A 53,475-nucleotide genomic window follows, 5' to 3' on the forward strand; every position below is an offset into this window, starting at 1 on the left:
GCGCGCCGGCATGATCCGTAAACTGGCCTCCGGCATGTATGCCTGGCTGCCGTCCGGCCTGCGGGTACTGAAGAAGATCGAGAACATCGTTCGCGAAGAGATGAACAAGGCGGGCGCCATCGAAGTCTCCATGCCGGTGGTGCAACCCGCCGAGCTGTGGCAGGAATCCGGCCGCTGGGATGATTACGGCCCCGAGCTGTGCCGCCTGACCGACCGCCACAACCGCCCCTTCGTGCTGGGCCCGACCCACGAAGAGGTGATCACCGCCCTGGTCCGTTACGAAGTGAACAGCTACAAGCAGCTGCCGCTGAATCTGTACCAGATCCAGACCAAGTTCCGCGACGAAGTGCGTCCCCGTTTCGGCGTGATGCGCGGCCGCGAGTTCCTGATGAAGGATGCCTACTCCTTCCATATCGACAAGGCCTCGCTGATCGAGACCTACGAGAAGATGCACGCCGCCTACTGCGCCGCCTTCACCCGCATGGGCCTGAACTTCCGTCCGGTGCAGGCCGATACCGGCTCCATCGGCGGCACCGGCTCCCACGAATTCCAGGTGCTGGCCGAGAGCGGTGAAGACTTGATCGCCTTCTCCGATACATCGGATTACGCCGCCAACATCGAGATGGCCGAGGCCCTGGCCCCCGTTGGCGAGCGCGCTGCCGCAACCAAAGCTCTGACCAAGGTCGCCACCCCGGCCGTCCACACCATCGATGAAGTGGCCGCCTTCCTGAGCGTGGCCCCGAGCGCCATCGCCAAGACCCTGCTGGTACTGGCCGAAGCAGACGAGCACGGCAAGCAGGCGGTCATCGCCCTGGTGCTGCGCGGCGACCACGAGCTGAACGAAATCAAGGCCGAGAAGCTGCCGGGTGTCGCCAACCCGCTCACCTTCGCCAATGACGAGCAGATCCAGGCGGCCGCCGGTTGCGATGCGGGTTCCATCGGCCCGGTCGGCTTTGCCGGTCGCATCATCGTCGATCGCAGCGCCGCCCATCTGGCGGACTTCGTCTGTGGCGCCAACGACACCGGCTTCCACCTGACCGGTGCCAACTGGGATCGCGATATCGCCACTTTTGAAGTTGCCGACCTGCGCAACGTGGTGGAAGGGGACCCCAGCCCCTGCGGCCAGGGCAAGCTGCTGCTCAAGCGCGGCATCGAAGTGGGCCACATCTTCCAGCTGGGCACCAAGTACTCCGAAGCCATGAAGGCGAACGTGCTCAACGAAGGCGGCAAGTCCGTCACCATGGAGATGGGTTGCTACGGTATCGGCGTCTCCCGTCTGGTGGCCGCCGCCATCGAGCAGAACAACGACCAGTACGGCATCATCTGGCCGGACGCCATCGCCCCGTTCGAAGTGGCCATCGTCCCCATGAACATGCACAAGTCCGTGCGCGTGGCCGAACTGGCCCAGCAGCTCTACGCCGAGCTCCAGGCCGCCGGTGTGGACGTCTTGTTCGATGACCGCAAGGAGCGCCCTGGCGTCATGTTCGCCGACATGGAGCTGCTGGGGGTGCCCCACGGCATCGTCATCGGCGAGCGCGGCATGGACAACGGCGTGGTGGAATACAAGTGCCGCCGCTCCGGCGAGAAGCAGGAAGTGGCCATCAGCGACATCATCGCCCTGATCAAGGGCAAGCTGGGTCGTTGATCCCCGCCCATGCCCATAAAAAAGCGCGCCAATCGGCGCGCTTTTTGTTTCTGTGTTCTGACGACGGCAACCGGATGACGGAGCTTTTCCTCAGGGATTGCGACCGATAAAGAGATCGGTCACGTGGCAGCTGCTCCTCGCCTCCAGGGCATCGAGCATGTAGGCGGCGGCATCCTCCGGGGTCATGAAACGGCTCGGGTCCACATGGTCCGAGTTGTCCCAGAATTCGCTGCGGATCCCGCTCGGATAGAGGTTCACCAGCCGCAGGGGCGAGCCCTTGAGCTCGGCGCGCAGGGACTCGAGAAAGCCGCGCATCCCCCACTTGGAGGCGCAGTAGAGGCTCTCGTTGGCCTTGCCTACCTGGGCGGCGGAGGAGAGCACATTGGCCAGCACCCCGCCCCGCTCGCCCATGAGGCGCACCGTCTGCTGGGCCACCAGTATGGTGGAGACCAGATTGCTCTCCACCACCCGGCGCACCTGCTCGGCGGTATAGACGCCGACCGGGCCGAACTCCCCCACCCCGGCGCAGTGGATCACCAGATCCGGCAAGCCGCCCCACTGGACGGCGGCGGCGAAGGCCACCTCCACCTCCTCGTGGTGGGCCAGATCGGCGGCGATGCCGATCACCCCCTGGCCGAGCCTGGCTTCCATCTCCTGCAACTTCTGATAGCGGCGACCCATCATGGCCACCCTGTGGCCACGGGCGACCAGACCGCATGTCAGGGCGCGGCCCAGTCCCGAGCCTGCCCCAGTCACTATGATGCTGCCCATCCCCTCATCCTCTCCCTATCAGAAGGTGAACTCGGCACCCGCAAACCAGCCATCGACCCGCTGATCGACGCTGTCGAAGTCCATGTCGACCTGACGCCAGCCGGCGCGCAGCTTGAGCGGCAGGGAGGAGAACTTGTACGCCCCGCCCAGACGGTAGTCGTAGTTGTCGGCATCCTGCACCCGGGCATCGCCGAAGGCGGAGAAGCCGGTGCCCGGAATGCGCAGCTCGGTGCCGGCATAGGCCATCAGCACGTCTTCGTGGTAGGAGTCATTGACTGTGTTGAAGTCCCCTTCGTAACGACGGCCGGTCAGACCCAGGTCAATCTGGAACAGGTCGTTGTTGAACAGGCGGTAGTAGAGGCTGAGATCATAGGCCTGCAGATCGTTGTCGAAGGCACCGCCGCTGGTGCTGAGATCGGAGATCTCGAACTTGGCGTTGGGCAGCAATATGATGCCGTGCTCCAGCTGCAAGTAGCCGCTCCAGTTGTAGTTGTCGTCAAAACCGTCCCGGGTCCCGACCTCGTCGACACGACCGCTGCCCTCGGCATTCCAGATATCGGTGCCGGCGGCGAAGCGCCAGTCATCGGCGGCCATGGCAGAGGTGCTCGTCAGGGCCAGCAGCGCAGCGGCCAACAGTGTCTTTTTCATCATTAAACTCCAGAGAATGCGGGATGAGACCCGCATTTTACCGCGCCAGCCGCCAATACCTAGCAAGATTCTCTAGAACGCGACCGGTTCTGTCCCTGATCAGTGCACCATGCCGGCCATGGGTTCGACCGGCTTCACCGGCAGACTCAGGCCGAGGGCCTGGCCGTTGTCCAGGCTCAGGGTCAGGGGGAAGGGGGTGCCCGGGGAGAGTTCACGCACCTCGAACAGCATGATGTGCAGGCTGCCGGGTTTGAGCACCGCTTCCCCCTTGGCCGGGATCTCTATGCTCTCGACCTGACGCATCCGCATCACGCCATTCTCGTGCAGGTGGGTGTGCAGCTCGGCGCGGGCCACCTCGGGGGAGCTGACGCCGGTGAGCCGGACCGGGGCGTCGCCATCATTTTTCAGCACCATGAAGGCCGCCGTGTTGGGGGTGCCGGGGGGCAGCAGACGCACATAACCATCGACGGCCTCCACCTTGGCCAGGGCGGGGGCGGCCAGTCCCAGGGCCAGCAGGGAATAAAACGCTCGTTTAAACATGGTTGAAATCCTTTTATGATGTGGTCAAACGAAGCAGAGCTTACCCGCAAGGCAAGCTTTTGGCAGCCCCTGACAACAAGGATTCAGACATGGCCCCCACAATTCTGGTCGAGCGGCAGGATGGCCTGCTCACCCTGACCCTCAACCGGCCGGACAAGCGCAACGCCCTCAATACCGAGACCTATTTAGCTCTCACCGACGCACTGCGCCAGGCGGCCAGGGACGAGCAGGTGCATGTGCTGCTCATTCAGGGGCAGCAGGCCTGCTTCACCGCCGGCAATGATCTGACCGACTTCATGGGGAAAGAGAGCCTGGAGGCCGATGATCCCATCTTGCAGTTCCTCCACACCCTGGCCGACTTCCCCAAGCCGGTGATCGCCGCCGTGGGCGGCCCGGCGGTGGGCATAGGCACCACCTTGCTGCTGCACTGCGATCTGGTCTATCTGGCGGACAACGCCCGGCTGCAACTGCCCTTCGTCGAGCTGGGGCTGGTGCCGGAATTTGCCTCCAGCCTGCTGCTGCCCCGCGCCGTGGGCCACCTCAAGGCCAGCGAGTTGCTGCTGCTGGCGCAGGCCATCGACGCCGGGGAGGCGCTGCGCCTCGGGCTGGCCAATCGGGTGCTGGCAGCGGATGACCTGCTCCCCTTCGCCCGGGCACAGGGCTTGACCCTGGCGGCCAAACCGCCCAAGGCGCTGCAACGGAGCAAGGCCCTGCTCAAACAGGAGCTCAAGCAGGCGGTGCACTTTGTCATCGACACCGAGGCCCGCGCCTTCTCCCTCGCCCTGCAGGGAGAAGAAGCCCAGGAGCGCATCGCCCGCAAGCTCGGGCGCACCAACGCTAACAACCGCTAGTTGAGGCGAAAGCGACCGATCAACTCGCAGCCCTGCACCCTGTCCTGTACCTGGATCAGCCTGGCTATCTCGGGATTGGGGTGGCGCTTCAAGAAGCCGAGCAGGGCGGCGCGGCAGCAGCCCAGCTCGCTGATGAGGGACTCGCACTCCCGGTTCGGACACTGGGGCACCAGGGCGGTCACCAGCTCGGCGGCCAGCTTGAGGTAGCGCAGCTCGTAGCTGGGCTCCTCCATGGCGCGCCAGAAATCGGCCAGGCGATGGCAGGTGGCGACGCGCATGCTGGCCAGCTCCTCGAGGTCGATGACAGTCGCCCGGGAGACCAGACCCTCGCCATCGATGACGACGGCCGGTGGCGGCGCCTCCTGGGGGGCCGCTATGGTGCCGAGCGCCTGCTGATAGAGGCAGACGGCCGAGCCCAGGGCGCCCTGGCTCAGGGCGCGCTCGGCTTCGAGCATGTAACGCTGCCAGTGGGCCTGGCGCTGATCCTGGCGGGGGGATGTCTGTGCCATACGTGACCTCCTTCACCTGATATGGGGCTCTCCATGAGAGCCTAAATGAGAATGAATATCAAGCCGACAGAGAGTGCAGGATCTCTGCGCCTTGTCGCCCCCGTCACACTCTTTCGTCGGCATCGTCCCCTCTGCTCCCGCCAGGGGGTAAGATGACGGCAACCTAAGGAAGGGCATGATGCACAATGGAAGTCGGGGCCTGCTGATCGGCCTCTGGGTCACCTTGATGGTGGTGGTCGCCTTCACGGCGCGTCAGTGGGGGCTGGAGAGCCTGCGCCAGCAGGCCAGGATAGACAACGAGCGCCTGGCGGGCCGCCTGCTGATCGAGCTCGACAAGTACCGCCGCCTGCCGGCCCTCATCGCGACCCGCGCCGAGTTGCAGCAGGCGCTGCTGCAGCAATTTCCCCCCTATCGGCTCCACCCCCTGCTGGAGCAGTACAACGAGATCCTGGGCACGGATGCCATCTACCTCATGACGGACAAGGGGGAGGTGATCTCCGCCAGCAACTGGCGCCAGTCCGACAGCTTCGTCGGGGACAACTACCACTTTCGCCCCTATTTCCGCCAGGCGATGCAGGGCAAGCCCGGCAGCTACTTCGCCCTCGGCCAGCGCTCGGGGCGGCGGGGCTACTACTTCTCCTATCCGGTGCAAGATGGCGATCGCCGCCTCGGCGTCGTGGTGGTCAAGGTGGCGCTCTCCCTCATCGACGAGCGCTGGTCCAGCAACAGCCTCGACTACCTGCTGACCGACGAGTACGGGGTCGTCTTCTTCGCCTCCAGGGCCGAGTGGCTCTATCGCCCCCTGGTGGCCCTGGACGGGCCGACTCGCCAGACGCTGGCCGAGGAGCGCAAGTATGGCGACAAGCTGGGGACCCCCTTGAGCGATCTCCCCTCCCTCGGCCTGCTGCGCAGCCAGGACGAGTGGCACTGGGGTCAGGGTTATCTGTTCACCGGCACCGCCATGCCGAGCGCCGGCTGGTATCTCTATACCCTGGAGCCCCTCCATGACTTGCGCCCCATCATCGCCAAGGCCCTGGCCAGCTTCGCCCTCTTCTCCCTGCTGGTGCTGATGATCTGGCTCTACTGGCGCCAGGTGCTGCTCGGCCGCGCCCGTCTCGCCCGCCTCAACAACCGGCTGGAGCACAAGGTGAGTCAGCGCACCCGGGCCCTCTCCACCAGCAATCAGGAGCTGATCGCCACCATCGACAAGTACCGTCAGACCCAGCGCGAGCTGGTCGACACCCAGGAGCAGCTGGTGCAGACCGCCAAGCTGGCCCTGCTCGGCGAGATGTCCGCCAGCATCAACCACGAACTCAACCAGCCCCTGGCCGCCATGCGGGCCTATGGCGAGAATGCGTTGCAGCTGCTCGACAGGGGCCGCATCGACAGCTGTCGCGACAACCTGGTGCAGATCAACGGCCTCAACCATCATATGAGCGAGCTGGTGGCCCGCTTCAAGGTGTTCGCCCGCAAGGGGGAGCAGACCCTGCAGGCGGTGGCGCTGCAACCCGTGATCCACGCCAGCCTGGCCCTGCTCCACAGCCAGATGATCAAGCAGGGGCTGCTGGTGGAGACCCGGCTGCCGGCCGAGCCCCTCTATGTCCATGCCGATGCGGTTCAGCTCGAGCAGGTGCTGGTCAATCTGCTGCACAACGCCCTTCAGGCCTGCGCCGGCGTGGCGCCGCCCCGGGTCTGGCTGGAGGTGGAGACAGAGGCCGATCGGGTGACCATCGCCGTCATCGACAACGGCCCGGGCCTGGCCGTCGAGGCCAGGCAGCTGTTCGCCCCCTTCTACACCACCAAGTCCAAGGGACTCGGCCTCGGGCTCACCATCTCCCAGCGCATCATCACCGCCTTCGGCGGCCAGCTGACGGCGAGCAATGACCCGGACCGTGGCGGCGCCCGCTTCACCATCAGCCTGCCCGAGGCCAGGCCCGGCCCGAGGCATTTCCCATGAGCCGCCGCGCCCGCCCCCAGGCGCGTCCGGCCTCCCCCGCCCGCTCGAGGAGAGCCCCATGAACCAAGTCATGCTGATCGACGATGAACACCACCTGCGCCTCTCCCTCGGCCAGACTCTGGAGCTGGCCCAGTGGCAGGTCACCACCTTCGCCAGCGCCGCAGAGGCCCTGCCCCACATCAGCCCCCAGTGGCCCGGCATCATCATCAGCGACATCAACATGCCCGGCATGAACGGCATCGCCCTGCTCGAGGAGGCCATGAACCGCGACGCCGAACTGCCGGTGATCCTGCTCACGGGGCACGGAGACATCTCCACCGCGGTCCAGGCCATGCGCCTGGGAGCTTACGACTTCATCGAGAAGCCGTTTGGCACCGAGCAGCTGCTGGAGGTGGTGCGCCGGGCCTGCGACAAGCGGCGCCTGGTGCTGGAGAACCGGGAGCTGCGCAGCGAACTGGAGGCCCAGAGCGGGCCCGGGCCCCGCCTGCTCGGCGCCCACCCGGCCATCAAGCGGTTGCGCCAGCTCCTCACCCACATCAAGGATGCCCCCGCCGACGTGCGGATCATGGGGGAGACGGGGAGCGGCAAGGAGCTGGTCGCCCGCTTCCTGCACGACCATTCGGTGCGTGCCGCCGAGCCCTTCGTCGCCATCAACTGCGGCGCCGTGCCCGAGACCATGATGGAGAGCGAACTGTTCGGCTTCGAGGCCGGCGCCTTCACCGGGGCCCAGAAGCGCCGGGTAGGCAAGATTGCCTGGGCAGACAGGGGCACCCTCTTTCTCGACGAGATAGAGAGCATGCCGATGGCGCTGCAGATCAAGCTGCTGCGGGTGCTGGAGGACCGCAAGGTCGAGCCCCTCGGCACCAATCACCCCATCCCCCTGGACATCAGGGTGCTGGCGGCCAGCAAGGTGGATCTGAAGAAGCTGGTGGAGCAGGGCGCCTTTCGCGCCGACCTCTATTACCGGCTCAATGTGGTGCGGGTGGATATCCCCCCATTGCGCGAGCGCAAGGAGGACGTGCCCCTCCTGTTCGAGAACTTCCTGCGGGTGGCGGCCACCCGCTATCAGCTGGCGCCGCCCCGGATCGGGGCCGAGCAGCGGGCCTGGCTGCTGGCCCACGACTGGCCGGGCAATGTGCGCGAGCTGCGCAACCTGGCCGAACGCTGCGTGCTGCTGGGGGAAGAGGGGGCCTTCGCCGACCTCAGCCTGGGGCGCGAGGCCCTGACCCTGGCCGAGCAGGTGGATCGCTTCGAGCGGATACTGCTGACCGATACCCTGAGCCAGCACAGGGGCCGGCTCAAGGAGGTGCAGGAGAGCCTGGGGCTGCCGCGCAAGACCCTCTACGACAAGATGCGCAAGTACGGCCTCGACAAGCAGGACTACAAGCTCGGCGAGGAGGGGGCGGACTAGCCAGCCCCGGTTTCGCCCGCCGGATCCCCCCGCCCCATGGGGGGAAGATCACCCGGTCCGGGGGGCGGATGGGGGGATTTCCCCCCTTTTTCCCGGGCAGCCTCCCTCCCCCACCCCGCCCGAGCCCTCGCCGTTAATGAAATGCTGCCTGTTTGTGAGCATTGGCATGCAAGTTGCGATGTCAGGTGGCAATGACCCGCACTCACACACAAGGAAGAGAGACATGACATTTCACCTCCGTACCCTGACCGCCGCCCTCACCCTGGCGCTCGGCCTCTCCTCGGCCATCGCCGCCCCCATCGAACTCAAGTTCTCCCACGTGGTGGCGGAGAACACCCCCAAGGGCCAGATGGCGACCCACTTCAAGCAGCTGGTGGATGAGCGCCTCCAGGGGCAGGTGGAGGTCAAGGTCTACCCCAACTCCCAGCTGTTCGGCGACGGCAAGGAGCTCGAAGCCATGCTGCTCGGCGACGTGCAGATGATCGCCCCCTCCCTCTCCAAGTTCCAGAAGTACACGGATCAGCTGCAGATCTTCGACTTGCCCTTCCTGTTCAATGACATGGCCGCAGTCGACCGATTCCAGCAGGGCAAGGAGGGGCAGGCCATGCTGGGCTCCCTCGAGAAGTACGGCCTGGTGGGCCTGGGCTATCTGCACAACGGCATGAAGCAGCTCTCCGCCAGCCAGCCCCTCAAGACCCCGGCGGACGCCAAGGGCAAGAAGTTCCGCATCCAGACCTCGGACGTGCTGGCCGCCCAGTTCGAGGCCATCCATGCCGTGCCGGTGAAGAAGCCCTTCGCCGAGGTGTTCACCCTGCTTCAGACCAAGGCTATCGACGGCCAGGAGAACACCTGGTCCAACATCTACTCCCAGAAGTTCTTCGAGGTGCAGCCCTATATCACCGAAAGCAACCACGGGGTGCTGGATTACCTGATCGTCACCAACGCCGAGTTCTGGAACGGCCTGCCGGATGGGGTCCGCAGCGAGCTGAAAAAAGCACTGGATGAGTCGGTCGCCTACGGCAACAAGATTGCCGCCGAGAAGGATGGCGAGGACAAGGCCGCCATCTTCGCCTCCGGCAAGAGCCAGCTGGTCACCCTGACCGACGCCGAGCGCAGCCAGTGGGTCGAGGCGATGAAGCCGGTCTGGCAGCAATTCGAAGGGGCCATCGGCAAGGCGCTCCTCGACGCCGCCGTCGCCGCCAACCAGCCCTAAGCCAGCCAGCGGCGCCCGACGTCTGGGCGCCGCCCGGAGGATCCCATGAAAAAACTCGTCTATCAGCTGGAGGAGGCCATCATAGGCCTGCTCCTGGTCAGCACCACCCTGCTGGTCTTCATCGAAGTGGTGATGCGCTTCTTCTTCGATACCGGCCTGCTCTGGGCCCAGGAGCTGACCCTCAACCTCTGTGCCTGGATGGTGCTGTTCGGCGCATCCTGGGGAGTACGGGTCGGCGCCCATATCGGGGTGGACGCCTTCATCAAGGTACTGCCCGCCCATTGGCAACGACGCCTCACCCTGCTGGCCGTGGGCCTGTGCCTGGTCTACTGCGGCTTCTATTTCTACGGTGCCTGGATCTACCTGGCCAAGCTCAAGGCGATAGGCATCGAGATGGAGGATCTGCCCATCCCCCGCTGGCAAGCCATGAGCATACTGCCCATCGGCCTGGCCCTGCTGTTCGTCCGTTTCCTCGGGGTCGGCGTCATGGTGTGGCGCGGCCAGATGCAGGGCTTCGCCCTCGCCGATGAGGCCAGGGAGAGCATGCACCTCATCGACCACGACCCGGATCAGAAGGTATAACCACAATGGCAACACTGACCCTCTTTACCCTGCTGATCCTCTCCATGTTGCTCGGCATGCCCATCGCGGTGGCCCTCGGCCTCTCCAGCGTCACCACCATACTGCTCTTCTCCAACGACTCCCTCGCCTCCCTGGCGCTCAAGTTGTTCGAGGCCACCTCGGAGCACTACACCCTGCTCGCCATCCCCTTCTTCGTGCTGTCGTCCGCCTTTTTGTCGACCGGCGGCGTGGCCAAGCGGATCATCAACTTCGCCATGGACTCCGTCGGCCACATCCGGGGCGGCCTCGCCATGGCGTCGGTCATGGCCTGCATGCTGTTCGCCGCCGTGTGTGGCTCCAGCCCGGCGACCGTGGCCGCCATCGGCAGCATCGTCATCGCCGGCATGGTGCGCTCCGGCTATCCCCAGGCCTTCGCCGCCGGGGTGATCGCCAACGCGGGCACCCTGGGGATCCTGATCCCTCCCTCCATCGTCATGCTGGTCTATGCGGCGGCGACCGAGGTCTCGGCATCCCGCATGTTCATGGCCGGCTTCCTGCCGGGGCTCATGATGGGGGGCCTCATCATGGTGGTCATCTATGTGGTGGCCCGCATCAAGGGGCTGCCGAGCCAGCCCTTCCCCGGGGTCTTCACCCTGCTCGGCAGCGGTGGCAAGGCCCTCGGCGGCCTCTTCCTCATCATACTGGTGCTGGGATCCATCTACGGGGGCATCGCCAGCCCCACCGAGGCGGCGGCGGTGGCGGCGGTCTACGCCTTCTTCATCGCCGTCTACGGCTATCGCGACATAGGCCCCCTCAAGGGGTGGCCTGGCGCAACCAGGGGGAGTCCCTGCTCGCCGCCAGCCTGCGCAACCTGGTGCTGCTGCCCCTCTCCCTGCTCAGGTCTCCCTTCGACCGCGAGGTGGGCCATGTGGTGCGCGACGCCGCCAAGGTGAGCATCATGCTGCTGTTCATCATCAGCAACGCCATGCTGTTCGCCCACGTACTCACCTCGGAGCGGATCCCCCATGCCATCGCCGAGGCCATCATCGCCTGGGGCCTGCCCGCCTGGGGCTTCCTCATCGTGGTGAACATACTGCTGCTGCTGGCGGGCAACGTCATGGAGCCTTCGGCCATCGTGCTGATCATGGCGCCCATCCTGTTCCCCATCGCCACCCAGCTGGGCATAGATCCCATCCACCTGGGGATCATCATGGTGATCAACATGGAGATAGGCATGCTGACCCCGCCGGTGGGGCTCAACCTGTTCGTGACCGCGGGCATCACCGGCCAGAGCATGGGCTGGGTGATCCGCGCCTGCCTGCCCTGGGTCGGCTTCCTGCTGCTGTTTCTCATGCTCATCACCTATGTGCCCCAGATCACCCTGTTCCTGCCGGAATACCTGGACGGGCCCAGTCTGGCGCTGCCCTGACCGGCAATCCGTCCGTCAGCCAATGAAAAGCGCCACCCCTGGGGTGGCGCTTTCCATGGCGATCAGGGCGCGCCTTCGCGCCGCGGCGGTCAAGGCCCCTTGCTGCGGCACTGCTTGCCGGGATAACCGGGCAGATCCCGGGCCGCCTGGGTGCAGGCGAGCCGCTTGGCCTGCTGCAGGCGCGCCGTCAGGTTCTCCCGGGTCACCGGCTGCCACTGCATCTGCTGGCCGAGCCAGCTGGCCCAGGCAAACTCGACGAAGTAGACCTGCTTGTTCTTCTGGAAATAGCCGGCATCCTGCAACAGGCCCGCCAGGGTGCGGTAGGGGTAGTCGGGCAGGGCGTCGATGCGGCCTGGCAACTGCTCGGGCCTGATGGGCTGGCCCCGCTCGTCCTTGAGCCAGGCCCAGTGATTGTGCTGCATCTGGCTCCAGAAATGGCGCTCGTCCTGCAGGCGGGCGATCACCTTGACCCTGGCCTCCCTGACCCTGGTCTGCCACAGGGCCCTGGTGAGATGATGCCGGTCCACCAGCCAGTAGCCGCCATCCGGGGCGATGACGACGGGGATCTCCTTCTTCTTCATGTAGCCGTCGAGCTGTTTCTCGCGCTTGCCCGCCAGCTTGCGCGCCGTCTCCTCCACCTGCAGCTGGCCTATGCCCGCCTGGGTCGGCTGCAGCGCGGCGATCGCCACCTGGCACCAGCTCCCCACCCGGGTGTCGGGCTGACACGGCTCCAGCGCCCAGGCCCCCTGACTCAACAACCCCAGCATCCACCATCCTAGTTTCATCCTACCCCCCAGCCGATCCCGTTCACACCCAGATAAAAAGGGCCCGTGCCAGCCCTGGTCGGCGCTGGCGGTCTGACCAGCAATGGGGATATCATGTTTTCCCACCGGCAGGCGAGCACTTGTCGCCGACTTTTCTCCCCGCTTCACATTAAGGATCTGACCATGACAGGATGGCGCCCCTTGCTGTTACTGCTGGCCATGGGTGCTGCCCAGGCCGCCGATGTCCCGCCCGATGCCAGACTCGCCGCCGAGCAGACTGTGGTGCGCCACCTCAAGGATGAGCCCAGCAGCCTGAGCCCCCTCAAGCTGGTCGGCCTGCCCGAGTTGCAGGTGGTGCGGGACCTGTTCGAGGGGCTGCTGACCCAGGGCCCGGATGGCAGCGTGCAACCCGGGGTCGCCCAGTCATGGCACAGTGACGACAACCAGCACTTTCGCTTCCAGCTGCGCCAGGACGCCGCCTGGTCAAACGGGGATCCGGTCACGGCCCACGACTTCGTCCATGGCTGGCGCCGGCTGGTCGATCCCAAAGAGGCGGCCACCTTCGCCTGGTTCGCCCAGCTCGCCCATTTCGAGAACGTGGACAAGATAGTGGCCGGCGAGCTGAGCCCGGAGCGGCTCGGGGTCGAGGCCATCGACGACCACACCCTCGAGGTCAGCCTCTCCCAGCCCGTGCCCTATTTTCTCAACCTGCTGACCCACCCCAGCCTCTCCCCCCTGCACGCGGCCAGCATGGCGCAACACGGTCAGCAGTGGACCCAGCCCGGCAAACTGGTCGGCAATGGCGCCTTCGTGCTGGCGGACCGGGTGGTCAACGAGCGGCTCGATCTGGTGCCCAATCCCCACTACTGGGACAGGGCCCATACGGTGCTGACCAGGGTCACCTTCCTGCCCATCAACCAGGAGAGTGCTGCCACCAACCGCTATCTGGCGGGGGATATCGACATCACCGAGTCCTTCCCCAAGGAGCAGTACGCCAGGCTGATCAGGCAGATCCCGGGCGAGGTCCATACCCCGGAGCAGCTGGGCACCTACTACTACGCCTTCAACACCCGCCAGCCTCCCCTCGACGACGTGCGGGTGCGCAAGGCGCTCTCCTATGCCATCGACAGGCGGCTGATCGCCGACAAGGTGCTGGGCACGGGGGAGAAACCCGCCTACCACTTCACCCCGGACGTGACCGCCCACTTCAGCCCCAAGTCCAACCCGCTCTCGACCCTGAGCCAGGAGGCGCTCGATGCCCAGGCCAGGCAGCTGCTGGCCGAGGCCGGCTATGGCCCCCAGCGCCCCCTGACCCTCACCCTGCTCTACAACACGGCCGAGGTGCACAAGAAGCTGGCCCTGGCCGTGGCCAGCATGTGGAAGCAGAAGCTGGGCGCCCGGGTCGAACTCACCAATCAGGAGTGGAAGAGCTACCTCGACAGCCGCCAGAGCGGCCAGTTCCAGGTGATCCGCTCCTCCTGGGTGGCCGACTACAACGACCCCTCCGCCTTCCTCGAACTGTGGCGCAGCAGCAACGGCGGCAACATGGCCCGCTTCGCGAACCCGGGCTATGACGCCCTGCTGGATCAGGCCTCCCGCGACACCAGCCAGGCCAGTCGCGGCCAGCTGTTCGATCGGGCCGAGACCCTGCTGCAGGAGCAGGCCCCGATAGCCCCCCTCTACCAGTACACCAATGCCAGGCTGATCAAGCCCTGGCTCAAGGGCTACCCCATCAACAACCCCGAAGACGTGGCCTACAGCCGCCAGCTCTATCTGCTCGCCCACTGAGCAGGCCCCAGGTGACCGCCGGGGCGCGGTCACCTGCCCCTGCCAGAAATGGCGTCATTTTTGTCCTGTACCCGGCGGCCATTACGCCATAAAATAGCCGTTAATCAGCCACTTACTAACAGTCCAATCAACGAATATGCCTCGTTTTCTCCTCCTCACCCTGCTGCTCAGCCCGCTCGCTCACGCCGCGTCCGCCCCTCCCCGGGAAGATCAGTGCCGTCAGGCCTTCTTGCAATGGATGCTGGATCAGCAGCAGGTGTTCAGCGATCGCAAGGCGAGCAAGCAGGATCGCCGCCAGGCGGAGCGCGCCATCGATCTGGTGCGGGCCGAGTATGAGAAGGAGGAGAGCTTCTGCCAGAGCATGGCCCTGGCCCAGCAGAAGCTGGGGGCCGATCCCCGCTTCAAGCCAAGGCGCGGCGAGATCCACGACTTCACGCCGGATCAGGGCTAAGCCGCCCCCTGCGGCCCGGGCAGCCTGGCCTCCATCACCGGCCATAAAGAGTCCGGCAATAAAAAGCCCCGCACGAGGCGGGGCGTTTCATCGACACAGGGTCATAGACCCCAAATCCGATACCGGCCGGGCTCAGACCACGGCTTCGCCGCTATGCTCGGGCACCTTGGCCATGGCGTCCAGCACCACCTGGATACCAGCCCCCGGCTTGCAGGCGTTCTCGCTCAGGTGACGACGCCAGGCGCGGGCCCCCGGCATGTTCTGGAACAGCCCCAGCATGTGGCGGGTCACGTGGGAGAGATAGTTGCCCTTGGCCAGCTCCTGCTCCAGGTAGGGCAGCATCATGCGCACCACCTCGTGACGGCTCGGCACCGCACCCTGCTGGCCGAACACCCGGTTGTCCACCTCTGCCAGGAGATAGGGATTCTGGTAGGCTTCGCGCCCCATCATCACACCATCCACATGTTGCAGATGCTCCAGCGTCTGCTCCAGGCTGGTGACACCGCCGTTGAGGGCGATGGTCAGCTCGGGGTAATCCTGCTTGACCCGGTAGACCCGCGGGTAGTCCAGCGGCGGGATCTCGCGGTTCTCCCGGGGGCTCAGGCCGCTGAGCCAGGCCTTGCGGGCATGGACGATGAAGGTGTCGCAACCGGCGTCGCGCACCTGCTCGATGAAGGCCTGCAAGAATTCGTAAGAGTCTTGATCGTCGATGCCGATCCGGGTCTTGACGGTCACCGGAATGGCCACCACGTCGCGCATCGCCTTGATGCAGTCGGCCACCAGGGCGGGCTCCCCCATCAGGCAGGCGCCGAAACGGCCGTTCTGCACCCGATCCGACGGGCAGCCCACGTTGAGGTTGATCTCGTCATAGCCCCGCTCCTCGGCCAGCCTGGCGCAGCGGGCCAGGTCCACCGGGTTGCTGCCCCCCAGTTGCAGGGCGATGGGGTGCTCCTGATCGCTGTAGCCCAGATAATCCCCCTTGCCGTGGATGATGGCGCCCGTGGTGACCATCTCGGTATAGAGCAGGGTCTGGCGGGTCATCAAACGGTGAAAGTAACGGCAATGCCGATCGGTCCAGTCCAGCATGGGGGCGATGGAGAAGCGCTGCGCCTGCATAAAGATCATCCGGGTGGCTATGGGAGGGGGCGGATATTAGCACAAGGGACGCCGCGCCCAGAAAATGAATTTTGACGCCGCGCCAAGAGAGGCCCTATGTTAGTATCCGCAGACGATACAGGCCATTTGCGTGATCATGAATCAAGACCAACTGCTACAAGCCGCCGAGCGCCTCTGCCAACAGCGCGGCATTCGCTTCACCCCGACCCGGCGCCAGGTTTTTCGCCTGCTGGCTGCCCATGGCAATGCCATCAGCGCCTACGATCTGCTGGCCCAGTTGCAGAAGACAGAGGCCAGCGCCAAGCCGCCGACCGTCTATCGCGCCCTCGACTTTCTGCTCGAGCAGGGGTTTGCCCACAAGGTGGAGTCCCTCAACGCCTTCATCTTCTGCTGTCACTTCGACCATGCTCATCCCATGCAGCTGCTGATCTGCGATCGCTGCGGCGACGTGGTCGAGCTCCATGACGACGCCATCGACCACGCATTCTCCGAGCAGGCCCGTCTGCATGGCTTTACCATTACCAACAAGACCATAGAGGCTCATGGACAGTGCGTCCGCTGCGCGCCTCCCGTAGGAAGTCAACATGAAGGCTGATTTTGTCAATCCGTTCCTGCTCTCCCTGCTCAACGTGCTGTCCACCATGGCCCAGCTCGAGCTGACCCCGGGCAAGCCCAAGCGCAAGCTCGACGAGCTGGCCCGTGGCGATGTCTCCGGCCTCATCGGCATGGTCGGCCCCCAGACCCGGGGTTCTCTCTCCATCAGCTTCGAGAAGGGGCTGGCGCTGGAGATCATGCGCCGCATGCTGGGGGAGGCGCCGGCCACCATCAACGAGGAGGTCACCGACATGGTGGGGGAGATCACCAACATGGTCACCGGCGGCGCCAAGCGCATGCTGGGGGAGAAGGGCTATGAGTTCGACATGGCGACCCCCGTCATCGTCTCGGGTCCCAATCACACCATCACCCACAAGGCGGATGGCAGCAAGATCATGATGCCATTCGACTCTGAGTATGGCCGCGCCACCATCGAAATCTGCTTCGAGTAACCACCATGTGGCGCCTGCTGAAGTGGTGTCTCGTCGGGCTTGTCCTGCTGCTGATCGGCTCCGACATAGAGCTGAGCACCTCCCTCTATCGCTACCAGGACAACAGGGTGGAGATCGCCTTCCCCCGCTGGGAGAGCCAGCATCCCTGGGCCACCTTCTCCTGGCATGCCGGCGAGAGCCGGTTCCACTGGTACGGTCTGGCGGGCAAGCCCACCGCCGAGCCGCTCTGAGCGCGCACGGTTGAGTGAGAGAGGCCGGCCCATGCCGGCCTCTCTCATCTCCAAAGCCCTCCTTCTTGCCCCTCCCCCGTCACCCCCCAGATGGGGATGGGCGATCCAAAGGGTTTGACAGCGGATTGTTCGTTATATAGAACGTTCAATATATGGAACGTTCTATATAACGAACAGGAACCTGTCATGGATAAACCCCTTCTCGATACCCTGGGACGCCACCTTCAGGCGTTGCGGCTGGCCCGGGGCCTGTCCCTCTCCCAACTGGCCCAGGATGCCGGCATCGCCAAGTCGAATCTGTCACGCCTGGAGCAGGGGTGCGGCAACCCCACCCTGGATACCGTCTGGCGCATCGCCATTCAGCTCAATGTGCCGTTCGGCAACCTGGTGGCCCCCATCTGCGCCCCCGTCTTCGACGACGGCATGCAGGTCAGGCTGATCGATCAGGGCACGGATGACCCCCATGTGGATGTCTACTGGATGTCCTGCGCGCCCCACGCACAGCGACGGGCCGAGCCTCACTCACCAGGATCGTCCGAATCTATTACTATCATCAGCGGCCAGCTTGAGGTGGGCACGGAAGGGCACACCAGGCGGCTGAATCCGGGGGAGAGCCACACCTTCCCCGCCGATCAGCCCCATCTCTATCGCGCCGGGGAGACCTGGGTCACCCTGCTGGTCACCATCGTCTACGCAAGCAAGGGGAACGCCAAATGACCCAGGAAATCAAGATTCGCGGCAAGCATCCCTTCGTCATGGGGCTGCTCGAGGCGGTGCCCCTGCTGGGAGGCTATATCCCGGTCGCCGTCTCCTTCGGACTGATCGCCATCCAGGCCGGCTTCAGCCCATGGGAAGCCGTGATCGTCTCCACCCTCATCTATGCCGGGGCATCGCAGTTCCTGTTCGTGGCCATGGTGGCCTCGGGGGCGCCGCTCTGGCTGGTGGTGGTCATGACCCTGCTGATCAATGCCCGTCACGTTGTGTATGGGCCGAATCTGGCCCCCTACCTGCCCCGCAACCGGTGGTGGCCATGGCTGATGCACGGCCTCACGGATCAGATCTTCGCCCTGGCCCACACTCGCCTGCCGCAGCTGGCACCGGCAGAGCGCCTGGGCTGGTTCACCGGGGCCATGCTGCTCGCCTGGGCCAGCTGGATTGGGGGCACGGCCCTCGGCGCCATCGCGGGGGGTGAGCTGACGGCGCGCTGGCCCCTGCTCGGCGAGGTGATGCCCTTCGCACTGCCGGCCTTGTTCCTGGTGCTGCTGGCACCACGCTTTACCTCACGCCAGTGGTCCCTGACCCTGGGCAGCGCCATCCTGGGGGCCATGCTGCTCAAGATGATGGGCTTTGCCAACGCGGCCATTCCCCTGGCGGCCATCTGCGGCGCCATCCTCTTCTACCTGATGGAAGCCAACTCGAAGACGGGAGAAACACAACATGGATAGCACCCTCTGGATCGCCATGCTCGCCGCGGCGGCGGGCACCTTTTTGCTGCGGATGCTGCCCCTGCTCTGGATGCAGCGGCACCTGGATCGCCGCGACAGTCAGAAGACGGTGGAGCAGATGCCAGTCTGGCTCAGGGTGCTGGGCCCGGCCATGATAGCGGCCATGTTCGGCGTCTCCGTGGTGCCGGCCACCCTCACCCCCACCTCCTGGCTGGCGACCCTGCTCGGCGGGGCGCTGACCCTGGCCGTCTGGTATCGCACCCGCTCCCTGGGCTGGCCCGTGTTTGCCGGCGTCGCCATGTTTGGCGTCGTCAAGATACTGGCCACCTTCTCTCAATAGAGGAAAAGGGAGACGGGTTCGTTGGCCTGAGTCCCAATAAAAAGAGCCAGCAGTGACTGCTGGCTCTTTCAAACGGGGAAGCGGGTCGGGATCAGGCGGTCGCGTCGCTCACCGGTTTCTCGTTGCCACGCACCATGACGCCCAGGCCACAGGCGGCCAGGGTCGGCAGCAACCAGGCCAGTCCCTTGTCAAACAACGGCAGGAAGGCGAAGGCATCCATCTTCATGCCGGCGGCACCCAGACCATCCAGGCAGCCGAACAGGAAGGCCACGGCCAGCACCAGACGGAACGTCAGGCGGGGGTGACCGAAGTAACCCTTCAGGAAGGTCACCAACACCAGGGCGACCGCAACCGGGTAGATGGCGACCAGCACAGGGATGGAGAGACTGATCAGCTGGCTCAGGCCCACGTTGGCCACCAGGGCGCAGGCGGCCCCCAGGATCACCACCAGCTTGCGATACGCCATGCCGGTGAGGTTGTGGAAGAAGTCGGCACAGGCGGAGATCAGACCCACGGCGGTGGTGAAGCAGGCCAGGGTGATGATGCCGGCCAGGATGAACTGACCCGGCTGACCGAACAGACTCAGCACATAGGCGCTGACGATGGCGCCGCCGTTGCTGGTATCGGTCGCCACGCCGGCGGCAGAGTTGCCCAGCTGGAACAGGGAGATGTAGACCACGGCCAGGCCGATGGCGGAGATGACGCCCGCGATGGCCAGATACTTGAACTGGCTCTGGTAGTCATTGATGCCCTTCTTGCGCAGGATATCGACGATCAGGGCGCCAAACATCAGGGACGCCAGGGTATCCATGGTGTTGTATCCCTCGAGGATCCCCTTGATGAAGGCATCATTCTGGTAGTCGGCCACCGCGGCAGGCATGGTGCCCTGGGGCGCCACGAATACCCCGACCGCCAGCACGATCAGCAACAGCATCAGCATGGGCGTGAGGAATTTGCCGATGGCATCCATCAGGCGACCCTGATTGAGGGAGACCAGGATGGCAGCACCGAAGAAGACCAGGGTGTAGACCAGCAGGCCCTGGGCGCCCATCTCGCCCAGGAAGGGCTTGAGGCCCATCTCGTAGGCCACCAGGCCGGTACGGGGGGCGGCGAAGGCCGGGCCTATGATGATGTAGATGGCGACTGCCAGCGCACTGGCGATGCCGGCGGGCAGCAGCTTGGTCATGCCGGCCCAGCCGTTACCCGCCTTGGCGACGGCCAGTATGGTGATGAGCGGCAGACCCACGGCGGTGACCAGGAAGCCCAACATGGCCAGGGTCATGTTCTCGCCAGCGAGGAAACCCGCCAGGGGCGGGAAGATGATGTTGCCTGCGCCCAGATAGAAGGCGAAGGTCATAAAGCCCAATCCGAGCACATCAGATAATGTCAGTGATTTCGTCAAGTTCAACCTCGTCTGTCTTGTAAACTATTGCTTGTTATAGTTTTTTATTGGTCATCGCCCCGGAAATTCGCCGGGTAAAAAAAAGGAGCCCCGCGCATTTTTTCATCGCAACCAGTGGTTTTGGCTGGTCTTGAGCGGGTGCTCATTTAAGTGTCAGCATAATGATGTGAAAAAATAGTTCAAGACGAAATTTACATCTTCAAATAGAAGGGGGCGGTCAGTTGGATATATCTGTTGGAATAGCCACCATCAGCAGAATGGATCACAATTTCACCCCGCTCACACCTGTTTAATTCTCTGCCTAGCAGCAGTAAAACACGATTTGCCGCTTTTCCGGATTTGGTGATAACAGCTGTATAACAAAGTTCGTGCAGATCATAGTGTGGCAAACTGGATATTATTTCATCAGCCAGCGCCGTCGGCAGCACAAGGGCGACCCGCCCCCGGGGAGCGAGCAGGCGATCACAGGCATCTAGCAAGTCCCGGCTGTCCAGGGAGCCCCGGTGGCGTGCCCTGGCCCTGGCGGGATCCTCGAACCCTTGCCCGGCGCCGAAATAGGGCGGATTGGAGACGATGAGGTCATAGGGCGGCGCCTCATGCTGCTGGATGGCTCCCCCCCTCATCTGCACCCGACTCGCCCAGGGCGACGCCGCCACGTTTTCCCGCGCCTGGGCCAGCGCCGCCGCCTCCAGTTCGACCCCGGTGATCTGGCAGTCCGAACCGCTGCGTTGCGCCAGCATCAGGGCGATGAGGCCGCTGCCACTGCCGATGTCCAGCACCCGCCTGGCCCCCTCGACGGGCGCCCAGGCTCCGAGCAGTATGCCATCCGTGCCCACCTTCATGGCACAGCGGTCATGGTCGATATGAAACTGCTTGAAGGTAAAACCGCGACTTGGGCTCATCTGCTTCCCACTCTGACGAAAAAGGGTCGGCGATTATAGCCAGTTCCCGCCGCCAGCCATAGGAGACGACGGCATAATCGCCTATAATCTGCCGTTTCCTTAATGACCGAGCATTGCCATGAGCCAATCCTTTGATGATTTCGACCTGAATCCAGCCCTCAACCGGGCCCTGGCCGAGATGGGGTTTACCCGTCCCACCACCATTCAACAGATGGTGCTGGAGCCCGCACTGGAGGGTCGTGACATCCTGGCTTCTGCGCCCACTGGCACCGGCAAGACGGCCGCCTTCCTGCTGCCGGCCATGCAGCATCTGCTGGATTTCCCGCGCCGCAAGCCGGGCCCCTGCCGCATGCTGATCCTCACCCCGACCCGCGAGCTGGCCCTGCAGATCACCGCCCATGCCAAGGCTCTGGCGGCACATACCCATCTGAGCATCGAGACCATCATCGGCGGCGTCAGCCACGAAGAGCAGCTGCCCGCGCTGACCAAGACCACGGACATAGTGGTCGCCACCCCGGGCCGCCTGCTGGAGTACATCGACAAGGAAGAGTTCGAGAGTCACGACATCGAGGTGCTGGTGCTGGATGAGGCGGATCGCATGCTGGACATGGGCTTTGTCAAGGATGTGAACCGCATCGTGGCCGAGGCCCGTTACCGCAAGCACACCATGCTGTTCTCCGCCACCTTGGAGGGGGCGGGCCTGGAGAAATTTGCCAACGAGATCCTCAACGAACCCGTCGAGCTGCATGCCGAGCCGCCCCGCAGCGAACGGCGCAAGATAACCCAGTGGATCCACCTGGCCGACGACGCCGCCCACAAGCTGGCGCTGCTGACCCATATCCTCAAGGATCCCGAGACCCAGAAGGCCATCGTCTTCGTCCGTACCCGCGAGCGGCTGGCGGAGCTCTCCGGCCAGTTGCAGGCGGCCGGCGTCTCCTGCGCCTGGATCCGTGGCGAGATGGAGCAGAGCAAGCGCATCGAGTCGATCCGCAAGTTCCACGAGGGTGAAGTGCCCTTCCTCATCGCCACCGACGTCGCCGCCCGCGGTATCGATCTGCCCAACGTCAGCCATGTCATCAACTACGACATGCCCTATGGCACCGATGTCTATGTGCATCGCATCGGCCGCACCGGCCGGGCCGGCAACCGTGGCTGCGCCATCAGCCTGGTGGAAGCCCACGACATGGCCATGGTGGCCAAGATTGAGCGCTACACCGAAGAGCGGCTCAAGCGCCGGGTCATCGACACCCTGCGCCCCAAGCACAAGGAAGCCCGGGTGCCGGTGAAGAAGAAAAAGCCGAAGGATGCCAAGAAGAAATCGGCGAAGAAGAAAAAGAAATAATCGCCCTTCGCTCGCTCATTCTGCCCATGCACGGCCATCTTCGGATGGCCGTTTTCGTATTCACGACCAGTGTTCGGCAAGAACGGTTGGGGCAATCGGCCACCAACGGCGGCGAACAGGCAAGAAAAAGCCGACGTATGAACGTCGGCGAATAAAAAGTGCTTACAACAGAGGATTCACATATTAAGACCCGGGGGTCCGTGATTGGTTCCCTGTTATTTCATTTAATTTTCCGACCGCTTGAACATCAGGGTACCGTCACCGGACTCCTCGGCCACGAACCGGTAGCCGCCGCTGTCGAAACCGGTCAGCTGCTCGACCCGGGTCAGGCGGTGCTTGATGATATAGCGGGCCATCATGCCCCTCGCCTTCTTGGCGTAGAAGCTGATGATCTTGAACTGGCCGTTCTTCTCGTCCTTGAAGACGGGGGTGACGATCCTGCCCTTGAGCACCTTGGGGCGCACCGACTTGAAATACTCGTCGGAAGCCAGGTTGATCAGCACCTCATCCCCCTGGGCAGCCAGGGCACGATTGAGCTGCTCCGTGATGATGTCGCCCCAGAACTGGTAGAGATCCTTGCCCCGCTCGTTGTCGAGGCGGATCCCCATCTCGAGGCGATAGGCCATCATCAGATCGAGGGGGCGCAGCACCCCGTAGAGCCCGGACAGCATGCGCAGATGCACCTGGGCGAAGTCGAAGTCCCCCTCCTCGAAATCCTCGGCCGCCAGTCCGGTGTAGACATCCCCCTTGAAGGCCAGGATCGCCTGGCGAGCGTTGGCCGGGGAGAAATCGGGCTGCCATTCGGCGAAGCGGGCGGCATTGAGGCCGGAGAGCTTGTCGCTGATCTTCATCAGGCTGGCGATCTGGGCCGGGCTCAATTGCCGCGCCCGTTCGATCAGGCGGGCGGAGTGATCCAGCAGTTCGGGTTGGGTGAAACGGGAGGTCGCCAGCGGCGACTCGAAATCCAGCGTCTTGGCCGGGGAAACCACAATCAGCATAACGATCCTTTCCAGAGGGAGGGGCCAGCGGCCCCTATTCATCCACAGTCACGCCCTCCAGCGTACCAGAATCCAGGGGGCCCTTGCCGGACAACTTTATCTGCAGGCGCAGATCGTTGGCCGAATCCGCATGGGCCAGCGCCTCGGCAAGGCCGATGCGCCCCGCCATGAACAGCCGGAACAAGCCCTGATCGAAGGTCTGCATCCCCAGCTCCGGCGACCGGGTCATCACCTCCTTGAGGCGGTGCATCTCCCCCTTGCGGAGGATGTCGCTGATGATGGGGGTATTGAGCATCACCTCGAACACGGCGCAGCGTCGCCCGCCATCGAGAGCCGGCACCAGTTGCTGGGCTATGATGCCCCTCAGGTTGCAGGAGAGATCGAACAGCAGCTGGCGGTGCTTCTCGGTCGGCACCAGATGCAGGATGCGGTCGATCGCCTGATTGGCGTTGTTGGCATGGAGGGTGGCGAGGCACAGGTGCCCCGTTTCGGCAAACTGCAGGGCGAAGGCCATGGTCTCTGCGCTGCGGATCTCGCCGATGAGGATCACATCCGGCGCCTGACGCAGCGAGCTCTTGAGGGCGACATCGAATGACGCCGTGTCTATCCCCACCTCCCGCTGGGTGATCAGGCTGCGACCGTGCTGGTGCACGAACTCCACCGGATCCTCCACCGTCAGTATGTGGCCTTCGCTGTGTTGGTTGCGATAGCCAATAATGGCGGCCTGGGTGGTGGTTTTCCCGGTGCCGGTCGCCCCGACGAACAGCACCAACCCCCGCTTGGCCATGCCTATCTCCTTGAGGATGTCGGGCAAGCCCAGCTCCTCGAAGGTGGGGATCCGGGTCTCGATCCGGCGCAGCACCATGCCGGGCAGCGCCTGTTGCCAGAAGGCGCTGACCCGAAACCGGCCAAGGCCCGGCTTGTGGATGGCGTAGTTCGCCTCCTGAGTCGCCATGAAACGCGCGAGATGCTCCGGGCTCAGGGTCTCCCGGATCAGGGCCAGGGTCTGCTCCTCATCGAGCGGAGCCCCATCGATGGGGAGCAGCCGGCCATCCACCTTGACCATGGGGCGACTGCCCACGGTGACGAACAGATCCGATCCTTGCCGTTCAACCAGCTGTGCCAACAGCGACTCGAGTGTCATACGCGCTCCTAGATAGAGTTGGGATCCACCGCCTTGGCCTTGGCATCCAGCGACGCCACCGTGCCGCGGCCCACCAGCTGTTTCAGGCTCTGATCCATGGTCTGCATGCCGTGCACCATCCCCGTCTGGATCACGGAGTAGAGCTGGGCCACCTTGTCTTCCCGGATGAGGTTGCGCACCGCCGGGATGCCCAGCATGATCTCGTGGGCCGCCACCCGGCCGCCACCGATCCGCTTGAGCAGGGTCTGGGAGATGACGGCCCGCAGGGACTCGGACAGCATGGAACGCACCATGTCCTTCTCCGCCCCGGGAAACACGTCGATGATCCGGTCGATGGTCTTGGCCGCCGACGAGGTGTGCAGGGTGCCGAACACCAGATGGCCGGTCTCCGCCGCCGTCATGGCGAGGCGTATGGTTTCCAGATCGCGCATCTCCCCCACCAGTATGATGTCCGGATCCTCCCGCAGCGCAGAACGCAGCGCGTTGGCGAAGCTTCTGGTGTCCCTGTGCACTTCCCGCTGGTTCACCAGGCAGCGCTTGTTTTCGTGCACGAATTCGATGGGGTCCTCAATGGTGAGGATGTGGTGATGGTAGTTTTCGTTGATGTAGTTGACCATGGCGGCCAGCGTGGTGGACTTGCCCGAGCCGGTCGGCCCGGTCACCAGCACCAGGCCGCGGGGATATTCGGCAATCTTCTGGAAGATAGCCGGAGCATCGAGGTCCTCCAGGGTCAGCACTGTGCTCGGAATGGTGCGAAAGACGGCCCCGGCCCCGCGAGATTGCTGGAAGGCATTGACCCGAAAGCGCGCCATGTTGGGCACCTCGAACGAGAAGTCGACCTCAAAATTCTCCTCCAGCTCCTTGCGTTGATGGTCGTTCATGATGTCATAGATGAGGGCATGGACTTCCCGCTGATCCAGCGCAGGCAAATTGATCTTGCGCACCTCGCCGTCAACCCGGATCATCGGTGGCACCCCGGCCGAGAGATGTAGATCCGAGGCGTTATGTTTTACACTAAAGGCCAATAACTCTGTGATATCCATAGACTTGTCATTCTCCCATCACAAGATTGTTAACGAAATATGAGCCAGATTCTGCAACAGCTGACAGGGGTCAGGGCACGCATTCAGCAGGCCGCCAGCGCGGCCGGGCGAGACCCGGCCCACATCCGCCTGCTCGCGGTCAGCAAGACCAAACCCGTCGAGGCCATCCGTGACGCCTACCAGGCCGGACAGCGCCGCTTCGGCGAATCCTATGCCCAGGAGGCCTGCGCCAAGATTGATGCCCTGCGCAGCCAGGGTGGCTTCGCCGATATCGAATGGCACTTCATCGGCCCCCTGCAGTCCAACAAGTCCAAGCTGGTGGCGGAGCGGTTCGATTGGGTGCAAAGCGTCGATCGAGACAAGCTTGTCGAGCGCCTCGCCCGGCAGCGGCCGGCGCAACTTGCGCCGCTAAATATCTGTCTGCAAATCAATATTAGTGGAGAGAGTAGCAAATCCGGCGCATCTGAATCAGAGATTTTCCGGCTGGCCCAGTTGGTCGCACAATCGGATCGCCTGCGATTGCGCGGTCTGATGGCCATCCCGCAGCACACCCAGGACCCGGACGTGCTGGGGCAACAGATGCGGAGCATGCAGGCTCTGTTCACCCGGCTTGCGCAACAATATCCCACGGTCGATACCCTCTCGATGGGCATGACGGAGGATCTGGAGGCCGCCATCTTGCATGGCAGTACCATGGTCCGAGTCGGCACCGCCATCTTCGGGGCCCGTGACTATTCATGAGGCCCGCAGGCCACACACAGGCGTCGCCGCGCCCCTGCGGGACGCAAGCGAACTCGACATACCCAGACATCATCAGCAGGAGAGCGTGATGCAACAGAGAAGTATTGCCTTCATCGGGGCGGGTAACATGAGCCGCAGCATCATAGCCGGCCTTCGCCAAGCGGGTTATCCGGCGGATCGGATCCTGGCCGCCAACCCCAGCCGCCCCAAGCTCGACGAGCTGGCGCAGCAATTTGGCATCGGCATCACCCAGGATAATGCGAAGGCCGCCAGGGCGAGCGACGTCATCGTGCTGGCCGTCAAGCCCCAGCTGATGGCCGCCATGCTGGCGCAGCTGGTGGCCGAGCTGGGTTCCCTTGAGGGCAAGCTGCTCATCTCCATCGCCGCCGGGATCCGGATCGAACGCCTGAGCGACATGGCCGGCGGCCACCCACGCATCATCCGCACCATGCCCAACACCCCTTCCCTGCTCGGCCTTGGCATGACGGGCCTCTATGCCCCCGCCGCCATCGATGCTGAGGACAGGCTGTACGCAGAGCAGCTGATGCAGTCCGTCGGCAAGACCCTCTGGGTCGAGCAGGAGTCCGGCATCAATGGCGTCATCGCGGCCGCCGGCAGCGCCCCTGCCTACTTCTTCCTGTTCATGCAGGCCATCGCCGAACAGGCCGAGGCCATGGGCTTCAGCCCGCAGCAGGCCAGGTTGCTGGTGCAGCAGACCGCGCTGGGCGCCGCCGCCATGGTCGAGCGCAATCCCCAGCTGTCGCTGCAGGCCCTGCGCGAACAGGTGACCAGCAAGGGAGGCACCACAGCCGAGGCCGTGCGCACCTTCCAGGAGCAGGGGCTGATGCCGCTCACCGCCCACGCCATGCAGGCGGCCGTCGCTCGCGCCGCCGAGATGGAAACCCTCTTCTAAATCAGGAGTTCAGATGAACACTGCTTACTTTTTGATTAATACCGTCTTCGATCTCTACCTCATGGTGGTGCTGCTGCGCGTCTGGTTGCAGTGGGCCCGCGCCGATTTCTACAACCCCATGAGTCAGATGGTGGTCAAGCTGACCAATCCGCTGGTGGTGCCCCTGCGCCGGATCATTCCGGGTCTGGGGGGACTGGATCTCGCCTCCGTGGTGCTGGCGCTGCTGATCGCCTTCGCCAAGCTGGCCCTGCTCAAGACCATGAACGTCATGGTCGCCGACTGGCTGACCCTGAGCCTGTTCGCCCTGCTGACCGTGCTGAAGAAGGCTGGCTCCATGATCTTCTGGATCCTGCTGATCCGCGCCATCCTGAGCTGGGTGAGCCAGGGCCGCAACCCCATCGAATACGTGATGCACCAGCTCACCGAACCCTTCCTCGCCCCCATCCGCCGCATACTGCCGGCACTGGGCGGCCTGGATCTGTCCGTGCTGGTCGCCTTTATCGGCCTGCAGGCCATAAACTATCTATTGGGTGATCTGTTTGGTCAGCTGTGGTGGATGATCTGATGGCGGCCGTCGCCTGGCAGAGTGATGTCCTGGTGCTGCACCTGGTCATCCAGCCCAAGGCGAGCCGGGATCAGATTGTCGGCCTGCATGGTGAGGAGCTGAAGGTCGCCATCACGGCGCCGCCGGTGGATGGGCAGGCCAATGCCCACCTCATCAAGTTTCTGGCCAAACAGTTCCGGGTCGCCAAGGGGCAGGTTCGCCTGCTGCGCGGCGAGCTCGGTCGCCACAAGACGGTGGCGATCGAGACGCCCAGACAGGTCCCGGCTGAAATAGCCGCCCTGCTTGCCACGACCCCAAGCTAATTCGATGAGAAGGATGACGCGATGAAAACAGCATGGGTTTTCCTGCTGGCCCTGTTGATGACGCTGCCGCTGCGGGCGGAGCAGTCTCAGACCCTGGGCCCCTGGCAGGTGCACTATAACGCCTTCAACTCCAGCTTCCTGACCCCTGAGGTCGCCAAGGCCTACGGGCTGGAGCGCAGCCGTTACAACGGCATCCTCAACATTGCGGTGCAGGACAAGAGCGGCAAGGCACTGGCGGTGGGCATGACGGGGCAGGCGAAGAACCTGACCGGCACCCTGCGCACCCTCAACTTCCAGCAAGTCAAGGAGGGGGAGTCCATCTACTATCTGGCGGTGCTGCCCTATCGCAACGAGGACACCTATCAGTTCACCATCAACATCATGGCGGATGGCCGGCAGGAGACCCTCAAGTTTCAGCAGACCTTCTACGTGGATTGATCCTCGGGACTCCCATCAAAAAAGGGGCATCATCTGATGCCCCTTTTTCTATCATGGCGGCGCCATCATGGTTCGGGATCGACAAACTGCAGCTCGGGGGCATGGGAGGTGAGCACATCGGCGCAATAATCCCAGGTCGAGATGCGGTAGTGCTGGATGTCGTCATCCAGATGCAGGCCATCGGATTCCTGATGAAACCAGCTGGCGAAGCGGGATGGGGTGATGAGCTGGATCTGCTCCTCGATGGCATGGCTGTCCTTCCCCTCCGCCAGATCGCAATCCTCCATCACCCGCACCGCCAGGATATGGCGAAAGTGCACGCGACACAGGATCTGGGGGGGCAAGTCTATGCTGCGGGCACGCCCGAGCACCACGGTCAGGGCATCGCTCCATACGTCCTGGTGCAGCTCGGCCACCACCAGGCCAGGGGGAAGTTGACGGGACGGAGCCCAGGGGACGGCAACCTGCCGAATGGCGTTTTTCTGTTCCATCGTCTACCTCCACTACAGCAAGCTGTATAACTTGAGTGTATCCGAAACGAAAAGCGGTGACAGAGGGAAGAAAAAACCCGGCGGGCGCCGGGTTTTGGAAGATTACTTGACGGCGTCTTTGAGTGCCTTGCCGGCCACAAAGGAGGGCACGTTCGCGGCGGCAATCTGGATCTCTTTACCGGTTTGCGGGTTGCGACCGGTACGGCCAGCGCGATGGTTCACCTTGAAGGTGCCAAACCCTACCAACTGGACTGCATCACCTTCTTTCAGGCTCTGGGTGATACCATTGATGATCTCTTCCAGGGCCACTTTCGCCTGAGCCTTGCTCAGATCCGCTTTGGCGGCAATCGCATCGACAAGTTGAGCTTTGTTCATAACATTTCCTTTATGATCGGGCATTTAGCACTTGGTCACTCTATGCAAAAAAAAAGACTCAGGCAAAGGCTTTATCCCGAGGCCCGATTCAAATGCTGGGCTTTTCATCAAGAAGTGCGAAAAAAGTCACAGATCCAGCCAGGATGCGGCTTATTCTGACCGCAACCGTGCGAAAACGACCCCCGTCATGGAAGGGGCTTGTCACACTCCCCCTGGATGAGGTAACAATAACCTTACAATATGAGGCTGAGCCAACATTCCATTGCCTGATGGCCCTTGCTGTCGTCACTCAGGACGCCGGAGCCAAAATGCTCCCAGTCTATGCCCCACGGAGGGACTATGTTAACTGAACTGGAAAAGACCAAGCGCGCACTGACAGGAAAGCACAAGGCGATCGATGACTGGCTCGAGGCGAGGCAGGCCCTGCTGGTCGAATACATACGCCTCGCCGGGCTCAGCCCCTCCCGCAGCAAGCAGCAGCGTTGCCTTCCCGGTTGTCCCGAACTGCAGCAATTTTGCGAACGGCTGGTCGACTATGTCAGCGCCGGGCACTTCGAGATCTATCACCATGTGGTGAATGCCTTCGAACAGGCCAGTGGCGACAGCCTGGAGCTGGCCAAGCGCATCTACCCCCATATCCGCAGCTGCACCGAATTTGCCCTCGAGTTCAATGACAAATACAGCGATGCCAGCGAAGAACAGCTGTTGAGCCTGGACGAGGATCTCAACAAGCTGGGGCCTGTCCTGGAGGACAGATTCAAATACGAGGACAGGTTGATCAGCGCCCTGCATGTGGTCGAAACCCTGAGCGGTCAACCCGGTTGAGTGCAATCTTGGCACCAGCGCAACTTTCCGGGTTGGCGTCTGGGTTACACTCAGGGTCAGGATCTCCAAGCAGGACATGATGATGACAGAGCGCCGCCACTTCTCACGCATACTCTATGCCACCCCGGCCAGCCTGAGTCAGGGCTCGCAGACCTGGACGACCCAGCTGGTCGATGTCTCCCTGCAGGGCGCCCTGCTGGTGCGCCCCAGCGACTGGCTCTCGGGGCCGGAGCGGGACTATCGCCTGAGTTTCCGCCTGGCCGGCAGCGACATAGTGCTGACCATGGAGGTCGAGCTGAGCCATGAAGAGGGCAACCGCCTCGGTTTTTACTGCCATCACATGGACATCGACAGCGCCACTCACCTCAAGCGCATGATCGAACTCAATGTGGGGGACGAGGCCCTGCTGCACCGGGAACTGGAGCAGCTGCTGGCCGAACACCTGGACCATCCCCACCCCTGACGGGCACGCCGGTTGCCGTCAGCAGATGCACAGAGGGCGCCGCGGCGCCCTCTGTCGTCTCTCCTGCTCCCTCAGAGCGCCTCCAGGGCATCTGCCAGCTTCTTGACCGGCACCACCTCCATCCCCTCGATGGCATGCTTGGGGGCATTGGCATGGGGCACGATGGCGCGGCGAAAACCGTGTTTGACCGCCTCCTGCAGCCGCTCCTGGCCGGAGGGCACGGGGCGTATCTCGCCGGAGAGTCCCACCTCGCCGAACACCACCAGATCCTTGGGCAGCGCCTGATCGCGAAAGCTCGATACCATGGCCAGCAGCAGGGCCAGATCCGCACTGGTCTCCTCGACCTTGACACCGCCCACCACGTTGATGAAGACATCCTGATCCGCCATCTGCAGGCCGCCATGACGATGCAGCACCGCCAGCAGCATGGCGAGGCGGTTGTGATCCATGCCCACCGCCACCCGGCGCGGGTTGGAGAGCTGGGAGTAGTCCACCAGCGCCTGCAGCTCCACCAGCAGCGGACGGGTGCCTTCCCAGATCACCATGACGATGGAGCCCGGCGCCTGCTCCTCGCCCCGGCTGAGGAAGATGGCCGAGGGGTTGCTCACCTCCTTCATCCCCTGCCCCGTCATGGCAAACACCCCCAGCTCGTTGACGGCGCCGAAGCGGTTCTTGTGGGAGCGCAGGGTACGAAAGCGCGAGTCATGGCCGCCATCGAGCATGATGGAGCAGTCGATGCAGTGTTCGAGCACCTTGGGGCCCGCCAGGGTGCCGTCCTTGGTGACATGACCCACCATGAAGATGGCCACATGATTCTGCTTGGCGTAACGGGTGAGCAGGGCGGCCGCCTCGCGCACCTGGGAAACGGAGCCGGGCGCGGACTGCACGTCCGCCACATGCATCACCTGGATGGAGTCGATGACCATCAGCTGGGGCTGCTCCTGCTGGGCGATGAGGCAGATCTGCTCGACGCTGGTCTCGGACAACATCCGCAGCTTGTCGGTGGGCAGGCCGAGGCGGTTGGCCCGCATCGCCACCTGCTGCAATGACTCCTCCCCGGTCACATAGAGGGTCTTCATTCGCTCGGCCAGGCCGCACATGGTCTGCAGCAGCAGGGTCGACTTTCCCGCCCCCGGGCTGCCCCCGATGAGGACGGCCGAACCCGGCACCACGCCGCCGCCGAGTACCCTGTCCAGCTCCTTGAAGCCGGAGGAGAAGCGGGGGATCTCTGTGGTCGCGATCTCGGCCAGGGTCTGCACCTGGCTGCCAACCGCGCCGGCATAGCCGCCATAGCGCGCCCCCTTGCCCGGCGTGGCGCTGCCAAGGCGCACCTCAGTGATGGTGTTCCACTCCTTGCACTCGCCGCACTGGCCCTGCCAGCGGCTGAAGGCGGCACCACACTCGGAGCAGACGTAAGCTGTTTTATTTTTGGCCATGGATAACTCGGGGACAGAATGAATGCCTGCTTGATATACTCGGTTCAGCCAGACAGATCAAACCCAGACTCGGAAAATTGACTTTCCGTAGCAGGAACTCATGGACCCAGCCCAGCCACACCCACTCATCGATCAACTCATCCCCCTGCAGCGAGAGGCCGACTTCGACGAGCTCTTCCTGCGCCTGACCGCCGAACAGAGCAGCAACACCCGTTTCCTGCTGAAGATGGAGCTGAACCGGCGCGGCGCCGACTGTCGGCGCGTCATCGATATGCGCAGCGAGTGGCCCCAGGCCTGCCGGGTGTTCGAGTTTGCCGGCATCACCCACTTCATGCCCGATGAGGCCATCGCCCAGTTCCAGTCCCACTGCTACCTCTATCGGGATCGCTACACCCTGGGGGTCTATGAGGCGATGCAGGCCTGGCAGCGCCAGGCCGGCAGCCGAGCCCTCTCCCCCCACCAGCCCCCGCCGGGCCAGCTGCGCCAGCTCGACGTCAACCTCATCACCTTCGCCAGCTATGTCGGCCGCAGCCAGGACAGGATGCACTTCAGCTCCCCCCTCGAGCTGCAGCTCGGCAGCGGCGAGCGCATCAGCGCCAAGAGCTCGGATCTCTCCACCGGCGGCATCCGCATCTCGGTGCCCTACCTGCCCCGCTTCGAGGCGGGCGAGCAGGTGCTGGTGCACTTCCATGGCCTGGACAAGGAGGCTCCCCACCCCAGCCTCGGCCAGGGGATAGGCTACCGCATCCTGGGTCAGGAGACCCGCGATGACAGGTACTGGCTGCGCCTGGTGCGCGAGGGGGAAAACGCCCCGTTTGACAAGTATCTCGCCCACTTCATCGAGCAGAACAAGGGGCGCTATCGGGTCAGCGTGGATCACCTGCTGTCGGCGGCCATCATCAAGGGTTACGAGCAGTTCTTCCTGCCGCGCATGAGCGGCCTGCCGCTGTTCTTCGGCAAGGGAGAGGCGGGGGGGGCGCCGCGCCTCGAGGTGGTGCTCAAGAGCGAGAACAACCTGCACCTGCTCGAATACTGGCGCGATGAGAAGAACCAACCGACCCTGGCTGGACTCTTCCCGCCGGCGCGCCTGCGCAAACTGCTGCCAGACCGGGAAGCCTGCCGCGAGACCCTGATCTACAGCTTCACCCACGCGGTGCGCAGCCACCTCTACTTCTTCTCGGCCAGCGCCGAGGAGCTGGCCGAGAGCGGATTGCGCTCCCTCTTCTTTCAGGTCGGCGCCAAGCGGCCCAGCTTTCGGGTCTACAAGCTCTCCCTCGAAACCTGCGCCCTGGCCGAGGCCGACATCAGCAGCCTGCCGACCCGGGAGCAGCCCCTGAGCCAGGACGCCCTGCTGCGCGCCAGGCTGGACGGGCTCGGCTATGTCGGCCTGTTGCAGGAGATACCGAGCGATACGGTGCGTGAGGAATACCTGACGCAACCCCAGGGCCAGCACGACGCCAATGCCCTGCAACGCTTCGGCCACGAGGCGGGCCCTGCGCCCTTCGAGGTGGAGACGCTGCACTATGTCCAGCTCAGGCGCGAGGCCCGCTACCTGCACAAGACGGCGATCGCCCTGCGCCTGGGGGAGCAGGCCTGGGTAGGTTGGACCCGCGACATCTCGGCCCACGGCATGCAGATCGAGCTGGAAACCCCCTTCCCCGGCAACAAGGGGGATCTGGTCACCGTGGCCCTGCCCAGGCTGCAGCCCCTCACCAAGCACCTGGATCTGCAGACCCTGCCCTACCGCCTGGTCAACCTCAACCAGAGTCGAACCGTGCTGCACCTGTGTATCGAAGGGGAACCGGAGCGGCACACGGGGCGCCACTTCTTCAGCCAGCTGATCGAGAGCAACCGCAGCAAGCTCAAGACGGCCGAGGGGCTGCGCCGTTACCGTGGTCTGGCCCGGGCCCTGCGCAACATATACAGCCATCATGTGTTCAGCACCCCGGTCTACATCAACAAGGACAAGAACAGCATCAGGCCCGCCACCCTGGCGCAAGCGCCCCACCCCCGCTCCCTCGCCCGCCTGTTGCAGGCCTGCGCCGACGCCCCCCGGCAGGCCAATCTTTACCCCCTGCTGCAGGGGGATCTGCTGCGCCAGCTGCTGCTGGACCCCCTGCGCGCCCTGGCCCGGGAGGACTTGCCCAGGGAGGCCGAGATCTATGTCAGCTGGCAGCGGCTGGCCAACGGCGCCCCCCAGTTTCACAGCGTGGCGGCGGCCAGCCTGACGGACGTGGCGGCCAAGCGGGCCTTCATCGAGCAGGCCAGGGCCAAGGGGGAGTTCTATTCGGTGCAGCTCGGCCTGTCACGCACAGGGCGGCCCGATACCAACTTCATCGCCAGCGAACTGGATTACATCGCCAAGTTCGCGATCCACAAGGCCAAGCGGCTGGAGGATGAGCTGTGGAGCGTGGTCGGCGTCGGCGAGCTGACCGACACCACCCAGGCCACCTTGCTGCGCCTCGGCCTGGGTCCGGCCAAGGGATAGGATCGGAGCAGACGGACAAGGAAAAGGGGCGGACTGATGTCCGCCCCTCTGCTTTGGGTTGCCCCGGCTCAGGGGGCGCTCGGCTGCTGCAGCCAGGACAGGATGGCGGGGAAGTGATCCTCGGCGGCCTGGGGCGCCGTCAACATGTTGATGTGGTCATAGTCGAGCCGGTTGCCGTTGTCCCGCCCAAGCCGGGTGTGGCGGGCGAGCGGCCCCATCTCGGCGCCGAAGCGGCGCACGTCAGTCGGGTGGCCCAGCACCTTGTCCGCCTTGGCCGAGATCATCCACAAGGGGGGCCAGTTGACCCGGCTCGCCGCCTCGTCATAGGCAAAGCCGTCATGGGGATCCTGCCAGGGGCCGCATTTCACCCAGGGGATCGTCTCCTCCAGGTAGCGCAGCGGCTCGTCATCGGCCCCCAGTTTCAGGCGCCGCGCCGCCAGAAACCCCCGGCGACGGGCCAGCCAGGGGGCGAGCCGGTTCCAGATCAGATCCACCTTGAGCCAGCGCTCCGGGCCGTGGACCGAGACGCCGCGCTTGCTGCCAAAAAACAGCAGGCTCGCCACCCCGGCGGCGAGGGCGGGAAAGCGCACCAGGGTCGACGCCATCAGCACCCCGCCCCAGGAGTGCGCCATCCAGTGCACCTTGTGCCCCGGGTGGCGGGCCGCTATCCAGGCCTGCAGGGTCGGCAGATCCTCGGTGATCAGCTCATGCTGGCCATGGTCGGCCCGCTCTGCGATGGCCGGCGTGCTCAGGCCCCGGCCCCGCAGATCCGCCACATAGACCCGGTAGCCATGGCGCGCCAGGAAGCAGGCCAGCCCCTTGCCCGAGCCGGTATAGAAGATGCGGCCATTCTCGATGGCGCCGTGCACCATCAGGATGGGTTCGGCCTGACTGGGTTGTGCCAGGCCTATCTGGCGCAGGTGCAGCCTGTGCTCCCCGCAGGGGATGAAGTGAGAGCTTTGCAGCAGTTCCATTGTGGCGCCCTCCATGGCGTGTCGTCAGCGGTGCCAGCGCCTCTGGGCGCAGGCGCGGGCCCCCAGCAGGCAGATGACCCCTTCCAGATCGTGATGGGTCAGACTGGCGCTCGCCTGGGCCCGCACCAGGGGCTTGGCATGAATGGCGATGCCAAGGCCTGCGGCCGCCATCATCTTGAGATCGTTGGCGCCATCCCCCACCGCCACGGTCTGGGCCTGCGCCAGTCCCCGCTCGGCGGCGAGCCGGGTCAGCACCCGGGCCTTGGCATCGGCATCCACTATCTCCCCCGCCACCTGACCGGTCAGCTTGCCATCCGCCACCGCCAGTTCGTTGGCGAAGATGGCATCCAGCCCCAGGGCCTGTTGCAGCTCGCCGGCGAAACGGGTGAAACCGCCGGAGGCGATGGCCAGGGTCCAGCCCGACTGCTTGAGGGTGTCGACCATCAGCTGCAAACCCGGCATCCAGGGCATATCGGCGGCCACCTCATCGAGGATGGTGACGGGGGCCCCGGCCAGCAGGGCAACCCGGGCCCGCAGGCTGTCGGCGAACTCCAGTTGCCCCTGCATGGCGGCGGCGGTGACGGCGGACACCTGCTCCCCCACCCCGGCCAGGCGTGCTATCTCGTCGATGCACTCCATCTGGATGGCGGTCGAGTCCATGTCCATCACCAGCAACCCGGGCTCGGCCAGGCTCGGCAAGTGCGCCAGGTGGCAGATATCGACGGCCCAGCTCTCCTGCTTGATGGCGGCGGCCAGCGCACTGGAGAAGCTGTCTGTCCCTATCAGCAGCAAGGGCACGCCGGCGATGCGGGTCACGGGATAGAGGCAGGCTTGCACCCCCTCCAGTGCCAGCAGGGGCGCCAGCTGCCTGAGCTGGCTCGCGGCCAAGTCATGGCCGAACAGCACCAGCCAACCCGCCGTCAGGGGGTGGGTCGTGCCCTGCAGGGCGTCTATGTGCAGTTTCCAGAGTGGGGAAGAGGCAAGCTGGGCGGGCCAGTCGGTGGGGGCTTGGGCTAACTGGGACAACAACATGAGCAAAAAACCTTCCTTGGATGTCGGGGGGTGAAAGTGCGGGCCCAGAGTAGCGTATTGCTTTTTAGACAGGCAAGCGCCAAGATCCCGCCTGCACCCGCAATCAGGAGAGCCCCCTTGCGTCATCTGCCCGTCAAACGCCTGCTGAGTCTGGGCGCCGGTATCGCCCTCGGCTGCTGGGTGCTGGCCCTGTTGATCCACATGCAGAGCGCCAGCCAGGCGGCCCTGCACGATCAGGCGCGAACCCGGGCCCAGGCCCTGGTCAACTATGCCAGCCGGGACATGCGCCGCTGGCTGAAGGAAGACAACGAGAGCGAGCTGGCGCGGCTGGCCCAGGAGCTGGCCCTCTCCCCCGAGATCCTGGACGTCACCCTCTATGACGCCAGGGGCATTCCCCTGGCCCAATCTGACAACGCACTGCCGCTGGACAGCCTGCTTCCCATCGGCCAGGACAATGCCAGCCCCCCCGCACCGGGCAAGGGGCGACTCCCCTATGTCGAGGAGATCCTCGATGGCGACAAGACCCTGGGCTATCTGAGGATCACCCTGGAGGAGCAGCTGATGCTGGCCAAGCAGGATACCCAGCTCAAGGTGAACCAGGAGAAGCAGCGACTGATGCTGCTGGTGATGCTGCTGGCGGGATTGCTCATCTCCTACGGCGTGCGCCGCAACTACATGCGAGTACGCAAGCACAAGAAGCGCCCGGCGCCTCCCCAGACGCCATGCGAAAACGCCCCGCCGCCCGGCATCGAATAAGGCGCTGTTCGACGACGGACGATCCACGATCACCTCGCGCCGCCGTTGCTTGACCCGCCTATCCAGCCATTTGCGCCACCTCGGCATCCAACTGTGCTGCGCGCAGATCTTCCCCCTCGCCAACTGTGTTGATTGAATCTCGATCCCTCCGAAGGCCTATCCCATGGCCCTCCACTGCTCAGGTCTGCCCATCTGATTTTGGTCACGTTGGGGTGCGCAAACGCAGCTTGCGACAGAAGCAAACGAATTTTTCACGCCTATCCAGCCGGTGTTGGGTGTGATCTCGATTAGTGGTTTATGTTTTCGGTATGAAACGCCCGCATTGACTGCAATGAGATACGACGTTTGTGGAAATCATCAGGCAATAGGTGCATCAGCCACTCCAGCAGAAGGAAGCAAGATCATGAAGCAACCCCTATTTCGCCGTAGCGCGCTGGCGGCCGTGATCGCCCTCAGCACGGTATTGGCTGCCTGCAAAGAGGATCCGCCTGCCGTCACGCAAAATGTTCCGCCCAACGTGGCCTCGGCCGCCAGCACAACCAGCGCTGCGGTCGCACCGCAAACGCAGCCTCAGCCGATTAACACACAAGCATCGACATATACCCCAGAGGCTCTCGAGACCCTGCTTGCGCCCGTAGCCCTTTACCCTGATGCGGTATTGGCTCAGGTGCTGGCCAGCGCCACCAATCCGCAAGAGGTGCTCGATGCCGGCAACTGGCTGGTCGCCCACCCCGATCTCAAGGGGAAAGAGCTGACCGCAGCCATTGCGCCGCTGGGCTTTACGCCGCCCACCATGTCGCTGATGCACTTCCCAACCGTCATGGACATGATGTGCCTGAAGATGGAGTGGACGACTGAGCTCGGCAGCGCCTTCCTGGCCGATGAACCGGGCGTATTGGCAGCCGTTCAGCGCCTGCGTCAACAGGCGATGGCGGTGGGCAACCTGAAAGACTCAGAGCAGATGAAAGTGGCCAAGGATGAGCAGAACAATCAGCAGATCGTCACCATTGCGCCTGCCAACCCTGACGTCGTTTACGTCCCGCAATACGACCCAACCGCCGTCTATAGCGCGCCAGCTGCCGGGCCAGCCCCGGCAGCGGTGACCACAGAAACCACGACAACGACCGCACCTGCGACAACGACCACGACAGTGGTAGAACATGATGACGACGAGGATGAGTACGACCGCGGTGATATGGTCTTGACGGGCTTGCTCGCCTTTGGCGCGGGCATGTTGGTCAACGAGGTCTTCAACGACGACGATGATGAGGGCGATTATTATTACCCGCGGTGGGGATCCGATTATCCCGGCGGTTACGCTCCCTATCGTTATAACCCCAACTATGGCAATGGTTTTCGTCCCGCCAATGGCTACAACCGTCCGGCCAACTATCAGCGGGGATCCAACAACAATATTTATATCAATGCCAAGGGGAACGATTACTTCAACAAGTTTGAGCGCGGCCCCAATAACTACCTGCGCCAGGCCGACAGCCCCATCACAGCGGCGCGCCCCCAGCGTGCTGAGCTGGCTACCCTGGAGCCACGCTCGCTGAATAACGATGCTGGGGGCCGACGAGATGCCACACCTAAGGGGACTTATGCGGGGGCCAATCGCCAACCTAAAAGCGAATACGCCGGCGCACCACGCGCAGTCAATGAGGTGAACAGGGAGGCTCGCGCAACAGCGCCGAAGGGGAGCTATGCGGGAGCCAACCGCCAGCCCAAAAGCGAAACTGCCAAGGCAATACGCGACGCTAGACAGGTGAGCAGGGAGGCGAATGTGGCTCAACGCACGCCGCGCCAGGGCAACTACGCAGGAGACAAGGTCAAGCGGCAGCAAATCACGCCACAGACCGCTGGGGCTCGTGATCGCGGCTATGTCCAGCCACGCGCTACCCACAGCAAGAGCGCAACACAGACGGCGACACGCAGATCGCCTGCTGCCTCAAAGAGTGCCTTCCAAGGGGTGCAGAATTCGGGCAGAACCGAGCGCGCCGCCAGCCAACGTGGCCGCGAAAGCGTGGCGAGCAGCTCGCGGGCCGGGCGCAACACTCAACCCAGACGGAGTACGCGATAATGAAGCCTTTGTTGAAATGGAGTTGGGCCCCCTCATGGGGGTTGGCCCTGCTGGCCCTGACCGTTGCCTGCGACGCAAGCGCCATGGCGCAACGCACCTTCGCCACCCCGGATGAGGCGGTGCAGGCCCTGATCACGGCCCTGGAGCGGAACGATGTCACCGCACTGACGCTGTTGCTCGGCGACAATAGTGAGGAGGCCATCACCTCGGGGGATGAGGTGGCCGATGCCAATGATCGCACCGCCTTCGTCGCGAGCTTCAAGAGCAAGCACCAACTGGTGGCCGACGGTAAGGATAAAATGATCCTGGTCGTGGGGGAGTCGGATTGGCCACTGCCCATCCCCCTCGTGGCCGCAGATGGCAAGTGGTATCTCGATGGCGCCGCAGGTGCCAAAGAGATCGCCTATCGCCGCATCGGTCGGAATGAGTTGGGGGCGATTGCGGTGTGCCGCGGCTTTATCGACGCGCAGATAGAGTACGCCGCCGTGGGGCATGATGGCCAAACTGCGGGACTCTTTGCGGCCAAACTACGCAGTGATGCAGGACAACAAAATGGACTCTATTGGCCTGTGGGCGAGGGTGAACCAGCAAGCCCGGCCGGAGAGGAGGTCGTCAGTGCCGCCGCAGAGGGCTACAAGGCCGTGGTCGGTCAACGCACACCCTATCATGGCTACTACTACCGTATCTTGTATGCCCAAGGAGCCGCGGCCAATGGGGGGAGTAAAGAGTACTTTGTCGAAGGGCTGTTAAGAGACGGTGTCGCCCTGATCGCCTGGCCGGCCGATTATGCCAACAGCGGGGTGATGACCTTCATGGTGAATCACGAGGGGCGGGTTTATCAAAAAGATCTGGGGGCAGACACGGCAACGGTCGTTGAGGCGATCCAGCTGTTCGATCCCGACAAGAGCTGGTCGCTGGTGGTTAGCCAAGAGGGTGATTAGGGTCTTTATCTACCATAGGATCTTGGCGAATAGCAGGGGCCCAGAGCGGCGTGATTGAGATCACAGGAGGGGATGCGGGGCCAGCCGGTCCCGTCGTCGGCCAACAGAAAGGACATCGTTGTCGATCTGCGGATCTGCCAACCCTTGCCTCGCCTCTCGCTGTGCGCAGCCAGAAAGGATAGACGGCGCACCTGGCCCTCCGGGCTGACTTCCCAAATGAAGCATAAAAAAACGGCGACCCGAGGGTCGCCGTTTTGCATGATGTGAATGGGGATTACTTGTCGCCCAGCAGCACGGAGTCCAGCGCGATTTCGATCATGTCGTTGAAGGTCAGCTGACGCTCTTCGGAGGTGGTCTGCTCGCCGGTACGGATGTGATCGGAGACGGTGCAGATGGTCAGTGCACGGGCACCATACTCTGCGGCCACGCCGTAGATGCCGGCGGCTTCCATCTCGACACCCAGGATGCCGTATTTTTCCATGACGTCGAACATGGAGGGATCCGGGGTGTAGAACAGGTCGGCGGAGAAGATGTTACCCACGCGCACCGGCGTGCCCTTGTTCTTGGCGGCTTGCACGGCATTGGCCACCAGATCGAAGTCGGCGATGGCGGCGAAGTCGTGATCCTTGAAGCGCAGACGGTTGACCTTGGAGTCGGTGCAGGCACCCATGCCGATCACCACGTCACGCAGTTTGACGTCTTGACGCACGGCGCCGCAGGAGCCCACGCGGATCAGGGTCTTCACGCCGTAGTCGGTGATCAGCTCTTTGGCATAGATGGAGCAGGACGGGATGCCCATGCCGTGGCCCATGACGGAGATGCGACGGCCCTTGTAGGTGCCGGTGAAGCCGAGCATGCTGCGCACGTCACACACCTGCTCGACGTTCTCCAGGAAGGTCTCGGCGATGTACTTGGCACGCAGGGGGTCGCCCGGCATCAGTACGGTATCAGCAAAGGCGCCATCTTTTGCATTGATATGAGGAGTTGCCATTCTCTTGATTCCTTCACACTAGGTTGAGTTTTATTGTTTTATAAAATTGCCCGCCGCCGAAGTGGCGGGCGGGTCAGTTACAGGAAACTGGTACCGTATTGCAGCTTGGGCAGACCGTGGTAGGCGGCGATGCTCTGGCCGATGTCGGCTAAGGTCTCGCGACGGCCGACGGAGCCCGCCTTGACCGGCTTGCCGTAGAAGAGCACGGGGATGTATTCGCGGGTGTGGTCGGTGCCGCTCCAGGTCGGGTCACAGCCGTGGTCGGCGGTCAGCACCACCACATCGCCATCTTGCAGTATCTCGAACAGCTCCGGCAGGCGGGAGTCGAAATACTCAAGCGCATCGGCGTAGCCCTTGACGTCGCGGCGGTGACCGTAGGAGGAGTCGAAGTCCACGAAGTTGGTGAAGACGATGGTGTTGTCACCGGCGGCTTTCACCTCTTCCAGGGTTCTGTCCCACAGCTCGCTCAGACCCGTGCCCTTCACCTGCTTGGTGATGCCCTGCTGGGCATAGATGTCGGCAATCTTGCCGATGGAGACCACCTGGCCCCCCGCATCCTTCATGTAATCCAGCACGGTCGGCGCCGGCGGCAGCACCGAGTAGTCGTGACGGTTGCCGGTGCGCTTGAAGTCGCCCTTGCCAGTGCCCACGAACGGACGCGCGATGACGCGGCCTATGTTGTAGGGCTCCAGCAGCTCGCGCACTATGTGGCACAGCTCATAGAGCTTCTCGAGGCCGTAGGTCTCTTCATGGCAGGCGATCTGGAACACGGAATCGGCGGAGGTGTAGAGAATAGGCTTGCCGGTGCGCATATGCTCCTCACCCAAGTCATCAAGCACCTGGGTACCGGAGGCGTGGCAGTTGCCCAGATACCCGGGCAGACCCGCCTTCTCGACGATGGCGTCCAGCAGCTCCTGGGGGAAGCTGTTGTGGTGATCGTGGAAGTAGCCCCACTCGAACAAGACGGGCACGCCGGCGATCTCCCAGTGACCGGACGGGGTGTCCTTGCCGGAGGAGAGCTCCTGGGCGAAGCCGTAGGCACCGACCACTTCGATATCTTTCTGCAAGCCTGCCGGGAAGTAGCCGGAAGCCTGCTCCCCTGCGTGGCCCAGACCCAACTTGTTGAGGTTGGGCAGCTTGAGGGCACCACGGCCTTCGATTTCGCCGGCGGCGCAGGCCTTGGCGATATGGCCAAGGGTGTTGGCGCCCACATCTCCGAACTTGTCGGCATCGGCGGCAGCGCCAATACCGAAGGAGTCCATCATCAGAATAAAGGTACGTTTCATGGGTCTTCCCCCTGTTACAAATCGGCCAGACCGATGCGACGGTAAACCTCGGGCAGCGCCTGGGGTCGGGTGTCACCGATCTTGATGGCTGCCTGCACCATGCGGGCGGCCTCGGCAAATTGGGCTTCTGTTTGAGCGTGGATCAGCGCGAGCGGCTTGTCAGCCTCGACGCTCTGCCCCAGGCGGATAAAGTCGGTCAGACCGACCGCATAATCGAGTTTGTCCCCGGCGGCGCGGCGACCACCGCCCATGGCGACCACGGCCAGGCCCAGTTCGCGGGTATCCATGGCGGTCACGAAACCGCTCTGCGTCGCATACACGGGGCGCACTATGCCGGCCTTGGGCAGATAAGCGTCGTAACGCTCCATGAAGTCCGCAGGACCACCGAGGCCGGTCACCATGCGACCGAAGATCTCGGCCGCCTTGCCGTTGTCCAGCACCGCCTGCAGCTTGGCACGGGCGTCTTGCTCGTCGCTGGCAAGCTTGGCGGAGATCAGCATCTCGGCACAGAGCGCCATGGTCACTTCGTGGATACGCGGGTTGCGATATTCACCGGTCAGGTAGCGCACCGCCTCACGCACTTCCACTGCGTTGCCGGCGCTGGACGCCAGCACCTGGTTCATGTCGGTCAGCAGCGCAGAGGTACGGCAACCGGCACCGTTGGCCACGGCCACTATGCTTTTCGCCAACTCCTCGGAGGCTTCAAAGGTCGGCATAAAGGCGCCTGAGCCCACTTTCACATCCATCACCAGGGCTTCCAGACCGGAGGCAAGCTTCTTGGAGAGGATGGAGCCGGTGATCATGGCGATGGATTCGACGGTGGCCGTGATGTCCCGTACCGCATAGATACGCTTGTCGGCCGGGGCGAGATCGCCGGTCTGGCCTATGATGGCCACGCCCGCCTCTTTCACCACTTTCAGGAAGCGATCGTTGTCGACCGAGGTCTGGTAGCCGGGGATGGCGTCCAGCTTGTCCAGGGTGCCGCCGGTGTGGCCCAGGCCACGGCCGGAGATCATGGGCACGAAGCCGCCGCAGGCGGCGACCATGGGGCCCAGCATCAGGGAGACGACATCACCCACGCCACCGGTGGAGTGCTTGTCGACGATGGGGCCACCCAGGTTCAGGTGATCCCAGGTCAGCACCATGCCGGAGTCGCGCATGGCGCAGGTCAGGGCGACCCGCTCATCCATGGTCATGTCTTTGAAGTAGACCGCCATGGCCAGGGCCGCTATCTGCCCCTCGCCTATGGTGTTGTTGGTGATGCCCTGGACGAAGAATTGGATCTCCTGGGTACTGAGCGCTTCACCGTTGCGCTTCTTGCGAATAATCTCTTGAGGCAAAAACATCTTTCATTCCCTCCGCCAATGCTGGCGTTACTCAAGGCTGAATCCTTGCCGCGGCCCTTGCGACCGGGCATCAAGGGGCGAACCTGACTCGCCCCCTCATCAACTCAGTAACCGCTGGTATTGGCAGGCTTCTCGCCGTGGCCCAGGGTCGCCAGCAGGCTGGCCAGCAGGCTGGAAGCGCCGAAGCGGAAGGTGCGCGGGGAGACCCACTCCTTGCCGAGGATCTCTTCGGCCATGGCCAGGTACTGACCGGCCACGGCGGCGTCTTTCACGCCACCAGCAGGCTTGAAGCCCACTTTCGGGTTCTTGGCCTTGATCACTTCCATCATGATGCGGGCGGCTTCTGGGGTCGCATTGACCGGCACCTTGCCGGTGGAGGTCTTGATGAAGTCGGCACCGGCGTCGATGGCGATCTCGGAGGCGCGACGGATCAGCGCCTCTTCCTTCAACTCGCCGGTCTCGATGATCACTTTCAGCAGCGCCTTGTCGCCACAGGCTTCCTTACACGCTTTGACCAGGCTGAAGCCGACCTGTTCATTGCCGGCCATGAAGGCGCGGTACGGGAACACCACGTCCACTTCATCGGCACCGTAGGCGACGGCGGCGCGGGTCTCGGCCACGGCGATCTCGATGTCGTCGTTGCCATGGGGGAAGTTGGTCACGGTGGCGATGCGTACGTCGGCGGCACCGATCTCACGCAGGGTCTTGCGAGCGATGGGGATGAAACGGGGATAGATGCAGACGGCGGCGGTGAGGCCGGCCGGGGACTTGGCCTTGTGGCACAGGTCGATCACCTTCTGATCGGTGTCGTCATCGTTCAGGGTGGTCAGGTCCATCAGGTTCAGGGCGCGTTGGGCGGCCAGTTTCAGATCGGTCATGATATTCTCCAAAGTCTTTGATTAAGCCCGACAAGGGGACATGTCAGCTGCGACAACGCCATTTGCTGACAGGTTCAACCTCAGCTTGAGGGCATGGAAATACAGTGCGACTGCACGGGCAATAGACTGTAAATAAGGCAAGAGCCCTGTCACTTTCTTACAAAAGTGCGGACTTGGTTCCATGAAGACTTGAGAAAGGCCGACAACCGCAGACCCGACTTCCCAATCAATTCCATTTGACCGCCAACACCCACTTCATGTGGGTATTAGTCAATGCCAGCACCCTGCTGGCAATGCCTATTTCAGCCGAGATACCCCCTGTTTGCAAGCCGGATTTGCCAATTCCAGGGGTATCTCACACCGGGCAAATCCGCCTGTTCATCCCGCCCTAAGAGAAGAAACGGGTCACTAACCAGGAGTAGGCGATACCGCCAAGATAGACTCCTACGATCCCCATCACCCCGGACAATACCGGGGGGGCCGGGATCGGCAACTTGAGGAAGGAAAACAACAAGCCGACGATGAAGCCGGCCGCCATGGCCAGTAGCACTTCGTTCATAACACCTCCGTGTGACTCACGCTTTCTCATCAGTCTAGGGAGGAAAACGGTTGTCAGCCCCCCAAATGCGAACGCCACAGCATCTGCTGTGGCGTTCGGCTTAAGGCTTGTCTGACCGCGGTTACATGGCGGACAGGGCCAGGAAGAAGCCTGCAATGGTAGCAGACATCAGGTTGGACAGAGACCCGGCCAGTACGGCTTTCAGACCGAAGCGGGCGATGTCGCCGCGACGGTTCGGTGCCATGGAGCCCAGGCCACCCAGCAGGATCGCAACGGAGGAGAGGTTGGCGAAGCCGCACAGGGCGAAGGAGATGATCGCCTTGGTGTGGTCGGACATGGCCACGCCGTTGATCAACACCTCATCTTTCAGGTAGGGGGCGAAGTTCAGGTAAGCCACGAACTCGTTCACTACCAGCTTCTGGCCGATGAAGGAACCGGCGACGGTCGCCTCGCTCCAGGGTACACCGATCAGGAAGGCCAGCGGGGAGAACAACCAGCCCAGCAGCAGCTCCAGGGAGAGTTGCGGGTAGCCGAACCAGCCGCCCACACCGGAGAAGATGCCGTTGATCATGGCGATGAGGCCGATGAAGGCCAGCAGCATGGCGCCGACGTTCAGGGCCAGTTGCATACCGGAGGAAGCACCGGCAGCGGCGGCATCGATCACGTTGGCAGGCTTGTCGTCCAGGTCGCCATCGGCGCTGTTTTCGTCATAGTTCGGGCTCTGGGTTTCCGGCACCAGCAACTTGGCGAACAGCAGACCACCCGGGGCAGCCATGAAGGAGGCGGCGATCAGGTATTCCATCTTGACGCCCATGGCAGCATAACCGGCCAGAACGGAGCCGGCCACGGAGGCCAGACCACCACACATGACGGCAAACAGCTCGGAGTCGGTCATCTTGCCGATGAAGGGACGTACCACCAGCGGCGCTTCGGTCTGACCGACGAAGATGTTGGCCGTCGCGGAGAGGGATTCGGTGCGGGAGGTGCCCAGCACTTTCTGCAGTGCACCGCCCAGCAGCTTGATGATCAGCTGCATGATGCCCAGGTAATAAAGCACGGCAATCAGAGAGGAGAAGAAGATGATGACCGGCAGAACACGGAAGGCAAATACGAAGCCACCGCCACCAAATACTTCAAACATCTTGTCGCTGACCAGGCCACCGAACAGGAAATTAATACCGTCCTGGCCATAGCTGATAACACTGGAGACGGCACTGGATACGCCGACCAGAATATCGCGGCCTACCGGAACATACAGAACGAATGCCCCCAGACCTGCTTGAATAACAAACGCACCTGCCACGGTACGTATATTGATTGCCTTGCGGTTGCTGGAAAACAGCACCGCGATAAGGATGAGCGTTGCCATCCCTACCAGACCCATGATCAAACTCATTGTTATCTTCCTCGTAGTAGCACCTTCCAACTTGTTAATAAGTTGTGTCCCAAACTTATCAATCAAGGGTGCGCATTATACTAACTGGCTCGCGACAAAGTATAAGGGCGGTCACATTTCGTAAGCATCAAATCGGCTAACTGGCGTTAAATTAGACCGCAAACGATTTTTATCCGGCATTTTTTTCACCCCGAACTCACCCAGAGTTATCAAGGTGTTAAATATCTATTTGCCGAGATGGAAAATATCTTGAGTGGATTCATATAACACCGCAGCAACATGCGAGACAGGCAAACGTTTGATAGCGGCCAATTCATCCAGCACCCGCAGCAGGGACAGAGGGGTATTGCGCATGCCCTGATGGCCGCAAAGGGGCATGTCGGGAGAATCCGTCTCCAGCAAGAGAGACTCAAGCGGCATGGCGGCCACCGCCTCCCGGGTCTTGTTGGCCCGCTCATAGGTGATGGTGCCCCCAATCCCCAGCCTGAACCCCAGCTCCCAGAAGCGCTCGGCCTGGTGCAGGGAGCCGCTGAAGGCATGGATCACGCCGCCCCGACCGGGTCTGTGGCGACGCAGCAGCTTGAGCACAGTGTCGTTGGCCCGCACCGAGTGCACGATGAGCGGCAGATCCAGGGTCATGGCCAGCCTGATCTGCGCCTCGAACAGCGCCTGCTGACCCGCCTGAGGCAGGTGGGAGCGCCCATCGAGACCGCATTCGCCGATGGCCACCAGCCCCGAAGGCCGCTGCTGCACCAGCGCCGCCAGCCGGGCCATCACGTCCGGGGGTTGCTGCGCCACGAAACAGGGATGGACCCCAAGGGCGAAGCAGATATCGGGCTCCCCGGCCGAGAGCGCCATCACCCGCTGCCAGTTGTCGGCACCGATGGCGGGCACCATGAAGCCGGTGATGCCGCGCAGGCGACATTCGGCCAGCAGACTGGTACGGTCGGCATCAAACTCGGGGGCGTCGAGGTGGCAATGGCTGTCAAACAAGGGCATGGAACATAGGACTCGCTATATGAAGAAAGAGTGTGGCCACCACCAAGGGATGGGCCGCGACAGGTTTGAGTTTAGCCCCGCAGGCCCGGGGCATCATAGCGGCTCACCGGCGCCTCTGCCGCTCGGCCGTGCACCGTTCGGCGGCTTCCCCACACGCCTTTGTCTCTTCGCCGCGATCGGCCCGAGCCTCGTCACGCCTGGGCGTGCAACAACGGCCATACTCCGGGGCCAGCCCCCAACGCCGTGACCAGGCATCATACCGGGCCAGCCAGGCCAGCAACCTCTGCTTCATGGTCTGCTCCTTGCTCCACTGTGTCGGTCCATCAGCCTGCCTCATGCCTCTTCTCTGGCCAAGAATTGGCGTGCCAGCGGCATCATGGCTCGCTGAGCGGCAACAGCAGCCCCATCCGCTGATTGCTCGTCCCCAAACGCTGGCGCTGCCCCTCGACATCTGAGGGCACTTCCCCGCCTCGAACCGCATGAAGCGGGTCTTTCGATCCCGTTGTGGAAGAAGTGATCCAGGGCGGCGGCATCCTCCACCCCGGCCAAACGAATGCTCATCTCAGGCGCCCTGCCGACCATAAAAAACGACTCCATTTGGAGTCGTTTTTTATCAGAGCCATCTGGCTAATGCCATGCCCTCATGGCGAGGTAGCACGCTCAGCCTTTCGCGGGCAGGCGACCGCTCCATCTGCATGACGCGAGGGGGAACATGCCCAGCGACGATCAAGCCTTGGTCGGCAGGCTCAGGCGGGCAACCGCTTCAACGTGCATGGAATGCGGGAACATGTCCACCGGCTGCACCTCGTCCAGCACGAAGCCCTGCTTGACCAGCCAGGCGAGATCCCGGGCCAGGGTCTGGGGGTTGCAGGAGACATAGACCAGACGGCGCGGCGCCATGGCCACCAGGGTCTGCAGCACCGCCTTGTCACAACCCTTGCGGGGCGGATCCATCACCACCACGTCGGCGGTCACCCCCTGGGCGTGCAGCTCGGGCATCAGTTGCTCGGCCTTGCCCACATGGAACTCGGTGTGCTCGATGCCGTTGAGGGCGGCATTGCGACGGGCGTCGCTGATGGCGCTCTCCACCGACTCAATACCCACCACCTTGGCAGCCTTGTCCGCCAGGAACAGGGAGATGGTGCCGATGCCGCAATAGATGTCGAACACCGTCTCGTTGCCGGTCAGCTCGCTGTATTCCAGCGCCTTGGAGTAGAGCACATCGGTCTGGCTCGGGTTGTTCTGGAAGAAGGAGAGGGGCGAGATCTCGAATTCGAGCTCGTGGATCTTGTCGCGGATCACCCCTTCCCCCAGCAGCACGCGGTTGCTCGTTCCCAGGATGCGGTTGGTGCGCTCGTCATTGATGTTCTGCACCAGCGTGGTGATGGGCAGATCGCTTAAGCACGCCAGCAGTTCGGTTTCAAACGGCAGCTCTTCACCCAGGGTCACCAGCACCACCATCAGCTCGCCGCTCTTGAAGCCCTTGCGGGTCATCAGGTTGCGCACGCAGCCGGTGTGGGCCACCTCGTCATAGGCTGCGATGTCGTGCGCGCGCATCCAGCCACGCACCCGGGCATTGAGCTCCACATGCAGGGAGTCCTGCACCCCACAGTCGTCGGCGGTGATGAGATCATGGGAGTGCTTGCGGTAGAAGCCGATCTCGGCCCCCGCCTCGCTGCCACGCACGGCGTACTGCGCCTTGTTGCGGTAGGCGAACGGGCTGTCCATGCCGAGGATGGTGTTGACCTGGGTCTCACCCAGCCCGACCTGCTCCAGCGCGCTCTGCACCAGGGATTGTTTCAGCTTGAGCTGGGCCGGATAGGCCAGCGGCCGCACCTGGCAGCCGCCGCACTCGGTGTTGGGGCAGAAATCGGCGACCCTGTCGGCGGACGGCTGGGTCAGCTCGACCAGCTTGCCGTGCAGATAGTTCGGTTTGACCTCGGTCAACTCGACCAGCGCCTGCTCACCGGGCAGCAGACCCTCGACAAACAGCGGGCGATCGAACAGGCGACCCTTGCCATCCCCCTTGTCGGTCAGTTCCAGAATATCGATCTGATGTTGGTGTCCCACTAACGGCATGAGCGGCTCCGAAGGCATAGAAGAAAGGGTGGAAGCAGGGCTGACCCGGCGACCCCGAATAAAGGGTGGCAGAGTTTAGCGGAGATCCGGCCAAATTGCAGGCACAAAAAAACCAGCATGTGAGCTGGTTTGATGATGGTGCCGGGGTCGGACTCGAACCGACACGTATTGCTACGGCGGATTTTGAAACCGATGGGATGCCTTTTAAATCAATAAGTTACTAATTTCAAAGGGGCTGGAAAAAGCAATATGGCTAAATATCGCTAGATGTAAGGGGCCTCGGTCGCCACTTTGTCGCCATTTTTTAGCGCAGTGATCGGGTTGAGACGCACCGCATCTTCCAGGTGATCGGGGGCAAAGTGGGCATAGCGCATCGTCATCTTGATGTCGGTGTGGCCGAGGATGCGCTGTAGCACCAGGATGTTGCCGCCGTTCATCATGAAGTGACTGGCAAAGGTATGGCGCAGAACGTGGGTGCTCTGCCCAGCGGGCAACTTGATGCCAGCCCGTCTGATCGCCTTCTCGAAGTCGGCATAACAATCATCGAACAGGCGGCCAGTTCGCCGGGGCAGCATGGCCAGCAACCAGGGAGCAACGGGAACAGTCCGGTTTCGCTTGCCCTTGGTCTTGGTGAAGGTGATCCGGCCCATGCCGATCTGGGCGCGGCTGACCTTCTCAATCTCGGACCAGCGAGCACCGGTCGAGAGGCAGAGCATCACAATGAGCCACAGATCCCGCTGCTCTTTGCAGGCATCGAGCAGTTGCTCGATTTCATCCTGGGAGAGATAGGCCAGCTCGCTTTCCTGCACCTTGTACTGGCGCAGGTCGGCCAGCGGGTTACCGCCGCTCCACACTCCCAGGCGTGCCAGCTCATTGAATACCGCCTGCAGATAAAGCTGCTCCCGGTTGATAGTGGTCGGCGTCACCTGCTTGCGCTGCCCAGGCACATAGAGCTCACCAGCCAGACGGCGCTCGCGGTATGCAGAGAAGTGCTCGGAGGTGAACTCGGTCGCAATGGGGTTATCCAGTGCATCGCACAGCCACACCAACTTGTCCCGCCGACGTTCGCCGTCAGCCAGGGTCTGGCCGTGGCGTCCGAACCAGGCGGCAACCAGGTCTGACAGCCGCCGCTCATCACCGGTAACGGCCACTGCTTCTGTCTGTTGCCAGGGCTTGGCGGTGAGCATGTGGGATTCCCACGCCAGCGCCTCCCCCTTGGTGGCAAAGCGCTTGCGCTTACGGGGCCCATCTCGGCCATCCGGGTAAATTTCAGACAGCCAGGGTTTTGTCTTGTGATCTGTTTTACGAACCGACATGGCTGTACACCACCACCTGCTTTGCCTGGCCTTCGCTATCTCTAACTGCCATCAGAATTTCTTACCGGCCCAGACCACGCGGCCAACCAGATCCAGCTCGGTCAGCTCGGCTTTGCTCAGGTCACGGGATTTATACAGGGGGTTGTCAGAGATGATGCGCACGCCGCCCAGGTCGAACTGCAGGCGCTTGACGAACAGGCCGCCATCGAGGCGCAGCACATAGAGCCCATCGCGGGGGGCTTCTCCATTCTTCAATCGCACCAGGATCACATCGCCATCATTGATGGTCGGTTCCATCGAGTCGCCCTTGGCCCGGATGACAGCCATCTTGGCCGGGTCAAACCCTTCACGGCGCAGCCAGTCGGTACGGAACGCCATCGGTTCGGCCAGTGCTTCGTCTGTGATATTGGCGCCATGCCCTGCGCTCGCAAACACCTGATAGGCGGGAATCGTGGTGAACTCATCGGCTAAAAGAGAGCTTTGAACACCAGAGGCTGGCGAAGTGGGTAGATTCGTTCCAGTGCTGCTTCCAGTGTCACCGATGCCAAATACCAGCCACTCAAATGTGACGCCTCCCGCACGCGCCAGATTGAGAGCGCGATCAACTGGGGGGATGGTCCCCTCATGTAGATAACGTCTTAACCCGCCATCAGTCATATCGGCCCTGCGTGCGAAAGCCCGCAATGGTTCATTGCCGATTATCCTTTCAAGCCGTTTCACGAAATCAGACTGGTTGAATGCAATCTCCTGTAAGCGCGCACCATTCATTAGTCATTACCATCAAGTTTTAGTGAGAATAGAGAGACACCCACTTGACCAATGCTTTTTTTGGATCAATCATGCAATCGCCAGAAAGCAATGAGCAACCAAGAACAGCAAATAGCAATAGGTGAAAGGGTTTCTATCATGTCAGAGATTGCACTTCAGATCGACACACCAGTCAAAACCATCGAGCGCTATAGCGCCGATACCGGCATTCCTGTAGGTACGGTCAGAAAAATGATTGCCTGCGGTGAACTTCAAATCATGCCCAAGGCAGGCCCCAAGCACCGCGTCCTGATCAACATGGTCGCGCTCTACCACAAAGCCGCTGCAGCCGCCTACCTCCCTGCAACCTCCTGATCACTATGGCACTCATTGGAGCGAGAACCATGTTTATCAGTAGCGACTGCAAACACCCGCACCTCGAATCTGCATGCAGCAGGTTCAAATCTAATCACGAGGTCAGCGCGATTGCCCCGTTGGCCGGCATCGACGCCCAGGTGTTGAGAAACAAACTCAACCCCGACCAACCGCATCACCTGACCGTGGCTGATCTCATCGCGCTCTACCACGCCACCGACGGGGACGAAACCCTGATCGACGGCATGCTGATGGAGTGCGGCCTGACGGCCATCGCCATCCCCAGCGCCGACCGGGCGCCATCCCTACCACACCAGGCGATCCGCCTCAACGCTGACGTTGCCAGTATCGGCCTGCGTGCGGTGGAGCTGGCAGAACGGAGACGGGTCACCCGCACCGAACGCAACACCATCATCAGTGTCGCCACCGCCGCCATGGGGTCCCTGGCACTACTCATCCACGATGTCGAGGCCCGCTTTCAGGCTGTGCCGGCCGTCGCCTGCGCATCAGACATCCTGATGCAAACCATGACCATGTAAGGGGAAACCCATGCAAGAGAAGCAAATCAACCACGACGAACGCAACCTCGCGGGCCTGACTCCGCTGGAGCAGGTGGCCATGAACACCGCCGGCTGCCAGATCCTGCGGGAGTTGTTCGGCAAAACGCGCTCCAGTCTGGACACCGACTGGCTGGCCCTGAGCCAGGCCAAGAAAGCGGCCATCTGTGCCATTGCCCGCCAGCCAAGAGGCGAGCTGATGACCGCCACCTTGTCCGCCCTGCCCCATGCACAACGCGAGGCGGTAAGGCTGGCGGTGATCGCGCTCGAGTACCAAGGGGAGTTTCGCGGCGGCTGTGACGCCAAGGTGTGGCACCCGGCGCCAGTGGCCAGACCCATCGGGGATATCGAGAGAGAGAAGAAGGAACGCGCCGCCAAGCTGCGCATGAAGCGCGCCGTCATGGCCGCCAACCAGATGACACAAAGCGGCCCGCGAGCAATCGGGCAATAAAAAACCCCGCAAAGGTGGTGGAACACCGCGGGGCTTTCATCAGTCACTTATCGACTAGGAAAATCGACATGCCAACTCTAGCCATTCTCGACACAGTGCGCAACCTGCGCCTGCAAAACCGCAAGCTGG

58 protein-coding genes (2 of these 58 only partly in view) are annotated in these 53,475 nt (G+C 63.0%); 32 read left to right on the plus strand and 26 right to left on the minus strand.

Going from position 1 to position 53,475, the window contains the following annotated elements; all coding sequences use genetic code 11:
* Window positions 1-1,645 carry the 3' portion of a proline--tRNA ligase gene (locus ACLHZ1_RS02440; protein WP_427260830.1) on the plus strand. Its footprint begins 80 nt before the window's first position, so only the last 1,645 of its 1,725 coding nucleotides appear in the window; the start codon falls outside the window, past its left edge; it ends in the stop codon at window positions 1,643-1,645.
* 90 nt (window positions 1,646-1,735) lie between these two features.
* Here ACLHZ1_RS02440 and ACLHZ1_RS02445 read toward each other — a convergent pair whose 3' ends face one another.
* The 3 genes from ACLHZ1_RS02445 to ACLHZ1_RS02455 form a co-directional block, all read right to left on the minus strand.
* Window positions 1,736-2,416, minus strand: a complete 681-nt coding sequence (locus ACLHZ1_RS02445; protein ID WP_427260831.1) for an SDR family oxidoreductase — start codon at window positions 2,414-2,416, stop codon at window positions 1,736-1,738.
* An 18-nt stretch (window positions 2,417-2,434) separates the two neighbouring features.
* Entirely contained in the window at window positions 2,435-3,064 is a 630-nt protein-coding gene (locus tag ACLHZ1_RS02450; protein ID WP_427260832.1) for a TIGR04219 family outer membrane beta-barrel protein, read from the minus strand.
* A 99-nt stretch (window positions 3,065-3,163) separates the two neighbouring features.
* Window positions 3,164-3,604: a copper chaperone PCu(A)C gene (locus tag ACLHZ1_RS02455; RefSeq protein WP_427260833.1), complete on the minus strand. Its 441-nt coding sequence runs from the start codon at window positions 3,602-3,604 to the stop codon at window positions 3,164-3,166.
* Window positions 3,605-3,693: 89 nt separating this feature from the next.
* Here ACLHZ1_RS02455 and ACLHZ1_RS02460 point away from each other — a divergent pair, with 89 nt between their 5' ends.
* Window positions 3,694-4,455: an enoyl-CoA hydratase gene (locus tag ACLHZ1_RS02460; RefSeq protein ID WP_427260834.1), complete on the plus strand. Its 762-nt coding sequence runs from the start codon at window positions 3,694-3,696 to the stop codon at window positions 4,453-4,455.
* Here the strand turns inward: ACLHZ1_RS02460 and ACLHZ1_RS02465 are convergent.
* Window positions 4,452-4,964 (minus strand): DUF2753 family protein, encoded by a 513-nt coding sequence (locus ACLHZ1_RS02465; RefSeq protein ID WP_427260835.1) that lies wholly within the window; start codon window positions 4,962-4,964, stop codon window positions 4,452-4,454. The two genes, ACLHZ1_RS02460 and ACLHZ1_RS02465, sit on opposite strands and share 4 nt — an antisense overlap.
* A gap of 178 nt (window positions 4,965-5,142) precedes the next feature.
* Here ACLHZ1_RS02465 and ACLHZ1_RS02470 point away from each other — a divergent pair, with 178 nt between their 5' ends.
* The 6 genes from ACLHZ1_RS02470 to ACLHZ1_RS02495 all read left to right on the plus strand — a co-directional run bounded on the left by ACLHZ1_RS02470 (window position 5,143) and on the right by ACLHZ1_RS02495 (window position 11,535).
* Window positions 5,143-6,921, plus strand: a complete 1,779-nt coding sequence (locus ACLHZ1_RS02470; RefSeq protein WP_427260836.1) for an ATP-binding protein — start codon at window positions 5,143-5,145, stop codon at window positions 6,919-6,921.
* Between the two features lie 58 nt (window positions 6,922-6,979).
* Window positions 6,980-8,332 (plus strand): sigma-54-dependent transcriptional regulator, encoded by a 1,353-nt coding sequence (locus ACLHZ1_RS02475; protein WP_427260837.1) that lies wholly within the window; start codon window positions 6,980-6,982, stop codon window positions 8,330-8,332.
* Between the two features lie 223 nt (window positions 8,333-8,555).
* Entirely contained in the window at window positions 8,556-9,545 is a 990-nt protein-coding gene (locus ACLHZ1_RS02480) for a TRAP transporter substrate-binding protein (protein WP_427260838.1), read from the plus strand.
* 45 nt (window positions 9,546-9,590) lie between these two features.
* The gene (locus tag ACLHZ1_RS02485; RefSeq protein ID WP_427260839.1) at window positions 9,591-10,127 is read left to right on the plus strand and encodes a TRAP transporter small permease; all 537 of its coding nucleotides are present in this window, start codon (window positions 9,591-9,593) and stop codon (window positions 10,125-10,127) included.
* Between the two features lie 5 nt (window positions 10,128-10,132).
* A complete protein-coding gene (locus tag ACLHZ1_RS02490; RefSeq protein ID WP_427260840.1) occupies window positions 10,133-11,059 on the plus strand; it encodes a TRAP transporter large permease in 927 nt (308 codons plus the stop codon).
* A gap of 5 nt (window positions 11,060-11,064) precedes the next feature.
* Window positions 11,065-11,535, plus strand: a complete 471-nt coding sequence (locus tag ACLHZ1_RS02495; RefSeq protein WP_427260935.1) for a TRAP transporter large permease subunit — start codon at window positions 11,065-11,067, stop codon at window positions 11,533-11,535.
* An 89-nt stretch (window positions 11,536-11,624) separates the two neighbouring features.
* Here ACLHZ1_RS02495 and ACLHZ1_RS02500 read toward each other — a convergent pair whose 3' ends face one another.
* On the minus strand, window positions 11,625-12,320 hold the full coding sequence (locus ACLHZ1_RS02500; RefSeq protein WP_427260841.1) for a ParB-like protein: 696 nt from the start codon (window positions 12,318-12,320) through the stop codon (window positions 11,625-11,627).
* 162 nt (window positions 12,321-12,482) lie between these two features.
* Between ACLHZ1_RS02500 and ACLHZ1_RS02505 the strand changes: the two genes are divergently transcribed.
* The gene (locus ACLHZ1_RS02505; RefSeq protein WP_427260842.1) at window positions 12,483-14,087 is read left to right on the plus strand and encodes a peptide ABC transporter substrate-binding protein; all 1,605 of its coding nucleotides are present in this window, start codon (window positions 12,483-12,485) and stop codon (window positions 14,085-14,087) included.
* Window positions 14,088-14,223: 136 nt separating this feature from the next.
* Window positions 14,224-14,538: a hypothetical protein gene (locus tag ACLHZ1_RS02510; protein WP_427260843.1), complete on the plus strand. Its 315-nt coding sequence runs from the start codon at window positions 14,224-14,226 to the stop codon at window positions 14,536-14,538.
* A gap of 132 nt (window positions 14,539-14,670) precedes the next feature.
* Here the strand turns inward: ACLHZ1_RS02510 and dusA are convergent, their stop codons facing one another.
* Window positions 14,671-15,654 (minus strand): tRNA dihydrouridine(20/20a) synthase DusA, encoded by a 984-nt coding sequence (dusA, locus tag ACLHZ1_RS02515; protein ID WP_427260844.1) that lies wholly within the window; start codon window positions 15,652-15,654, stop codon window positions 14,671-14,673.
* 136 nt (window positions 15,655-15,790) lie between these two features.
* Between dusA and zur the strand changes: the two genes are divergently transcribed.
* The 6 genes from zur to ACLHZ1_RS02545 all read left to right on the plus strand — a co-directional run bounded on the left by zur (window position 15,791) and on the right by ACLHZ1_RS02545 (window position 18,715).
* Window positions 15,791-16,249: a zinc uptake transcriptional repressor Zur gene (gene zur, locus ACLHZ1_RS02520; protein WP_042002307.1), complete on the plus strand. Its 459-nt coding sequence runs from the start codon at window positions 15,791-15,793 to the stop codon at window positions 16,247-16,249.
* Window positions 16,239-16,700, plus strand: coding sequence for a chemotaxis protein CheX (locus ACLHZ1_RS02525; protein WP_408794185.1), 462 nt, complete (start codon window positions 16,239-16,241; stop codon window positions 16,698-16,700). The genes zur and ACLHZ1_RS02525 overlap by 11 nt, the downstream gene beginning before the upstream one ends.
* A 5-nt stretch (window positions 16,701-16,705) precedes the next feature.
* Window positions 16,706-16,930 (plus strand): hypothetical protein, encoded by a 225-nt coding sequence (locus tag ACLHZ1_RS02530; protein ID WP_408794184.1) that lies wholly within the window; start codon window positions 16,706-16,708, stop codon window positions 16,928-16,930.
* A gap of 186 nt (window positions 16,931-17,116) precedes the next feature.
* The gene (locus ACLHZ1_RS02535) at window positions 17,117-17,647 is read left to right on the plus strand and encodes a helix-turn-helix domain-containing protein (RefSeq protein WP_427260845.1); all 531 of its coding nucleotides are present in this window, start codon (window positions 17,117-17,119) and stop codon (window positions 17,645-17,647) included.
* Window positions 17,644-18,375 carry an AzlC family ABC transporter permease gene (locus ACLHZ1_RS02540; protein ID WP_427260846.1) on the plus strand — a complete coding sequence of 244 codons (732 nt, stop codon included), beginning with the start codon at window positions 17,644-17,646 and terminating at the stop codon, window positions 18,373-18,375. The genes ACLHZ1_RS02535 and ACLHZ1_RS02540 overlap by 4 nt, the downstream gene beginning before the upstream one ends.
* On the plus strand, window positions 18,368-18,715 hold the full coding sequence (locus ACLHZ1_RS02545; protein WP_427260847.1) for an AzlD domain-containing protein: 348 nt from the start codon (window positions 18,368-18,370) through the stop codon (window positions 18,713-18,715). The genes ACLHZ1_RS02540 and ACLHZ1_RS02545 overlap by 8 nt, the downstream gene beginning before the upstream one ends.
* Before the next feature lie 91 nt (window positions 18,716-18,806).
* Here the strand turns inward: ACLHZ1_RS02545 and brnQ are convergent, their stop codons facing one another.
* The gene (gene brnQ / locus ACLHZ1_RS02550) at window positions 18,807-20,117 is read right to left on the minus strand and encodes a branched-chain amino acid transport system II carrier protein (RefSeq protein ID WP_427260848.1); all 1,311 of its coding nucleotides are present in this window, start codon (window positions 20,115-20,117) and stop codon (window positions 18,807-18,809) included.
* 191 nt (window positions 20,118-20,308) lie between these two features.
* Window positions 20,309-21,019 (minus strand): tRNA1(Val) (adenine(37)-N6)-methyltransferase, encoded by a 711-nt coding sequence (locus ACLHZ1_RS02555; protein WP_427260849.1) that lies wholly within the window; start codon window positions 21,017-21,019, stop codon window positions 20,309-20,311.
* Between the two features lie 118 nt (window positions 21,020-21,137).
* On the opposite strand from ACLHZ1_RS02555, the gene srmB reads away from it, so the two are divergent.
* Complete coding sequence (gene srmB / locus ACLHZ1_RS02560) at window positions 21,138-22,361, plus strand: ATP-dependent RNA helicase SrmB (RefSeq protein ID WP_408794169.1); 1,224 nt, start codon at window positions 21,138-21,140, stop codon at window positions 22,359-22,361.
* Between the two features lie 224 nt (window positions 22,362-22,585).
* On the opposite strand, the gene yaaA is transcribed toward srmB, so the two are convergent.
* Genes yaaA through tapT form a run of 3 tightly spaced genes read right to left on the minus strand, consistent with a single transcriptional unit; the run spans window position 22,586 to window position 25,546 of the window.
* Window positions 22,586-23,359, minus strand: a complete 774-nt coding sequence (gene yaaA, locus ACLHZ1_RS02565) for a peroxide stress protein YaaA (RefSeq protein ID WP_427260850.1) — start codon at window positions 23,357-23,359, stop codon at window positions 22,586-22,588.
* Between the two features lie 34 nt (window positions 23,360-23,393).
* Window positions 23,394-24,503, minus strand: coding sequence for a PilT/PilU family type 4a pilus ATPase (locus tag ACLHZ1_RS02570; RefSeq protein ID WP_427260851.1), 1,110 nt, complete (start codon window positions 24,501-24,503; stop codon window positions 23,394-23,396).
* A gap of 8 nt (window positions 24,504-24,511) precedes the next feature.
* Window positions 24,512-25,546, minus strand: a complete 1,035-nt coding sequence (gene tapT, locus ACLHZ1_RS02575; protein WP_427260852.1) for a type IVa pilus ATPase TapT — start codon at window positions 25,544-25,546, stop codon at window positions 24,512-24,514.
* Window positions 25,547-25,585: 39 nt separating this feature from the next.
* On the opposite strand from tapT, the gene ACLHZ1_RS02580 reads away from it, so the two are divergent.
* The 5 genes from ACLHZ1_RS02580 (at window position 25,586) to ACLHZ1_RS02600 (ending at window position 28,505) form a co-directional block, all read left to right on the plus strand.
* The gene (locus ACLHZ1_RS02580) at window positions 25,586-26,287 is read left to right on the plus strand and encodes a YggS family pyridoxal phosphate-dependent enzyme (RefSeq protein WP_427260853.1); all 702 of its coding nucleotides are present in this window, start codon (window positions 25,586-25,588) and stop codon (window positions 26,285-26,287) included.
* A gap of 88 nt (window positions 26,288-26,375) precedes the next feature.
* A complete protein-coding gene (gene proC / locus ACLHZ1_RS02585) occupies window positions 26,376-27,200 on the plus strand; it encodes a pyrroline-5-carboxylate reductase (RefSeq protein WP_427260854.1) in 825 nt (274 codons plus the stop codon).
* Window positions 27,201-27,213: 13 nt separating this feature from the next.
* Window positions 27,214-27,765, plus strand: a complete 552-nt coding sequence (locus ACLHZ1_RS02590; protein ID WP_427260855.1) for a YggT family protein — start codon at window positions 27,214-27,216, stop codon at window positions 27,763-27,765.
* Complete coding sequence (yggU, locus tag ACLHZ1_RS02595; RefSeq protein WP_427260856.1) at window positions 27,765-28,067, plus strand: DUF167 family protein YggU; 303 nt, start codon at window positions 27,765-27,767, stop codon at window positions 28,065-28,067. Before ACLHZ1_RS02590 ends, yggU begins: the two co-directional genes overlap by 1 nt.
* Window positions 28,068-28,088: 21 nt before the next feature.
* Complete coding sequence (locus ACLHZ1_RS02600; protein WP_427260857.1) at window positions 28,089-28,505, plus strand: DUF4426 domain-containing protein; 417 nt, start codon at window positions 28,089-28,091, stop codon at window positions 28,503-28,505.
* Between the two features lie 65 nt (window positions 28,506-28,570).
* Here the strand turns inward: ACLHZ1_RS02600 and ACLHZ1_RS02605 are convergent, their stop codons facing one another.
* Together ACLHZ1_RS02605 and hupA are read right to left on the minus strand one after the other, a co-directional pair.
* Window positions 28,571-28,996: a hypothetical protein gene (locus tag ACLHZ1_RS02605; protein WP_042002116.1), complete on the minus strand. Its 426-nt coding sequence runs from the start codon at window positions 28,994-28,996 to the stop codon at window positions 28,571-28,573.
* Window positions 28,997-29,098: 102 nt separating this feature from the next.
* The gene (gene hupA / locus ACLHZ1_RS02610; RefSeq protein ID WP_005305063.1) at window positions 29,099-29,371 is read right to left on the minus strand and encodes a nucleoid-associated protein HU-alpha; all 273 of its coding nucleotides are present in this window, start codon (window positions 29,369-29,371) and stop codon (window positions 29,099-29,101) included.
* A 339-nt stretch (window positions 29,372-29,710) separates the two neighbouring features.
* Between hupA and rsd the strand changes: the two genes are divergently transcribed.
* Both rsd and ACLHZ1_RS02620 read left to right on the plus strand, forming a co-directional pair.
* The gene (rsd, locus tag ACLHZ1_RS02615; protein WP_427260858.1) at window positions 29,711-30,196 is read left to right on the plus strand and encodes a sigma D regulator; all 486 of its coding nucleotides are present in this window, start codon (window positions 29,711-29,713) and stop codon (window positions 30,194-30,196) included.
* A gap of 82 nt (window positions 30,197-30,278) precedes the next feature.
* Window positions 30,279-30,659 (plus strand): PilZ domain-containing protein, encoded by a 381-nt coding sequence (locus tag ACLHZ1_RS02620; RefSeq protein WP_427260859.1) that lies wholly within the window; start codon window positions 30,279-30,281, stop codon window positions 30,657-30,659.
* Between the two features lie 71 nt (window positions 30,660-30,730).
* On the opposite strand, the gene radA is transcribed toward ACLHZ1_RS02620, so the two are convergent.
* Window positions 30,731-32,095, minus strand: a complete 1,365-nt coding sequence (gene radA, locus ACLHZ1_RS02625) for a DNA repair protein RadA (RefSeq protein ID WP_408794150.1) — start codon at window positions 32,093-32,095, stop codon at window positions 30,731-30,733.
* 100 nt (window positions 32,096-32,195) lie between these two features.
* Between radA and ACLHZ1_RS02630 the strand changes: the two genes are divergently transcribed.
* The gene (locus ACLHZ1_RS02630) at window positions 32,196-34,583 is read left to right on the plus strand and encodes a PilZ domain-containing protein (protein WP_427260860.1); all 2,388 of its coding nucleotides are present in this window, start codon (window positions 32,196-32,198) and stop codon (window positions 34,581-34,583) included.
* A 68-nt stretch (window positions 34,584-34,651) separates the two neighbouring features.
* Here ACLHZ1_RS02630 and ACLHZ1_RS02635 read toward each other — a convergent pair whose 3' ends face one another.
* Both ACLHZ1_RS02635 and serB read right to left on the minus strand, forming a co-directional pair.
* Window positions 34,652-35,557 (minus strand): alpha/beta fold hydrolase, encoded by a 906-nt coding sequence (locus ACLHZ1_RS02635; RefSeq protein ID WP_427260861.1) that lies wholly within the window; start codon window positions 35,555-35,557, stop codon window positions 34,652-34,654.
* A gap of 24 nt (window positions 35,558-35,581) precedes the next feature.
* Window positions 35,582-36,589: a phosphoserine phosphatase SerB gene (gene serB, locus ACLHZ1_RS02640; RefSeq protein WP_427260936.1), complete on the minus strand. Its 1,008-nt coding sequence runs from the start codon at window positions 36,587-36,589 to the stop codon at window positions 35,582-35,584.
* Between the two features lie 117 nt (window positions 36,590-36,706).
* Here serB and ACLHZ1_RS02645 point away from each other — a divergent pair, with 117 nt between their 5' ends.
* The 3 genes from ACLHZ1_RS02645 (at window position 36,707) to ACLHZ1_RS02655 (ending at window position 40,366) form a co-directional block, all read left to right on the plus strand.
* Entirely contained in the window at window positions 36,707-37,345 is a 639-nt protein-coding gene (locus ACLHZ1_RS02645) for an AhpA/YtjB family protein (RefSeq protein WP_427260862.1), read from the plus strand.
* Window positions 37,346-37,748: 403 nt separating this feature from the next.
* Window positions 37,749-39,425 (plus strand): DUF3300 domain-containing protein, encoded by a 1,677-nt coding sequence (locus tag ACLHZ1_RS02650; RefSeq protein ID WP_427260863.1) that lies wholly within the window; start codon window positions 37,749-37,751, stop codon window positions 39,423-39,425.
* Entirely contained in the window at window positions 39,425-40,366 is a 942-nt protein-coding gene (locus ACLHZ1_RS02655; RefSeq protein ID WP_427260864.1) for a DUF2950 domain-containing protein, read from the plus strand. Before ACLHZ1_RS02650 ends, ACLHZ1_RS02655 begins: the two co-directional genes overlap by 1 nt.
* 274 nt (window positions 40,367-40,640) lie before the next feature.
* On the opposite strand, the gene deoD is transcribed toward ACLHZ1_RS02655, so the two are convergent.
* From deoD to ACLHZ1_RS02705, 10 genes are all read right to left on the minus strand, one after another.
* On the minus strand, window positions 40,641-41,357 hold the full coding sequence (gene deoD / locus ACLHZ1_RS02660; protein ID WP_427260865.1) for a purine-nucleoside phosphorylase: 717 nt from the start codon (window positions 41,355-41,357) through the stop codon (window positions 40,641-40,643).
* A 77-nt stretch (window positions 41,358-41,434) separates the two neighbouring features.
* On the minus strand, window positions 41,435-42,643 hold the full coding sequence (locus ACLHZ1_RS02665; RefSeq protein WP_427260866.1) for a phosphopentomutase: 1,209 nt from the start codon (window positions 42,641-42,643) through the stop codon (window positions 41,435-41,437).
* Window positions 42,644-42,657: 14 nt separating this feature from the next.
* Window positions 42,658-43,989: a thymidine phosphorylase gene (deoA, locus tag ACLHZ1_RS02670; RefSeq protein WP_427260867.1), complete on the minus strand. Its 1,332-nt coding sequence runs from the start codon at window positions 43,987-43,989 to the stop codon at window positions 42,658-42,660.
* 104 nt (window positions 43,990-44,093) lie between these two features.
* Window positions 44,094-44,867: a deoxyribose-phosphate aldolase gene (gene deoC / locus ACLHZ1_RS02675; RefSeq protein WP_427260868.1), complete on the minus strand. Its 774-nt coding sequence runs from the start codon at window positions 44,865-44,867 to the stop codon at window positions 44,094-44,096.
* A gap of 388 nt (window positions 44,868-45,255) precedes the next feature.
* Window positions 45,256-45,426 carry a XapX domain-containing protein gene (locus ACLHZ1_RS02680; RefSeq protein ID WP_042002084.1) on the minus strand — a complete coding sequence of 57 codons (171 nt, stop codon included), beginning with the start codon at window positions 45,424-45,426 and terminating at the stop codon, window positions 45,256-45,258.
* Between the two features lie 121 nt (window positions 45,427-45,547).
* Complete coding sequence (locus ACLHZ1_RS02685) at window positions 45,548-46,822, minus strand: NupC/NupG family nucleoside CNT transporter (protein ID WP_427260869.1); 1,275 nt, start codon at window positions 46,820-46,822, stop codon at window positions 45,548-45,550.
* Window positions 46,823-47,047: 225 nt separating this feature from the next.
* A complete protein-coding gene (locus ACLHZ1_RS02690) occupies window positions 47,048-47,821 on the minus strand; it encodes a TatD family hydrolase (protein WP_427260870.1) in 774 nt (257 codons plus the stop codon).
* Window positions 47,822-48,547: 726 nt separating this feature from the next.
* Window positions 48,548-49,900 (minus strand): 23S rRNA (uracil(1939)-C(5))-methyltransferase RlmD, encoded by a 1,353-nt coding sequence (rlmD, locus tag ACLHZ1_RS02695; protein ID WP_427260871.1) that lies wholly within the window; start codon window positions 49,898-49,900, stop codon window positions 48,548-48,550.
* Window positions 49,901-50,163: 263 nt separating this feature from the next.
* Window positions 50,164-51,216, minus strand: a complete 1,053-nt coding sequence (locus tag ACLHZ1_RS02700; protein ID WP_427260872.1) for a site-specific integrase — start codon at window positions 51,214-51,216, stop codon at window positions 50,164-50,166.
* Window positions 51,217-51,267: 51 nt separating this feature from the next.
* The gene (locus ACLHZ1_RS02705; RefSeq protein WP_427260873.1) at window positions 51,268-51,984 is read right to left on the minus strand and encodes a LexA family transcriptional regulator; all 717 of its coding nucleotides are present in this window, start codon (window positions 51,982-51,984) and stop codon (window positions 51,268-51,270) included.
* A 90-nt stretch (window positions 51,985-52,074) separates the two neighbouring features.
* Here ACLHZ1_RS02705 and ACLHZ1_RS02710 point away from each other — a divergent pair, with 90 nt between their 5' ends.
* The 4 genes from ACLHZ1_RS02710 to ACLHZ1_RS02725 all read left to right on the plus strand — a co-directional run.
* Window positions 52,075-52,338 carry a hypothetical protein gene (locus tag ACLHZ1_RS02710; protein ID WP_240453161.1) on the plus strand — a complete coding sequence of 88 codons (264 nt, stop codon included), beginning with the start codon at window positions 52,075-52,077 and terminating at the stop codon, window positions 52,336-52,338.
* Window positions 52,339-52,367: 29 nt separating this feature from the next.
* On the plus strand, window positions 52,368-52,877 hold the full coding sequence (locus ACLHZ1_RS02715) for a phage regulatory CII family protein (RefSeq protein WP_373969397.1): 510 nt from the start codon (window positions 52,368-52,370) through the stop codon (window positions 52,875-52,877).
* A 10-nt stretch (window positions 52,878-52,887) separates the two neighbouring features.
* Window positions 52,888-53,346: a hypothetical protein gene (locus ACLHZ1_RS02720; protein WP_427260874.1), complete on the plus strand. Its 459-nt coding sequence runs from the start codon at window positions 52,888-52,890 to the stop codon at window positions 53,344-53,346.
* A 68-nt stretch (window positions 53,347-53,414) separates the two neighbouring features.
* On the plus strand, window positions 53,415-53,475 hold the beginning of the coding sequence (locus ACLHZ1_RS02725) for a hypothetical protein (RefSeq protein WP_307765945.1). Its footprint extends 116 nt past the window's final position; 61 of the gene's 177 nt are visible here — the first part of the coding sequence; its start codon is at window positions 53,415-53,417; its stop codon lies beyond the right edge, outside the window.

The sequence above is a fragment of the Aeromonas sobria genome (assembly GCF_050266975.1).
GTDB classification, from domain to species: domain Bacteria; phylum Pseudomonadota; class Gammaproteobacteria; order Enterobacterales; family Aeromonadaceae; genus Aeromonas; species Aeromonas sobria_B.

What these genes read in the sequence shown, in the direction of transcription:
- ACLHZ1_RS02570 (WP_427260851.1), bottom strand. Translation starts at nt 24,503, where the DNA reads ATGACACTCGAGTCGCTGTTGGCACAGCTGGTTGAACGGCAAGGATCG.
- ACLHZ1_RS02600 (WP_427260857.1), top strand. Translation starts at nt 28,089, where the DNA reads ATGAAAACAGCATGGGTTTTCCTGCTGGCCCTGTTGATGACGCTGCCG.
- ACLHZ1_RS02525 (WP_408794185.1), top strand. Translation starts at nt 16,239, where the DNA reads ATGAAGGCTGATTTTGTCAATCCGTTCCTGCTCTCCCTGCTCAACGTG.
- ACLHZ1_RS02465 (WP_427260835.1), bottom strand. Translation starts at nt 4,964, where the DNA reads ATGGCACAGACATCCCCCCGCCAGGATCAGCGCCAGGCCCACTGGCAG.
- ACLHZ1_RS02535 (WP_427260845.1), top strand. Translation starts at nt 17,117, where the DNA reads ATGGATAAACCCCTTCTCGATACCCTGGGACGCCACCTTCAGGCGTTG.
- srmB (WP_408794169.1), top strand. Translation starts at nt 21,138, where the DNA reads ATGAGCCAATCCTTTGATGATTTCGACCTGAATCCAGCCCTCAACCGG.
- tapT (WP_427260852.1), bottom strand. Translation starts at nt 25,546, where the DNA reads ATGGATATCACAGAGTTATTGGCCTTTAGTGTAAAACATAACGCCTCG.
- ACLHZ1_RS02495 (WP_427260935.1), top strand. Translation starts at nt 11,065, where the DNA reads ATGCTGCTGTTCATCATCAGCAACGCCATGCTGTTCGCCCACGTACTC.
- ACLHZ1_RS02705 (WP_427260873.1), bottom strand. Translation starts at nt 51,984, where the DNA reads ATGAATGGTGCGCGCTTACAGGAGATTGCATTCAACCAGTCTGATTTC.
- ACLHZ1_RS02540 (WP_427260846.1), top strand. Translation starts at nt 17,644, where the DNA reads ATGACCCAGGAAATCAAGATTCGCGGCAAGCATCCCTTCGTCATGGGG.
- ACLHZ1_RS02530 (WP_408794184.1), top strand. Translation starts at nt 16,706, where the DNA reads ATGTGGCGCCTGCTGAAGTGGTGTCTCGTCGGGCTTGTCCTGCTGCTG.
- ACLHZ1_RS02490 (WP_427260840.1), top strand. Translation starts at nt 10,133, where the DNA reads ATGGCAACACTGACCCTCTTTACCCTGCTGATCCTCTCCATGTTGCTC.
- deoC (WP_427260868.1), bottom strand. Translation starts at nt 44,867, where the DNA reads ATGACCGATCTGAAACTGGCCGCCCAACGCGCCCTGAACCTGATGGAC.
- ACLHZ1_RS02590 (WP_427260855.1), top strand. Translation starts at nt 27,214, where the DNA reads ATGAACACTGCTTACTTTTTGATTAATACCGTCTTCGATCTCTACCTC.
- ACLHZ1_RS02480 (WP_427260838.1), top strand. Translation starts at nt 8,556, where the DNA reads ATGACATTTCACCTCCGTACCCTGACCGCCGCCCTCACCCTGGCGCTC.
- ACLHZ1_RS02475 (WP_427260837.1), top strand. Translation starts at nt 6,980, where the DNA reads ATGAACCAAGTCATGCTGATCGACGATGAACACCACCTGCGCCTCTCC.
- ACLHZ1_RS02630 (WP_427260860.1), top strand. Translation starts at nt 32,196, where the DNA reads ATGGACCCAGCCCAGCCACACCCACTCATCGATCAACTCATCCCCCTG.
- yaaA (WP_427260850.1), bottom strand. Translation starts at nt 23,359, where the DNA reads ATGCTGATTGTGGTTTCCCCGGCCAAGACGCTGGATTTCGAGTCGCCG.
- ACLHZ1_RS02690 (WP_427260870.1), bottom strand. Translation starts at nt 47,821, where the DNA reads ATGCCCTTGTTTGACAGCCATTGCCACCTCGACGCCCCCGAGTTTGAT.
- ACLHZ1_RS02470 (WP_427260836.1), top strand. Translation starts at nt 5,143, where the DNA reads ATGCACAATGGAAGTCGGGGCCTGCTGATCGGCCTCTGGGTCACCTTG.
- ACLHZ1_RS02685 (WP_427260869.1), bottom strand. Translation starts at nt 46,822, where the DNA reads ATGAGTTTGATCATGGGTCTGGTAGGGATGGCAACGCTCATCCTTATC.
- ACLHZ1_RS02665 (WP_427260866.1), bottom strand. Translation starts at nt 42,643, where the DNA reads ATGAAACGTACCTTTATTCTGATGATGGACTCCTTCGGTATTGGCGCT.
- rsd (WP_427260858.1), top strand. Translation starts at nt 29,711, where the DNA reads ATGTTAACTGAACTGGAAAAGACCAAGCGCGCACTGACAGGAAAGCAC.
- ACLHZ1_RS02720 (WP_427260874.1), top strand. Translation starts at nt 52,888, where the DNA reads ATGCAAGAGAAGCAAATCAACCACGACGAACGCAACCTCGCGGGCCTG.
- ACLHZ1_RS02620 (WP_427260859.1), top strand. Translation starts at nt 30,279, where the DNA reads ATGACAGAGCGCCGCCACTTCTCACGCATACTCTATGCCACCCCGGCC.
- rlmD (WP_427260871.1), bottom strand. Translation starts at nt 49,900, where the DNA reads ATGCCGTTAGTGGGACACCAACATCAGATCGATATTCTGGAACTGACC.
- ACLHZ1_RS02680 (WP_042002084.1), bottom strand. Translation starts at nt 45,426, where the DNA reads ATGAACGAAGTGCTACTGGCCATGGCGGCCGGCTTCATCGTCGGCTTG.
- yggU (WP_427260856.1), top strand. Translation starts at nt 27,765, where the DNA reads ATGGCGGCCGTCGCCTGGCAGAGTGATGTCCTGGTGCTGCACCTGGTC.
- ACLHZ1_RS02505 (WP_427260842.1), top strand. Translation starts at nt 12,483, where the DNA reads ATGACAGGATGGCGCCCCTTGCTGTTACTGCTGGCCATGGGTGCTGCC.
- ACLHZ1_RS02460 (WP_427260834.1), top strand. Translation starts at nt 3,694, where the DNA reads ATGGCCCCCACAATTCTGGTCGAGCGGCAGGATGGCCTGCTCACCCTG.
- ACLHZ1_RS02545 (WP_427260847.1), top strand. Translation starts at nt 18,368, where the DNA reads ATGGATAGCACCCTCTGGATCGCCATGCTCGCCGCGGCGGCGGGCACC.
- hupA (WP_005305063.1), bottom strand. Translation starts at nt 29,371, where the DNA reads ATGAACAAAGCTCAACTTGTCGATGCGATTGCCGCCAAAGCGGATCTG.
- ACLHZ1_RS02635 (WP_427260861.1), bottom strand. Translation starts at nt 35,557, where the DNA reads ATGGAACTGCTGCAAAGCTCTCACTTCATCCCCTGCGGGGAGCACAGG.
- ACLHZ1_RS02715 (WP_373969397.1), top strand. Translation starts at nt 52,368, where the DNA reads ATGTTTATCAGTAGCGACTGCAAACACCCGCACCTCGAATCTGCATGC.
- ACLHZ1_RS02445 (WP_427260831.1), bottom strand. Translation starts at nt 2,416, where the DNA reads ATGGGCAGCATCATAGTGACTGGGGCAGGCTCGGGACTGGGCCGCGCC.
- ACLHZ1_RS02455 (WP_427260833.1), bottom strand. Translation starts at nt 3,604, where the DNA reads ATGTTTAAACGAGCGTTTTATTCCCTGCTGGCCCTGGGACTGGCCGCC.
- radA (WP_408794150.1), bottom strand. Translation starts at nt 32,095, where the DNA reads ATGGCCAAAAATAAAACAGCTTACGTCTGCTCCGAGTGTGGTGCCGCC.
- dusA (WP_427260844.1), bottom strand. Translation starts at nt 15,654, where the DNA reads ATGCAGGCGCAGCGCTTCTCCATCGCCCCCATGCTGGACTGGACCGAT.
- deoD (WP_427260865.1), bottom strand. Translation starts at nt 41,357, where the DNA reads ATGGCAACTCCTCATATCAATGCAAAAGATGGCGCCTTTGCTGATACC.
- ACLHZ1_RS02650 (WP_427260863.1), top strand. Translation starts at nt 37,749, where the DNA reads ATGAAGCAACCCCTATTTCGCCGTAGCGCGCTGGCGGCCGTGATCGCC.
- proC (WP_427260854.1), top strand. Translation starts at nt 26,376, where the DNA reads ATGCAACAGAGAAGTATTGCCTTCATCGGGGCGGGTAACATGAGCCGC.
- ACLHZ1_RS02710 (WP_240453161.1), top strand. Translation starts at nt 52,075, where the DNA reads ATGAGCAACCAAGAACAGCAAATAGCAATAGGTGAAAGGGTTTCTATC.
- ACLHZ1_RS02605 (WP_042002116.1), bottom strand. Translation starts at nt 28,996, where the DNA reads ATGGAACAGAAAAACGCCATTCGGCAGGTTGCCGTCCCCTGGGCTCCG.
- ACLHZ1_RS02510 (WP_427260843.1), top strand. Translation starts at nt 14,224, where the DNA reads ATGCCTCGTTTTCTCCTCCTCACCCTGCTGCTCAGCCCGCTCGCTCAC.
- serB (WP_427260936.1), bottom strand. Translation starts at nt 36,589, where the DNA reads ATGTTGTTGTCCCAGTTAGCCCAAGCCCCCACCGACTGGCCCGCCCAG.
- ACLHZ1_RS02580 (WP_427260853.1), top strand. Translation starts at nt 25,586, where the DNA reads ATGAGCCAGATTCTGCAACAGCTGACAGGGGTCAGGGCACGCATTCAG.
- zur (WP_042002307.1), top strand. Translation starts at nt 15,791, where the DNA reads ATGAATCAAGACCAACTGCTACAAGCCGCCGAGCGCCTCTGCCAACAG.
- ACLHZ1_RS02450 (WP_427260832.1), bottom strand. Translation starts at nt 3,064, where the DNA reads ATGAAAAAGACACTGTTGGCCGCTGCGCTGCTGGCCCTGACGAGCACC.
- ACLHZ1_RS02655 (WP_427260864.1), top strand. Translation starts at nt 39,425, where the DNA reads ATGAAGCCTTTGTTGAAATGGAGTTGGGCCCCCTCATGGGGGTTGGCC.
- ACLHZ1_RS02555 (WP_427260849.1), bottom strand. Translation starts at nt 21,019, where the DNA reads ATGAGCCCAAGTCGCGGTTTTACCTTCAAGCAGTTTCATATCGACCAT.
- deoA (WP_427260867.1), bottom strand. Translation starts at nt 43,989, where the DNA reads ATGTTTTTGCCTCAAGAGATTATTCGCAAGAAGCGCAACGGTGAAGCG.
- ACLHZ1_RS02700 (WP_427260872.1), bottom strand. Translation starts at nt 51,216, where the DNA reads ATGTCGGTTCGTAAAACAGATCACAAGACAAAACCCTGGCTGTCTGAA.
- ACLHZ1_RS02485 (WP_427260839.1), top strand. Translation starts at nt 9,591, where the DNA reads ATGAAAAAACTCGTCTATCAGCTGGAGGAGGCCATCATAGGCCTGCTC.
- ACLHZ1_RS02500 (WP_427260841.1), bottom strand. Translation starts at nt 12,320, where the DNA reads ATGAAACTAGGATGGTGGATGCTGGGGTTGTTGAGTCAGGGGGCCTGG.